The sequence below is a fragment of the Actinomadura sp. NPDC023710 genome (assembly GCF_040639875.1).
GTDB lineage: Bacteria > Actinomycetota > Actinomycetes > Streptosporangiales > Streptosporangiaceae > Spirillospora > Spirillospora citrea.
The window spans coordinates 1-57,671 of the sequence record NZ_JBFAGB010000026.1 but is presented as its reverse complement, the minus strand read 5'-3'; the positions used below and the strand labels follow the sequence as shown (position 1 = coordinate 57,671).

At 72.5% G+C, this 57,671-nt stretch carries 46 protein-coding genes and 1 tRNA gene (1 of these 47 running past the window's edge); 15 read left to right on the top strand and 32 right to left on the bottom strand.

Annotation, left to right across the window (positions count from 1 at the left end; translation table 11 throughout):
* Positions 1-316, top strand: partial view of an inositol monophosphatase gene (locus tag AB0H37_RS27685; protein WP_360616235.1) — the end only. The gene continues 569 nt to the left of window position 1, outside the view; 316 of the gene's 885 nt are visible here — the last part of the coding sequence; its start codon lies off the left edge, out of view; it ends in the stop codon at positions 314-316.
* 24 nt (positions 317-340) lie between these two features.
* Here AB0H37_RS27685 and AB0H37_RS27680 read toward each other — a convergent pair whose 3' ends face one another.
* Positions 341-1,567, bottom strand: coding sequence for an SLC13 family permease (locus AB0H37_RS27680; protein ID WP_360616234.1), 1,227 nt, complete (start codon positions 1,565-1,567; stop codon positions 341-343).
* A 134-nt stretch (positions 1,568-1,701) separates the two neighbouring features.
* Here AB0H37_RS27680 and AB0H37_RS27675 point away from each other — a divergent pair, with 134 nt between their 5' ends.
* Positions 1,702-7,551, top strand: a complete 5,850-nt coding sequence (locus AB0H37_RS27675) for a TIR domain-containing protein (protein ID WP_360616232.1) — start codon at positions 1,702-1,704, stop codon at positions 7,549-7,551.
* Here the strand turns inward: AB0H37_RS27675 and coaE are convergent.
* The 5 genes from coaE to AB0H37_RS27650 all read right to left on the bottom strand — a co-directional run bounded on the left by coaE (position 7,548) and on the right by AB0H37_RS27650 (position 13,670).
* A complete protein-coding gene (gene coaE / locus AB0H37_RS27670) occupies positions 7,548-8,147 on the bottom strand; it encodes a dephospho-CoA kinase (RefSeq protein ID WP_360616230.1) in 600 nt (199 codons plus the stop codon). The two genes, AB0H37_RS27675 and coaE, sit on opposite strands and share 4 nt — an antisense overlap.
* Before the next feature lie 10 nt (positions 8,148-8,157).
* Complete coding sequence (locus AB0H37_RS27665; protein WP_360616228.1) at positions 8,158-8,664, bottom strand: GNAT family N-acetyltransferase; 507 nt, start codon at positions 8,662-8,664, stop codon at positions 8,158-8,160.
* Positions 8,665-8,756: 92 nt separating this feature from the next.
* Positions 8,757-10,709, bottom strand: a complete 1,953-nt coding sequence (locus tag AB0H37_RS27660; protein ID WP_329092980.1) for an endonuclease/exonuclease/phosphatase family protein — start codon at positions 10,707-10,709, stop codon at positions 8,757-8,759.
* A 216-nt stretch (positions 10,710-10,925) separates the two neighbouring features.
* A complete protein-coding gene (rpsA, locus tag AB0H37_RS27655) occupies positions 10,926-12,401 on the bottom strand; it encodes a 30S ribosomal protein S1 (protein ID WP_179833952.1) in 1,476 nt (491 codons plus the stop codon).
* A gap of 243 nt (positions 12,402-12,644) precedes the next feature.
* On the bottom strand, positions 12,645-13,670 hold the full coding sequence (locus tag AB0H37_RS27650) for a polysaccharide deacetylase family protein (protein WP_360616225.1): 1,026 nt from the start codon (positions 13,668-13,670) through the stop codon (positions 12,645-12,647).
* A 685-nt stretch (positions 13,671-14,355) separates the two neighbouring features.
* On the opposite strand from AB0H37_RS27650, the gene AB0H37_RS27645 reads away from it, so the two are divergent.
* The 6 genes from AB0H37_RS27645 to AB0H37_RS27620 all read left to right on the top strand — a co-directional run bounded on the left by AB0H37_RS27645 (position 14,356) and on the right by AB0H37_RS27620 (position 22,007).
* The gene (locus AB0H37_RS27645; RefSeq protein ID WP_360616223.1) at positions 14,356-15,423 is read left to right on the top strand and encodes an iron ABC transporter permease; all 1,068 of its coding nucleotides are present in this window, start codon (positions 14,356-14,358) and stop codon (positions 15,421-15,423) included.
* On the top strand, positions 15,420-16,490 hold the full coding sequence (locus AB0H37_RS27640; protein WP_360616221.1) for an iron chelate uptake ABC transporter family permease subunit: 1,071 nt from the start codon (positions 15,420-15,422) through the stop codon (positions 16,488-16,490). Before AB0H37_RS27645 ends, AB0H37_RS27640 begins: the two co-directional genes overlap by 4 nt.
* Positions 16,487-17,380 (top strand): ABC transporter ATP-binding protein, encoded by an 894-nt coding sequence (locus AB0H37_RS27635; RefSeq protein WP_360616219.1) that lies wholly within the window; start codon positions 16,487-16,489, stop codon positions 17,378-17,380. The genes AB0H37_RS27640 and AB0H37_RS27635 overlap by 4 nt, the downstream gene beginning before the upstream one ends.
* Positions 17,381-17,461: 81 nt before the next feature.
* Positions 17,462-18,511 carry an iron-siderophore ABC transporter substrate-binding protein gene (locus AB0H37_RS27630; protein ID WP_360616217.1) on the top strand — a complete coding sequence of 350 codons (1,050 nt, stop codon included), beginning with the start codon at positions 17,462-17,464 and terminating at the stop codon, positions 18,509-18,511.
* Positions 18,512-20,299 (top strand): ABC transporter ATP-binding protein, encoded by a 1,788-nt coding sequence (locus AB0H37_RS27625; protein WP_360616215.1) that lies wholly within the window; start codon positions 18,512-18,514, stop codon positions 20,297-20,299.
* Between the two features lie 7 nt (positions 20,300-20,306).
* Complete coding sequence (locus AB0H37_RS27620) at positions 20,307-22,007, top strand: ABC transporter ATP-binding protein (protein WP_360616213.1); 1,701 nt, start codon at positions 20,307-20,309, stop codon at positions 22,005-22,007.
* Between the two features lie 495 nt (positions 22,008-22,502).
* Here AB0H37_RS27620 and polA read toward each other — a convergent pair whose 3' ends face one another.
* Positions 22,503-25,193 carry a DNA polymerase I gene (polA, locus tag AB0H37_RS27615; protein ID WP_329092989.1) on the bottom strand — a complete coding sequence of 897 codons (2,691 nt, stop codon included), beginning with the start codon at positions 25,191-25,193 and terminating at the stop codon, positions 22,503-22,505.
* Between the two features lie 78 nt (positions 25,194-25,271).
* On the opposite strand from polA, the gene AB0H37_RS27610 reads away from it, so the two are divergent.
* A complete protein-coding gene (locus AB0H37_RS27610; protein WP_360616313.1) occupies positions 25,272-25,688 on the top strand; it encodes a hotdog fold thioesterase in 417 nt (138 codons plus the stop codon).
* A gap of 261 nt (positions 25,689-25,949) precedes the next feature.
* The gene (locus AB0H37_RS27605; RefSeq protein WP_360616211.1) at positions 25,950-26,537 is read left to right on the top strand and encodes a DUF4352 domain-containing protein; all 588 of its coding nucleotides are present in this window, start codon (positions 25,950-25,952) and stop codon (positions 26,535-26,537) included.
* A gap of 73 nt (positions 26,538-26,610) precedes the next feature.
* Here the strand turns inward: AB0H37_RS27605 and AB0H37_RS27600 are convergent, their stop codons facing one another.
* From AB0H37_RS27600 to AB0H37_RS27580, 5 genes are all read right to left on the bottom strand, one after another.
* Positions 26,611-27,423 (bottom strand): ABC transporter ATP-binding protein, encoded by an 813-nt coding sequence (locus tag AB0H37_RS27600; protein WP_360616209.1) that lies wholly within the window; start codon positions 27,421-27,423, stop codon positions 26,611-26,613.
* Positions 27,413-28,153 (bottom strand): ABC transporter ATP-binding protein, encoded by a 741-nt coding sequence (locus tag AB0H37_RS27595; protein WP_360616312.1) that lies wholly within the window; start codon positions 28,151-28,153, stop codon positions 27,413-27,415. Before AB0H37_RS27595 ends, AB0H37_RS27600 begins: the two co-directional genes overlap by 11 nt.
* Positions 28,154-28,200: 47 nt before the next feature.
* A complete protein-coding gene (locus tag AB0H37_RS27590; protein ID WP_360616207.1) occupies positions 28,201-29,376 on the bottom strand; it encodes a branched-chain amino acid ABC transporter permease in 1,176 nt (391 codons plus the stop codon).
* Positions 29,373-30,338, bottom strand: a complete 966-nt coding sequence (locus AB0H37_RS27585) for a branched-chain amino acid ABC transporter permease (RefSeq protein ID WP_329092995.1) — start codon at positions 30,336-30,338, stop codon at positions 29,373-29,375. Before AB0H37_RS27585 ends, AB0H37_RS27590 begins: the two co-directional genes overlap by 4 nt.
* Before the next feature lie 105 nt (positions 30,339-30,443).
* A complete protein-coding gene (locus AB0H37_RS27580; protein ID WP_329092997.1) occupies positions 30,444-31,490 on the bottom strand; it encodes a branched-chain amino acid ABC transporter substrate-binding protein in 1,047 nt (348 codons plus the stop codon).
* Between AB0H37_RS27580 and AB0H37_RS27575 the strand changes: the two genes are divergently transcribed.
* Complete coding sequence (locus tag AB0H37_RS27575) at positions 31,489-31,665, top strand: hypothetical protein (protein WP_229809917.1); 177 nt, start codon at positions 31,489-31,491, stop codon at positions 31,663-31,665. The two genes, AB0H37_RS27580 and AB0H37_RS27575, sit on opposite strands and share 2 nt — an antisense overlap.
* 240 nt (positions 31,666-31,905) lie before the next feature.
* Here the strand turns inward: AB0H37_RS27575 and AB0H37_RS27570 are convergent, their stop codons facing one another.
* The gene (locus AB0H37_RS27570) at positions 31,906-32,508 is read right to left on the bottom strand and encodes a response regulator (protein WP_329093001.1); all 603 of its coding nucleotides are present in this window, start codon (positions 32,506-32,508) and stop codon (positions 31,906-31,908) included.
* A gap of 102 nt (positions 32,509-32,610) precedes the next feature.
* Here AB0H37_RS27570 and AB0H37_RS27565 point away from each other — a divergent pair.
* Positions 32,611-32,683 (top strand) — tRNA-Leu (locus AB0H37_RS27565).
* 96 nt (positions 32,684-32,779) lie between these two features.
* The gene (locus AB0H37_RS27560) at positions 32,780-33,562 is read left to right on the top strand and encodes a helix-turn-helix domain-containing protein (RefSeq protein ID WP_360616204.1); all 783 of its coding nucleotides are present in this window, start codon (positions 32,780-32,782) and stop codon (positions 33,560-33,562) included.
* 154 nt (positions 33,563-33,716) lie between these two features.
* On the opposite strand, the gene pyk is transcribed toward AB0H37_RS27560, so the two are convergent.
* Complete coding sequence (gene pyk, locus AB0H37_RS27555) at positions 33,717-35,147, bottom strand: pyruvate kinase (RefSeq protein ID WP_179833941.1); 1,431 nt, start codon at positions 35,145-35,147, stop codon at positions 33,717-33,719.
* 108 nt (positions 35,148-35,255) lie between these two features.
* Positions 35,256-35,813 (bottom strand): type 1 glutamine amidotransferase domain-containing protein, encoded by a 558-nt coding sequence (locus tag AB0H37_RS27550; protein ID WP_179833940.1) that lies wholly within the window; start codon positions 35,811-35,813, stop codon positions 35,256-35,258.
* 65 nt (positions 35,814-35,878) lie between these two features.
* Between AB0H37_RS27550 and AB0H37_RS27545 the strand changes: the two genes are divergently transcribed.
* Positions 35,879-36,562: a helix-turn-helix transcriptional regulator gene (locus AB0H37_RS27545; RefSeq protein ID WP_360616201.1), complete on the top strand. Its 684-nt coding sequence runs from the start codon at positions 35,879-35,881 to the stop codon at positions 36,560-36,562.
* Positions 36,563-36,577: 15 nt separating this feature from the next.
* Here AB0H37_RS27545 and AB0H37_RS27540 read toward each other — a convergent pair whose 3' ends face one another.
* Entirely contained in the window at positions 36,578-37,438 is an 861-nt protein-coding gene (locus AB0H37_RS27540; protein WP_329093007.1) for a hypothetical protein, read from the bottom strand.
* Positions 37,439-37,746: 308 nt separating this feature from the next.
* Here AB0H37_RS27540 and AB0H37_RS27535 point away from each other — a divergent pair, with 308 nt between their 5' ends.
* Positions 37,747-39,174 (top strand): pyridoxal-dependent decarboxylase, encoded by a 1,428-nt coding sequence (locus AB0H37_RS27535; RefSeq protein WP_360616199.1) that lies wholly within the window; start codon positions 37,747-37,749, stop codon positions 39,172-39,174.
* A gap of 18 nt (positions 39,175-39,192) precedes the next feature.
* Here the strand turns inward: AB0H37_RS27535 and AB0H37_RS27530 are convergent, their stop codons facing one another.
* The 16 genes from AB0H37_RS27530 to AB0H37_RS27455 form a co-directional block, all read right to left on the bottom strand.
* A complete protein-coding gene (locus tag AB0H37_RS27530; RefSeq protein WP_329093011.1) occupies positions 39,193-39,636 on the bottom strand; it encodes a VOC family protein in 444 nt (147 codons plus the stop codon).
* A 71-nt stretch (positions 39,637-39,707) separates the two neighbouring features.
* A complete protein-coding gene (locus AB0H37_RS27525; RefSeq protein ID WP_218935072.1) occupies positions 39,708-40,142 on the bottom strand; it encodes a helix-turn-helix transcriptional regulator in 435 nt (144 codons plus the stop codon).
* 94 nt (positions 40,143-40,236) lie between these two features.
* On the bottom strand, positions 40,237-41,700 hold the full coding sequence (locus AB0H37_RS27520; protein WP_179833936.1) for a glutamate synthase subunit beta: 1,464 nt from the start codon (positions 41,698-41,700) through the stop codon (positions 40,237-40,239).
* An 18-nt stretch (positions 41,701-41,718) separates the two neighbouring features.
* Positions 41,719-46,290, bottom strand: coding sequence for a glutamate synthase large subunit (gene gltB, locus AB0H37_RS27515; RefSeq protein ID WP_329093016.1), 4,572 nt, complete (start codon positions 46,288-46,290; stop codon positions 41,719-41,721).
* Between the two features lie 342 nt (positions 46,291-46,632).
* Positions 46,633-47,805, bottom strand: coding sequence for a hypothetical protein (locus AB0H37_RS27510; RefSeq protein WP_329093018.1), 1,173 nt, complete (start codon positions 47,803-47,805; stop codon positions 46,633-46,635).
* 52 nt (positions 47,806-47,857) lie between these two features.
* On the bottom strand, positions 47,858-48,649 hold the full coding sequence (locus AB0H37_RS27505; protein ID WP_179833933.1) for a hypothetical protein: 792 nt from the start codon (positions 48,647-48,649) through the stop codon (positions 47,858-47,860).
* 70 nt (positions 48,650-48,719) lie between these two features.
* Positions 48,720-49,445: a VIT1/CCC1 transporter family protein gene (locus tag AB0H37_RS27500; RefSeq protein ID WP_229809915.1), complete on the bottom strand. Its 726-nt coding sequence runs from the start codon at positions 49,443-49,445 to the stop codon at positions 48,720-48,722.
* A gap of 12 nt (positions 49,446-49,457) precedes the next feature.
* Positions 49,458-50,915 carry a prolipoprotein diacylglyceryl transferase gene (lgt, locus tag AB0H37_RS27495; RefSeq protein WP_360616195.1) on the bottom strand — a complete coding sequence of 486 codons (1,458 nt, stop codon included), beginning with the start codon at positions 50,913-50,915 and terminating at the stop codon, positions 49,458-49,460.
* Positions 50,916-50,958: 43 nt separating this feature from the next.
* Positions 50,959-51,825: a thioredoxin domain-containing protein gene (locus AB0H37_RS27490; protein WP_360616193.1), complete on the bottom strand. Its 867-nt coding sequence runs from the start codon at positions 51,823-51,825 to the stop codon at positions 50,959-50,961.
* Between the two features lie 135 nt (positions 51,826-51,960).
* Positions 51,961-52,737: a thioredoxin domain-containing protein gene (locus tag AB0H37_RS27485; RefSeq protein WP_329093026.1), complete on the bottom strand. Its 777-nt coding sequence runs from the start codon at positions 52,735-52,737 to the stop codon at positions 51,961-51,963.
* A gap of 56 nt (positions 52,738-52,793) precedes the next feature.
* Positions 52,794-53,285 (bottom strand): vitamin K epoxide reductase family protein, encoded by a 492-nt coding sequence (locus AB0H37_RS27480; RefSeq protein WP_329093028.1) that lies wholly within the window; start codon positions 53,283-53,285, stop codon positions 52,794-52,796.
* Positions 53,286-53,457: 172 nt separating this feature from the next.
* Positions 53,458-54,270: a tryptophan synthase subunit alpha gene (trpA, locus tag AB0H37_RS27475; protein ID WP_360616191.1), complete on the bottom strand. Its 813-nt coding sequence runs from the start codon at positions 54,268-54,270 to the stop codon at positions 53,458-53,460.
* Complete coding sequence (gene trpB / locus AB0H37_RS27470) at positions 54,267-55,499, bottom strand: tryptophan synthase subunit beta (RefSeq protein WP_179833928.1); 1,233 nt, start codon at positions 55,497-55,499, stop codon at positions 54,267-54,269. Before trpB ends, trpA begins: the two co-directional genes overlap by 4 nt.
* 125 nt (positions 55,500-55,624) lie before the next feature.
* A complete protein-coding gene (gene trpC, locus AB0H37_RS27465) occupies positions 55,625-56,431 on the bottom strand; it encodes an indole-3-glycerol phosphate synthase TrpC (RefSeq protein ID WP_179833927.1) in 807 nt (268 codons plus the stop codon).
* Between the two features lie 113 nt (positions 56,432-56,544).
* Positions 56,545-56,973 carry a DUF2752 domain-containing protein gene (locus tag AB0H37_RS27460; protein WP_179833926.1) on the bottom strand — a complete coding sequence of 143 codons (429 nt, stop codon included), beginning with the start codon at positions 56,971-56,973 and terminating at the stop codon, positions 56,545-56,547.
* Positions 56,974-56,983: 10 nt separating this feature from the next.
* Entirely contained in the window at positions 56,984-57,625 is a 642-nt protein-coding gene (locus AB0H37_RS27455; protein WP_360616311.1) for a response regulator transcription factor, read from the bottom strand.
* Between the last annotated feature and the right edge of the window lie 46 nt (positions 57,626-57,671).

The following is a 57,671-nucleotide window of genomic DNA, read 5'->3' as shown; positions in this document are numbered from 1 at the left end:
GGCCCTGGAGCTGCGGTGCGCGCGCATGCTGCAACTGTGGGCGCCGCTGGTGGCGTGGACGATGCTGGCGCGCGGCGACATCGACGGCATCGTCGGCTACCTGCCCGAGATCGTGGACCTGCCCGCCGGGATGCTGGTGGCCGCCGAGGCGGGCGCGCAGCTGCGCCGCCTGGACGGCGCCCCGTACGAGCTGGGCATCGACCGCCCGCCGTCCGAGCTGGGCTTCGTCGCGGCGCGTCCCGAACTGCTCGACCGGCTCCTGGAGACCACGGCGAAGATCGATCCGAGGGACGGGTGCGCCCCCGTCGCCCGGTGAGCCCGTCCCCGGCGGGGAGGGGGCTCAGCCGGTCAGCAGGAGGGCCCCGACGGCGGCGGCCGAGCCCGTCACGGCCAGGACCGTCCCCGCCAGGACGAACGTGCGCATCGGCACGCGCACGTCCCAGCGCCGGCACCACTCGAACCACAGCAGCGTCGCCAGCGACCCCCAGGGCGTGATGACGGGCCCCACGTTCGTCCCGACGAGCAGGGAGAGCAACTGGTCCTTGTTCGAGGCGGGCACGGCCGATTCCCCGGCGACGTAGGCGGGGAGGTTGTTGAGGACGTTCGACAGCCCCGCCCCCGAGAACGCGGCCCGCACCGCCCCGGCCGTACCGCCGTCGTCGCCGATCAGGGCGCGCATGGCGTCGTCCAGCCCGAATCGTTCCAGAGTGGGGACGACGAGGAACAGCCCGGTGACGAACACCATGAGCTGCCAGGGGATGAGCGCGGGGCGCAGCACCGACCGGTCGCGCACGGCGAAGGCGACCACGGCCACGACGGCGGCGGCGGTCGCGGCGAGGCCCAGCTGGATCCCGGTGTGCACACCCGCGAGGATCGCCCCGATGAACAGCAGGCAGGCGGCGCCCGTGGCGGAGAACAGCACCCGGTCCTTGACGGGCACCGGGGCGGGCGGGTCGTAGGTCTCCTCGCCGCGCATCCGACGCCGCCAGTAGAAGACCCACAGCAGCACCATGGTCACGGCCAGGACCGCCAGTTGCGGCGCCCACATGCGCGCAGCGAACGCGCGGGTCTCCAGCGCCACGCGGTCGGCGGCGAGCAGGTTGGTCAGGTTGGACACCGGCAGCAGCAGGCTCGCGGTGTTGGCCAGCCACACCGTCGTCATGGCCAGCGGGAGGGTCGCGATCCGCGCGCGCGCCGCCAGAGCCAGCATGACCGGAGTCAGCAGCACTGCGGTCGTGTCCAAGTTGAGGAAGACCGTGGTGAGCGACGCGAACGCCACGCACAGCAGGAACAGCGCGACGTAGTTGCCGCGGCCGGCCTTGGCCATCCGCTGCGCGATCGCGTCGAAGACCCCCGCCTCCTTGGTCAGCTCCGCCAGGACGATGACGCTGAACAGGAAGAGCAGCAGGGGTGCGATCCGCCCGACGCTGGAGCGGGCCGTGTCGGCGGGCAGCAGGCCGGTGGCGACGAACACCAGGCCGAGCACCAGAACGGCGATGCGGATCCAGTCGAGAACGCCCAAGGAGCCGGCGGCACGGCGCAGGGCCTCGGTCGGAGGGGGCGGCACGCGCGTCATGATTCCATAGGCGCCCCGCCGCGCTTCCACGGGCTGCGCCGCCGTGCCGCCAGGGGCTGCGCCTCGTGCCGCCGCAGGCGGCCGGGGCGCTGCGTTCGGGCCGTGCTCCGCGCGATACTGGCGCCATGACACCCCCCGGCCACCCCCAGGAGCGCCCGACCGACTTCTTCATCAGCTACTCGCCGGCCGACGAACGGTGGGCGTCCTGGATCGCCTGGCAACTGGAGGCCGCCGGGCACCGCACGATGATGCAGGCGTGGGACTTCGTGCCCGGGACCAACTTCATCGACTACATGGACCGGGGCCTGTCGGAGGCCAAGGTCGTGGTGGCGGTGCTGTCGCGCAACTACCTGCGCTCGCGGTACGGGCGGCTGGAGTGGATGGCGGCGCTGCGGGCCGACCCGGACGACCCGGCGCGCAAGCTGGTCACGGTCCGCATCGAGGACTGCCCGATCGACGGCCTGCTCTCCACGATCACCTACGTGGACCTGGTGGGGGTGGACGACCCGGACGAGGCGCGCCGGCTGCTGATGCGGCGCATCCAGGAGGCCCTCGCCGGCCACGCGCGTCCCCTCAGCGGCCCTGGCTTCCCCGGAGCGGGGCAGAACCGCCCCGGGCCGCATCCCGGTGGCCGGGAACCGCTGATGGGCCGCCTGGAGGAGACTGACGGGCCCGAGGGCGGGGGCCGGCGGCCCGAGCCGACGGGAGAGCGGCCCGCCCGGCGGGCGCCCGTCGCCGCGCCGGCGTTCCCGGCGGCGGACGCCGGGCAGGAGCCGCGCGAGCACCTGACCGTCCTGCACGTCTCCGGCCCCCGGTTCGGCCGGACGCTGGCCGAGCCCGGCGAGCCGACGACCGCCACCGAGCTGCAGGACCGGATCTGGAGCGATGTGACACGGCTGGCCGACTCCGGCGTGCCGCGGCCCGACCTGCTCGTCGTCACCGGCAACATCACCCACTCGGGCAGCCGCAAGGAGTTCGCCGAGGCGCTGTCGTTCCTGACGAGCCTGCGCGCGCTGCTGGGCCTGGAGGCGCAGCGCGTCGTGGTGGTGCCCGGCACCCACGACGTCACCCGCGCGGCCTGCCAGGCGTACTTCTCCAGCTGCGAGGCCGACGACATCGAGCCACAGCCGCCGTACTGGCCGAAATGGCGCCACTACGCGGGCCTGTTCAAGGAGTTCTACCAGGGCATCGACGCGCTCATCTTCGACAGCGCCCAGCCGTGGACGCTGTTCCCCGTCCCCGACCTGAAGGTCGTGGTGGCCGGGCTCAACTCGACGCTGCCGCAGACCCACCGCGAGGAGGACCGCCACGGGCGCGTCGGCCAGGCGCAGGCCGCCTGGTTCAACCAGCGGCTGCGGCACTTCGAGGACGAGGGCTGGCTGCGCCTCGGCGCGATCGAGCACACGCCCATCGCGGGCGAGCCCGGCGCGCTGCGCGACCCCGAGACGGTGGAGACGCTGCTCGCCGCCCACGTCAACCTGTTCTTCCAGGGGACGGAGTCGGAGTACGGCGCCGTCCCGCTGCTGGCGGGCGACGTCCCGTCCGTCCCGGCGCTGGGCCCCGGCCGGCACCAGCTCGTCGTCGTGCGCGGGGACGGGCTGGAGCGCTGGATCCCCGAGGACGCCGCGAGGCGCGGCCCGGAACGCCTCGAACGGTCCTGGACCGCCGTGGGCGGAACGTTCCCACCGCCGCTCGCGCAGACCCCTCCGGCCCCTCCCGCCCCGGAACTCGGCCCCGGCGGCGACGGCACCGCCGACCCCGTCCCCGATCCCACGGGGCGCCTGCTCGACCGCCTGACGGAGGCGTGCGAGACGCGGTTCGAGCGCGCCACCATCCGGCGCGTCGTCCCGCCCGCGCGCGAGGACGGCCGCTCCGACCCGCCGCACCTGCTGCTCACCCACCTGGAGGACGGCTTCGTCCGCCAGTACCGCATCGGCGCCCACGTGGGGCGGGTGACCGAGGCGGACGTGGACGCGTTCGTCCGGCACGTGCACGCCGACGGCACCGACCACGGCTCGGAACTGGTGTACCTGGGGCCGGCCCCGGCGCGGTCCGTGCGCGACGACGCGCTGCGCCGCGGCATCCGGGTGCGCAGCCTCACCGAGTTCCAGGGGCTCCTCGACCTGTCGGAGTACGTGGCGGCCCAGTCGGGGCGGCTGTCCGCCGGCGGGGTCTACCCGCCGTCCCTGTACGTCCCGCAGCGCTACCGGGAGCTCGACCGGTTCCTCCCCGACGGGGAGCGCCGGTCGGGCGCGGACGTCCACGACGACGTGGTCGGCGAGATGCTGCGGCTGCTGGCCGCCGACCACGGGCGGTTCCTGCTGCTGCTCGGCGACTTCGGCCGCGGCAAGACCTTCGCCCTGCGGGAGCTGGCCCGCCGCATCCCGGAGGAGCTGCCGCACGTCGTCCCGATCCTCATCGAGCTGCGGGCGCTCGACAAGGCGCACTCGGTGGACGGCCTGGTCGCCGCGCACCTGGCCAACCACGGTGAGGAGCTCATCGACCTCAAGGCGTTCCACTACATGCTCCGCCAGGGCCGCATCGTCCTGCTCTTCGACGGGTTCGACGAGCTGGTGACGCGCATGACCTACGACCGGGCCGCCGACCACCTCGACACCCTGCTCCAGGCCGCCCAGGACAAGGCGAAGATCGTGGTGGCGAGCCGGACGCAGCACTTCAAGTCGCAGGCGCAGGTGCTGACCGCCCTCGGCGAGAAGGTCGGCGTGCTGCCGCACCGCCGCGTCCTCGCCCTGGAGGAGTTCACGCCCCCGCAGGTCCGCTCGTACCTGGTGAACCGGTACGGCGACGAGGGCGCGGCCGAGGACCGGTTGAGCCTGCTGGCGGGGATCGAGGAGCTGCTGGCGCTGACGTCCAACCCGCGGATGCTGTCGTTCATCGCCGACCTCTCCGAGGAGCGGCTGCGCGCGGTCGCGCAGGCGCGCCGCGCCGTCAGCCCCGCCGACCTCTACCAGGAGATCCTGTCGTCCTGGCTCGCCTACGAGGCCGAGCGGGTCGGCGGCGCGGGCGGCCCGTCCGGCCTGGAGGCCGACGACATGTGGCAGGCCGTGGGCACGCTCGCGCTGCGGCTGTGGGAGGGCAACGAGCAGTTCCTGCGGCTCGCGGAGCTGGCCGACGTCGCCGACGCCCTCACCGGGCTCGCCGGTGGGCGGATGTCGCCGCACCAGGTGACCCACGCCGTCGGCGCCGGGAGCCTGCTCGTGCGCACGCCCGAGGGGCTGTTCGGCTTCATCCACACGTCCGTCATGGAGTGGCTCGTCGCCCGGCACATCGCGGACGAGTTCGCCAAGGGCGAGGCACCGGCCGCCCTCGGCCGCCGTGCCCTGACCCAGCTCGCCGTCGACTTCCTCTGCGACCTCGCCGACACGCGCGCCTGCCAGGAGTGGACGGCCCGGGTGCTCGCCGACCCCGAGGCCGACGACATCGCCCGCGCCAACGCGATCCGCATCACGACGCGGCTGCGCACCCCCGCGCACACCGACCTGCGCGGCGCCCGCCTGCAGGGCGAGGACCTGTCCTACCGCGACCTCCAGGAGGTCGACCTCACCGGCGCCGACCTCAGCGACGCGCAGCTCGTGGGCGCGAACCTCTCCCGCGCCGTCCTGCGGGACGCCTCGCTCGCCGGGGCGCGCCTGGACGAGGCCACCCTGACCGGCGCCGACCTGCGCGGCGCCGACCTGTCCCGGGCCCGTCTGGCCCGCGCCGACCTGCGCGACGTCGCCGTGGAGGGCAGCCGCTGGACCCGCGCCGCCCTCGTGGACGCCGTGCTCCCGGACCGCGTCGCGGCCGCCCCCGAACTGCGCGAGGCGGCCATCGCGCCGGGCCGCCCCATCGACATCCAGGTCGCACCCGCCGCGGTGGGCGTCCCCTACGGCTTCCACTTCCAGACCAGCCGCCTCCCCCAGCCGCTCGCCTACAGCCCCGGGGGCTCCGTCCTGGCCGTCGGCAGCGAGGACGGCGGCGTCCTCATCTGCGACGCCGTCACGGGCACGCCGCTGCGCAGCCTCCAGGGCCACACCGACCGCGCCTACGCGGTCGCCTTCGACCGCGCCGGAAGCCTACTGGCGAGCGGGTCCGCCGACGGTTCCGTCCGGCTGTGGGACCTCGCCACCGGCCACACCACGCACACCTTCGCCGTCCACCCCGCCGGCGTGTGGCCCCTGGTGGTCGGGGGACGCTCCCCCGCGGGCAACGACCTCGTCGCCGCGGGCGCCGCCGACGGCACCGTCCGCGTGTGGGACACCCTGTCCGGCCTGCTCCTGCACGAGCTGCCCGGGCACACCGCCCCCGTCTACACCGCCGTGTTCGACCCCGCCGGGTCGCTCATGGTCACCGGCGACGCGGGCGGCACCCTGCGCGTCTGGGACCTCGCCACCGGCGCGCTGCGCCGCGAGCTGGCCGGCCACCACGGCGCGGTGTTCCGCGCCGTGTTCCACCCGGACGGCTCCCTGCTCGCCGCCGGGGACGAGGCGGGCGTCGTCCGGCTCTGGGACATCCGCACCGGCGAGATCCGCCAGGAGCTCCTCGGCCACACCGGCCGCGTCTACGCCATCGCGTTCCACCCGGACGGGGACCTCCTCGTCACCGGCGACACCGACGGGACCGTCCGCATCTGGGAGGAGGGCCGGCAGCGCAGCGTCCTCACCGGCCACGGCGGCGGCATCTACCAGGCCACCTTCAGCCCGGACGGCGGACGGCTCGCCACCGCCGACAGCGCCGGGTCCGTCCGCCTGTGGGACCCGCGCACCGGCCGCCAGCGCCTCGAACTGGCCGGGCACCGCGGCGCCGTGTGGCCGTTCGCGTTCCGCCCGGACGGCGCCCAGCTCGCCACCAGCAGCAACGACGGCACGGCCCGGATGTGGGACGCCGAGACCGGGCAGTGCCGCGTCGTGCTGCGCGGCCACGGCCGCCGCGTCACCGGCGTGGCGTTCAGCCCCGACGGCGGCATGCTGGCCGCGAGCGGCAACGACGGCCTCGTCCGGCTCTGGGACCCGCGCTCCGGCCGGATGATCCGCGAGCTGCGCGGCGTGGCCGACAACCTCACCTCCGCCGCGTTCAACACCCGCGACTCCCAGCTCGCCACCGCGACCAACGACGGCGGCGTCCACCTGTGGCAGGCCGGGACGGGCACGTTCGAACGCGAACTGAACGTCGAGACCGACCACGTCTGGGCGCAGGCGTTCGCGCCGTCCGGGGACGTCCTCGCCACCGCCAACGACGACGACTCCGTCCGGCTCTGGTACTGGACGACCGGCCGCGAGACCGTCAACCTGGCCGACCACCGCGGCCGCGTCCGCTCCATCGACTTCCAGCCCGGCGGCGCCCTGGTCGCGACCGGCTGCGACGACGGCGTCGTCCGGCTCTGGAGCCCCCGCACGGGCGAGCTCGCCGCCGCGCTGCGCGGACACGGCGACCGCGTGTACCAGGTGTCGTTCTCACCGTCCGGGGAGACGCTCGCCAGCGCCAGCAACGACGGGACCGTCCGCCTCTGGGACCCGTCCACGGGCGATCTTCTGCACACCCTCACCGAGCACACCGGGCGCCTGTGGACCACCGCGTTCCACCCGTCCGGGGCGATGCTCGCCAGCGCGGGCGACGACATGGTCGTGCGCCTCTGGAACCCGTCCAACGGGCGGCTGCTGCACGCCCTCACCGGCCACACCCGCCGCGTCTGGTCCGCGGCGTTCAGCCCGGACGGCTCCCTGCTCGCCACCGCGGGCGACGACGGCGCCATCATCCTGTGGGACGTCACCGACCGCGCCGCCCCCGCGCGCCGCGCCACCCTCCTCGGCCTGGCCGAGGGCTGGGCCGCCCTGGCCCCCGACGGCCGCTACAAGTGGGAGGGCGACGCCACCGCCGAGTTCTGGTACGCCGTGGGCATGTGCCGCTTCGAACCGGGCGAGCTCGACGCCTACCTCCCCGAGGTCCACCGGCTCCCCCTCGACGCCCCGTTCTAGGACGCGGTGCGGTGGGTCAGGAAGTCCCAGAGGGCGTCGACCTGGGCCTTCAGGTCGGCGAGGGTGCCGGAGTTGTCGATGACGCGGGTGGCGACGGCGCGGCGGTCGGCGCGGGACGCCTGGTTGGCCATGCGGGCGCGGGCGTCCTCCTCGGTCATGCCGCGGCGGGCGACCAGGCGGTCCAGCTGCGTCTCCTCGGGGGCGTCCACGACGACGACCTCGTCGTACATGCCGGCCAGGCCGTTCTCCGCCAGGAGGGGGACGTCGTAGACGACCACCGCGTCCGCGGGGGCGGCGTCCATCAGCTCCTGCATCCGCTCCCCCACCAGCGGGTGGACGATCGCGTTCAGGGCGGCGAGCCGGTCGGGGTCGGCGAACACGATGCGGCCGACCTTCTCCCGGTCGAGGGCGCCGGACGGCAACAGGACGTCTTCGCCGAACTCCGCCACCACGGCGGCGAGGCCCGGGGTGCCCGGCTCGACCACCTCGCGGGCGATCCCGTCGGCGTCGATGACGACCGCGCCGTGCTCGCGCAGCCGCTTCGCCACCTCGCTCTTGCCCGAACCGATCCCGCCGGTGAGTCCCACTTTCAGCACGGGACACACCCTAGCGGCGCGGCGGCCGGGAGGTTCCCGCGGGGACGAGGGCCTTGCGCATGTGCACGAGGGTGAGGTGCGCGGCGACGCGCTCCCGGTGCGTCTCGGAGTAGCCGAGCCCCCGGTACAGGCGCAGGTTCGCCTCGCTCAGGTGGCCGGTGAACAGCACGCACGCGTCGGCGCGCCCGGCGATCTCGCCCTCCAGCTCCGTCAGCAGGCGCCGCCCGATGCCGCAGCGCTGCAGGTCGGGGACGACGACGAGCCGCCCGACCAGGCACGTGCGGTCGCTGAACTGGGCCCGCACGGCGCCGACGAGGCGGCCGCCCATGACCGCCTTCAGCGCCACGGCGTCGCCCGCCAGCACCTTGCGCAGCTGCTCGGCCGACTCCACCAGCGGGGGGATGAACGGGTCGCCGTACAGCTGCGCCTCCGAGACGTAGGCGGCCCGCTGGACGGTCATCATCTCCCCCGCGTCCCCGGGGGCCGCCCGCTCGATCGCGACCGTCTCGGCGCTCATGGGCGGTCTCCTCGCGGGGGGCCGGATCCCCGCACCCCCCGGTTCGCTTCGCTCATCTCACGACCCTAGCGGCGGGCGCCGCCGGCGTCCGCTCACCGCCCGATCCGGACGGTCACAGCGACGGGGTAGTGGTCGGAGGCGTCGGACTCGGGCACGTCGTAGTCGGTGACGAGGACCCCGTCCGATCCGAAGACCCAGTCGGTGCTGGTGCCGTCGGACCTGGTCGGGTACTGCTCGCCGCCGATCGCGGTGTTGCGCAGGTCGGTGCCGTCGGTCATCGCGATCAGCTCCGGGCTGCCCGGACCCGCGTTGAAGTCGCCGCCGATGATCGTGCGGGGCGCGCCGCCCCAGGCCCGCAGCAGCGCCGCGATCTCCCGGGCCCGCTCGCCGCCCCGGTCGTCGCCGCCCTCCAGGTGCGTCGACCACACGTCCATCGTGGTCTGGCCGACGGCGAGCCGCGCCCACACGTAGCCGCGGATCTGCGACCAGTCGCCCTTCGGCATCCGGCCCGTCCCGGAGCTGCGCACCGGCAGCGACGTCAGGATCGCGTTGCCGAACTGGCCGTCGGCGGCCGGCCCCCAGATCAGCTTCATGCCGAGGCGCCGCGACAGCCACACGGCGACGTCGGTGGTGCCGGACAGCAGCGACCCGCGCCCGGCCTCCTGCAGCAGGACGACCTGCGCGCGCTGCCCTTCGATGACGCGGGCGACGCCCTCGGGGTCGAGGCGCCCGGACTGGTTGACCGCGTCGTGGATGTTGTAGCTGAGCACCCGCACCTGGCCCCCGGCGGGCGCGGCCGGGGCCTCGCCGTCCGGCGCGGCCACGGTGAACACGAGGGTGCCGCCCAGCAGCACCAGCGCGGCGGCGCCCGCGGTGAGGGCCCGCAGCGGGACGCGCGCGGGCAGCGGGCCGCCGCGCGCCGCGGCGATCGCCGCGAGCGCGCCGAGCAGGATGCCGGCGAGCCCGGGCAGCAGGTTGTTGGGGACCGGCAGCGGCGAGACGGCGCTGACCTGGTACGGGATGAGGATCGCGGCGACGAGCAGGCCGCCGAGCGCGGCGCCGGCGTCCACCCGCCAGACCGGCCCGCCGGTCCCGGCCCGGCGCAGCGGCGCGCGGCACGCCACCGCCAGCAGCCACGCCGACAGCACCTGCCCGACGATCACGACGGGGACGACCTCGATGCCGGAGAGCGCGTACGTCCCGGCGACGGCGCCCGCGCCGACGCCGAGGAGCGTCCCGCCGAGCACGCACACGCCGCCCGGCACGGCCCGCACGGCGAGGCCGGAGGCGAGGAACGCCAGCGCGAGGCCCTGCCCGATGACGATCGCGACGTGCGCGCCGGTCAGCGACTGCCAACCCGACGAGGCGACGAACGCGGGGCTGGCGAGGACGAGGATCTGCAGCGCGAGGAACGGCCCGAACGCCGCGGCGCCGAGCGCGTCCCGCCAGGACACGCCGGGCGCGGAGACGGGGCCGGACGCTAGCTCGCGGTAGAGCGCGGCGGCGCCGACGCCGACGAACGCCAGGCAGGCCAGCCAGGGGCCGAAGCCGTCGCGCCACACCGGGTCCCAGGTGGCGAAGCACATCCGCACGGCGCCGTCGATGGACAGGCCCGCGACGGTGGCGGTGGCGAACCCGACCCCCGACAGGCCGCGGGCGCCTTCGTACAGCGCCGCGACGGCGATCATGCCGATGGCGGTGCCGGCGAACGCGAGCCACGTGCGCGGGTCGAGCGCCTGCGCGAGGAGCCGGACGGCGAACAGCCCGCCGACGCCGGCGAGCAGCAGCCCGCGCGGGCCGGCGAAGCGCCGGATCAGGGGGGCGGCGAACCCTGCGAGGTAGACCACGAGCACCGCGCCTGCGGCGGACGCGGTCCCGGCCTCGTCGGCGAAGTGGTCGAGCTGCGGCAGCGAGAACCGCAGCGTCTGTGCGAGCACCGCGACGGTGACGGCGATCAGCGCGAGTCTGGCGGGGCCCTGCGGGACGATCGGGGGGCCGGCCGCGGCCGGGCCGCCGGTCCTGGTGCCTACGTCTGTGCTGGCCAATTGAACGACTGCTCCCGGGGGACGAGCGGACCTTCGGGACGTGCGGATGCTGCGGAGCGCCGCGGACCGGCGCGTGCCTTCACGGTCATGGTGGCGCAACCGCAGCACGGCCGGAGGCCGATCTCGAAAGATCGTTCTCCGGCCGTGTTCAGGGTCTCACCGGCCGCCGCGCGGGCCGCCGTGGCGGCCGCGCGCGGACGGCGCGTCAGCTGGGCGTCACTGCCCGCCGGAGAGCTTCTCCCGCAGCGCGGCGAGCGCCTCGTCGGTGGCCAGGGCGCCACCGCCGGACTCGCTCTCGCCGCCGCCGGAGTAGGAGGTCTCAGCACTGGCCGCGGGCTCGGCGCTGGCCTCCGCCTCGGCCTTGCGGGCCTCCTCGATCTGCTTGCGGTGGGCGTCGAAGCGCGTCCGGGCCTCGGCGTACTGCCGCTCCCAGGTCTCGCGCTGCTCGTCGAAGCCCTCCAGCCACTCGCCGGTGTCGGCGTCGAAGCCCTCGGGGTACTTGTAGTTCCCCTGGTCGTCGTACTCGGCCGGCATGCCGTACAGGGTCGGGTCGAAGTCCTCTTCCTCGATCCCCGCGGCGCCCTCGTTGGCCTGCTTGAGCGACAGGCTGATCCGGCGCCGGTCGAGGTCGATGTCGATGATCTTCACGAAGATCTCGTCGCCGACCTGGACGACCTGCTCGGGGATCTCCACGTGCCGCTCGGCCAGCTCGGAGATGTGCACCAGGCCCTCGATGCCCTCCTCGACGCGGACGAACGCGCCGAACGGGACCAGCTTGGTGACGCGGCCCGGGACGACCTGCCCGATCTGGTGGGTGCGGGCGAACTGCTGCCACGGGTCTTCCTGGGTCGCCTTGAGCGACAGGGAGACGCGCTCGCGCTCCATGTCGACGTCCAGGACCTCGACCGTGACCTCCTGGCCGACCTCGACCACCTCGGACGGGTGGTCGATGTGCTTCCAGGACAGCTCGGAGACGTGCACCAGACCGTCGACGCCGCCGAGGTCGACGAACGCGCCGAAGTTGACGATCGAGGACACGACGCCCTTGCGGACCTGGCCCTTCTGCAGGGTGTTGAGGAAGGTCTGGCGGACCTCGCTCTGCGTCTGCTCCAGCCAGGCGCGGCGGGACAGCACCACGTTGTTGCGGTTCTTGTCCAGCTCGATGATCTTGGCCTCGAGCTCACGCCCGACGTAGGGCTGCAGGTCGCGGACCCGGCGCATCTCGACCAGCGAGGCGGGCAGGAAGCCGCGCAGCCCGATGTCGAGGATGAGACCGCCCTTGACGACCTCGATGACCGTGCCGGTGACGATGCCGTCCTCGTCCTTGATCTTCTCGATCGTGCCCCAGGCGCGCTCGTACTGGGCGCGCTTCTTGGACAGGATCAGCCGGCCCTCCTTGTCCTCCTTCTGGAGGACGAGGGCCTCGACGTGGTCTCCGGTGGAGACGACCTCGTTCGGGTCCACGTCGTGCTTGATGGACAGCTCGCGCGAGGGAATGACGCCCTCGGTCTTGTAGCCGATGTCGAGGAGGACCTCGTCACGATCGACCTTGACGACAGTGCCTTCGACAATGTCGCCGTCGTTGAAGTACTTGATGGTCTCATCGATCGCCGCGAGGAAGGCTTCCTCGGACCCGATGTCGTTGACCGCTACCTGCGGGGTGGTCGAGGTGGCCTCGGTGCTGCTCGTCATGTGTCGGCTGGCTCCGGTACGGACATGGAAGTCGTGATGGGCTTGTGCGCGGAGGGCCGTTATCCGCCCTGCCGAGAACCGGAAGGGAACGCGACCAAGAAACGTCGCGTCAGTGAACCGAACCGATGTCGCCGACCTGACCGAGCGCGAGCCTGCTCCGTCCGAAGCGCGCGCAGGCCCACAGCGCAGCGATCAGGATATGGGACCGAACCCCCGTGGTCAATCCACCGGTGACGTCGGCGATCAGTACATCCGCGCAAAGCCCCGGTACCGCTTGGCGATCCGGTCTTCGGCCGCCTTGGGAAACGTCACGGTGTTCGGGTCTCCGTCAGAGGTGTACCGCTCATCGGGGTTCTTGTCCAGGTACTCCAGCCACGCCGTGGAGCAGTACTTGGTGCAGTCGTTCTCCTTGATCTTGCCCTCGGAGCGCACCCGGTCGATGTTCCACCGGTCGAAGTCGGCGTCGAACGGTGAGATCGACGGGCGCCACCCGGCCAGGAAGATCCCCTGGAAGGCGTACCGGCCGTCCTGCTTCTCGGCCCACGCCTTCTTCTTCGGGACGGCCCCGAACGGGTACGCGAACGTCGTCGTGTGCGTCCCGGTGAGCCGGACGATCCGGTCCTCCATGTCGCCGATCTCCTTGTGCACGCCCTTCTCGGACATGCCGGACAGGCTCGGGTGGGACACGGTGTGGTTGCCGAGCTCGAACCCGTGCTGCCGGAGCCACCCCAACCCGGCGGCGGCCCGCGTGTCGTCCATCCCGAACAGCTCCTTGTTCAGGTAGAACGTCGCGACCGGCCGGAATCCCGGGTTCTCCCGCGCGACCTGCTCGATGACCGCCACGGCCGTGTCGGGCGCCGGGTTGCCCTGCGGGTCCAGCCCGAAGTGCCCCGGCGTGCTGTCGTCGAACGTCAGCACCACGGGATGCCGGCCGGCCGGCACGTCGATCCGCCCGCTGACGAACTCGGCCGCCGTGATCGGGTGGTAGCCGTCCTTGGCGAGTCCGGTCAGCTCGTCGTACAGCTCCTTGCTCGACCGGTCCAGCGACAGCTCCGGCTTCTTCATGATCCGGTGGTACATCAGCACCGGGATCTGCCCCAGCTCGTTCGCCTTGACCGCGACCGCCCCCGCCGCCGCCGCGGGAATGGGCGTGGACACCGTCACCGAAGGCGTCGCGCTCGCCGAAGCCCCGGGCAATGGCGCGATCCCCGCCTTGGCCGCCCGCGCGGTGGGCGTCGCCTCGGACGCGGCTCCAGCCCGCTCCGCCACATTCTCCCTGCGATGTTCCTTCCGCCCCCCGGGAAGTGTCAGCCCCAGGACCACGGCGCAGACGACCACAACTCCAGCGATCTTGTGAAGGAGAGGCACGGCACCCCCGCCGGTCGACCCGAACAGGACCAGGAGGACAGCGTACGACCCCCCGGACATCTACGGACACCAACTGGCGTACCCGAATGATCCCCACGCTCCACCCGCACCCCGCCCCACAACAGACCAAGTCCGGAAACCCCCGGTAAAACCCACCCACCCCCGAAAAACAACGGCTCACCGCAAACCCCTGACTCGCCAACCCACAAAGGGCGTGCGAACGGAGCGGTCATCGTTAAAGGAACAGAACAACCCAAACGGTGCAAATAAGGCGAAATCGCTGCGCTTCGCAAGAACCGGTCAGCAAGGGAAGGCCCGGCCTCCATCAGAGCTCGGTCCGCCGAACTCACCGGGCGTCACACGACGGCGTCGGTCCCCCGCGATCCCCCCAACGGGCTTGACGCACACGAGGGCCGAGTCGAGCCGCGCACAGGTGTGCGGGCAGATTGGCCGCACGGCTCGGCGGGGGGCGCCGCCGCCACGGATCGAGGGCGAAGCGGCCGGTCACATCACGTTAGGTTAGGCTTCCCTCATTTGGCGGCCGATATCGGAGGAAAAGCGTGCTGACCGGGCTCGGCGGGCGCACATGAGCGCGGTCACGAGGAAGCCGCCCGCGGCCCGTCCCGGGGCCGGGGTCGCGGCGGCGCGCAGGCGGCGCGTCGCGGGGCTGGGCGTGCTCGTCGCGGTGCTCGCGGCCGCGGGCGCGGCGTCGCTGGCCGTCGGAGCGCGGGCGCTGAGCCCCGGCGAGGTCTGGGACGGGCTGTTCGCGGCGCCGGGCTCCGATCAGCGGCTCACCCAGATCAGGCTCATCGTGCAGACGGTGCGGGTGCCCCGGACGGTGCTCGCGATCGTGGCGGGCACCGCCCTGGGGGCCGGCGGGGCACTGATCCAGGGGTGCACGCGCAACCCGATCGCCGACACGGGCCTGCTGGGGGTGAACTCCGGCGCCTCGTTCGCCGTGGTGTCGGCGATCTCCCTCTTCGGGTTCACCAGCCCGCTCCAGTACGTCTGGTTCGCGTTCCTGGGCGCGGCGACGGCCGGGGCCGTGGTGTTCGGGCTGGCGAGCATCGGGCGGGGGGCCGGCAACCCGCTGACGCTGGCGCTGGCCGGGCAGGGGGTCACCGTGTTCCTGGCGGCGATGACCACGGCGGTCGCGCTGTCGGGCCGGCAATCGCTGAACGCGCTGCGGTTCTGGAACGCGGGTTCGGTGGCCGGTGTGGGATTCCGCGTCATCTGGCCGGTGGCCGCGTTCGTCGTGGTCGGGCTCGTCCTGGCGTTGACCGTTCTGCCCGCCGTCAACCTCCTCAGCCTGGGTGACGACGTCGCCCGGGCGGTGGGGGTGAACATCGCGCGGAGCCGGACGGTCGGCATCGTCGCCGTCACCCTGCTGGCGGGCGCGGCGACCGCCGCGTGCGGCCCCATCGCGTTCCTCGGGCTCATGGTGGCCCATGTGGCGCGTCACCTGACCGGTCCGGACTACCGCTGGCTCGTTCCGTACGCGGGGCTGCTCGGCGCCGTCGTCCTCCTGGTCTGCGACATCGCGGGCCGCCTGGTCGCGCGGCCGGGCGAGTTGGACGCGGGCATCGTCGTCGCGCTCCTCGGCGCCCCGTTCTTCGCGGCCCTGGTGTGGCGCGGAAGGCTCAGGACCGCATGAGCGGGACGGACCTCAAGCGGCCGGTGGCGCCGGGCGTGCGGCTCGGCCGGGTGTCGTTCGTCTGGCGGCCCTGGCCCGTCCTGGTCACGCTGCTGCTGACGGCGGCGACCTTCCTGGTGTTCTGCCTGTCCATCGGCGCCGGCGACTTCCCGATCGGCCTGCCCCGGGTGGTCGCCACGCTTCTCGGCCGCGGCGAGCGCTTCGACACATTCGTGATCATGGACCTGCGGCTGCCGCGCGCCCTGGCCGGGCTCGTCGTGGGGGTCGCGCTCGGGGTCTCGGGTGCGATCACCCAGTCCCTCGCGCGCAACCCGCTGGCCAGCCCGGACGTCCTGGGGATCACCCAGGGCGCCGGCGCCGTCGCGGTGCTGCTGCTGACGGTGTCGGGCGGGGCCACCGCGGCGGTCACCGGATCCGTCGGGCTTCCCGCTGCGGCGCTCGCGGGCGGTCTCGGCACCGGTCTGCTGGTGTATCTCCTGGCGTGGCGCCGCGGGATCGACGGCTTCCGGCTCGTCCTCATCGGCGTCTCGGTGAGCGCGTTGATGCAGGCGGTCACGACCTGGCTGCTGGTCACGGCCGACATCACCGACGTGGCCCGGGCCCAGGTGTGGCTGGTCGGCTCGCTGGACGGCCGGTCGTGGAACCAGGTCTGGACCGCGCTGGGCTGCACGCTCGTCCTCCTGGCCGTCGTGGCGGGCGCCGCGTTCCAGTTCAGGCCGATGCACTTCGGCGACGAGGTCGCCGCCGGCCTGGGCGTCAGGTACTCGGCGGTGCGGGCGGTCATGCTGCTGTGCGCGGTGCTGCTGACGGGCGTGGCGGTGAGCGCGGCGGGCCCGGTCCCGTTCGTCGCGCTGGTGGCGCCGCAGGTGGCGATGCGGCTGGCGAGGTGCCCGACGCCGCCGCTGGCGGCCTCCGGCCTGGTGGGGGCGTCGCTGCTGACCGGCGCGGACCTGGTGGCGCGCACCGCGCTGCCGGCGGCTCTGCCGGTCGGCGTGGTGACCGCCGCGATCGGCGGCCCCTTCCTCGTGTATCTGCTGGTGCGGGCGAACCTGAGGAAGGCGGCATGATGGCGCGGCGCGGAAAAGGCGAACCGGATCTCGCGGCCGCCGGGCGGGCCGGATCCGGCGACGGCGCGGCGCGGCTCGCCGCCAGGGGCGTCGCCGTCGGCTACGGCGGGCGGACGGTCATCGACGGACTCGACGTGCAGATCCCGTCCGGGGTGATCACCACGATCATCGGGCCCAACGGCTGCGGGAAGTCGACCCTGCTGCGGACCCTGTCGCGCCTGCTCAGACCGGCCAGAGGCGCGGTCGTGCTGGACGGCGCCGACATCGCCGGGCTCCGGACGAGGGACGTGGCGAAGAAGCTCGGCCTGCTGCCGCAGGCGCCGGTCGCGCCGGAGGGACTGACGGTCGCCGACCTCGTCGCCAGGGGCCGCCATCCGCACCAGAGCTGGCTGCGGCAGTGGTCCTCGGACGACGCCGACGTCGTGGAGCGCGCGCTCGCCATGACCGAGGTGTCGGATCTGGCGGATCGTCCGGTCGACACGCTCTCCGGCGGGCAGCGCCAGCGTGTCTGGATCTCGATGATCCTGGCGCAGGGCACCGACCTCCTGCTGCTGGACGAGCCGACCACGTATCTCGACCTGGCCTACGCGATCGATGTCCTGGACCTCGTGGACGACCTGCACGAGTCGGGGCGCACCGTGGTCATGGTGCTCCACGATCTCAACCTGGCCGCGCGCTACAGCGACAACCTCGTCGTGATGCGGGCGGGGTCGATCCTGGCGCAGGGGCACCCGAGGGACGTGATCACCGCCGAGCTGCTGGGCGAGGCGTTCGGGCTGCGCGCCGAGGTGATCGACGACCCGGTGGGAGACCGGCCGCTCATCGTTCCGATCGGCCGCGCCCACGCCCGGGCGGGACGCGGCGGCCCATCGGAACGTTCCATGAATTAGGTTAGCCTTCCCTTACCTACTACGTTACGACCGACCCCCAACACCAGGTCGTAGCGGACAGCGCACAAGCGAGGATCCTGCATGACCCCCCATCGAACGACACTCACGGCATCCTGGCGGCGGTTGGCGGCGGCACTGTCCGCCGCGATCCTCGGCGCCGGCCTCCTCGCGGGATGCGGTTCCGGCTCGGCCGACGAGCCGGGCGGCGGCGCCCGTGCCGCCGCGGGCGGCGTGTTCCCGGTCACCGTGGAGCACGCGTTCGGCTCCACCACGATCAGCAAGGCCCCCGAGCGGGTCGTCTCCGTCGGCTACACCGACGACCAGACCATCCTGGACCTCGGCGTCAGGCCGGTCGGCATGGTCGATCAGTACCCGAACCCGCCGGGCCAGACTCCCGACATCAACACCCAGTGGCCCTGGGTGAAGGTCAAGTGGGGCGACGCCCGGCCCGAGGTCGTCATGACCAACGGCGACTCCGGACCGAACTTCGAGAAGATCGCCGCCCTGCGGCCGGACCTGATCATCGCGGTCTACTCCGAGATCGACGAGGCCGCTTACGACAAGCTCTCCAAGATTGCCCCGACGGTGGGCCGGACCAAGGCCGAGAAGGAGCCGTTCAGCGCGCCGTGGCAGGACAACGCGGTGCAGATCGCCAAGGCCCTGGGCAAGGAGGCCGAGGGCAGGAAGAAGGTCGCCGACGTCCAGGCCAGGCTCGCCGCCGCCCGCAAGGCGCACCCGGAGTTCGGGAGCCAGACCGCCGTCGTGCTGTCCTGGTACAAGAACTCGGTCGCGCCCTTCACCACCACCGACGTTCGCGGACAGCTGGTGTCGGGCATCGGCTTCAAGGGCGCCACGGAGATCGACAAGATCGCGGGCGGCAAGTTCTTCACCGTGCTGTCCCCCGAGCGCATCGACCTCGTCGACGTGGACCGCGTCTTCGTCATCAACGACAAGGCCGACCAGGAGGCGCTGAGGAAGTTCGAGCTGTTCGCCAACCTCTCCGCCGTCAAGGGCGGGAAGGTGTCGTACCTGCTGGACAGCGAGGGGCCGGCGGTCGGCGCCGCCATCTCCCAGAGCACCCTGCCGTCCCTGCCGTACGCGATCGACGCGATCGTCGAGTCGGCCGGTTAGGTGCTGAGCTCCCCCGGCACGCGCCTCGCCCCGGCCGCCCTGCACACGGCGACCGGGCGCGAGGCCGCCCGATGGGTCGCGGCGCGCTGCCGCGAGACGCCGTGGACGACGTCCGCCGCCGTCCTCACCACCGTGGCCGGCGCGGCGCTCCAGGTGCTGCCCGTGCTGCTGCTCGGACGGGTGGTCGACGGGGTCGCCGACGGCGGGCCGGAATCGATCCTGATCACGATCGGGGTGCTCATGGCGGCCGGCGCGCCGCTCGCCGCGGCGGCCTCCGCGGCGTCGACGCACCTGGTCGGCCGGCTCGGCGCGGACCTGCTCGCGCGGCTGCGGGAGGGCGCCGTCCGGGCGGTGCTCGCCATGCCCAGCACGCGGATCGAGCAGGCCGGCCGGGGCGATGTGCTCTCCAGGGTCGGCGACGACGTCGCCGTCCTGTCGAAGGGCATCCGCACGGCCGTCCCCACGGTCTTCTCGGCGGGGGTGCTGGTCGCCATCGCCACCGCGGGAATGTTCGGCCTCGACTGGCGGCTCGGCCTGGCGGGCCTCGGCGCGCTGCCCGCGTACGCGCTGGCCCTGCGCTGGTACCTGCCGAGGTCGGCCCCGCTCTACGCGAAGCAGCGGACGGCCCAGGCCGACCGGGCGCAGGAGCTGATCAGCGGCCTGGACGGGATCGGCACGGTCCGGGCGTACCGCCTTGAGGACGCCTTCCAGGCGAAGGTCACCCGCGAGTCGTGGCGGGTGCGCGAGATCGGCATCGAGGTGTTCCGCCTCTTCGGCCGGTTCGTCGGCAGAGAGAACCGCGCCGAGTTCATCGGGCTGGTCCTGATCATCGCGGTGGGGTACGCCCTGCTGGAGGCCGGCGCCGCCAGCCTGGGTGAGGTGTCGGCCGCCCCGCTGCTGTTCCACCGCCTGTTCAACCCACTCGGCGCCATCTTGTTCACTTTCGACGAGGCCCAGAAGTCGGGTGCGAGCCTGACCCGGCTGGTCGGGGTGCTGGGGGAGGCCGCGGACGACCGGCTGGTGGGCGCCGCCAACGCGCCGGCGGACACCGAGGCGTACCCGTTGACGGTCGAGGGGCTGACGTTCGCCTATCCCGGAGCCGACGAGCCCGTCCTCCGCGACGTCGACCTGACGATCCCGGCGGGCGGGTCGCTCGCTCTGGTGGGCGCGACCGGCGCGGGCAAGTCGACCCTGGCCGCGCTCATCGCGGGCATCGGCACCCCGCAGGCCGGATCGGTGCGCATCGGACCGACCGACCTCGCCGGACTGGACGAGGCCGGAGCGCGCGCGCTGGTGAGCATCCTGACGCAGGAGACGCACGTCTTCTCCGGCCCGCTCTCCGCCGACCTGCGGCTGGCCGCGCCGGAGGCGACCGACGCCGAACTGAGGGACGCGCTCCGCACGGTCGGCGCGGACGGATGGGTCGACGCGCTGCCCGCCGGGCTGGACACCCTGGTCGGCGAGGGCGGCGAGCGCCTCGACGCCACCCGGGTCACCCAGATCGCCCTGGCCCGCCTGGTGCTGACCCGGTCCCCGGTCGTGGTGCTGGACGAGTCGACCGCGGAGGCGGGCAGCCAGGGCGCCTCCGAGCTGGAGCGGGCCGTCCTCGCCGCGTGCCGGGACCGCACGACGCTGCTCGTGGCGCACCGGCTGACCCAGGCGAGGATGGCCGACCGGATCGCCGTGCTGGACGGCGGCCGCGTCGTGGAGCAGGGCGCGCACGAAGAACTGGTGGCCCTCGGCGGCAGGTACGCGCGGCTGTGGCGGGCCTGGCGGACGGGAGGCTGAGCCCACGATGACCACCCCGGACGGCCCGGGGCCCCGCACGGGAGCCGGAATCCTCCGGTCCGCGCTGCGCCGCAACGCCCGCGCCATGGCCTGGGGCACCGTCCTCATGGGCATGTACCAGGCGGGCGAGACCGCCTTCCCCATCGCGCTCGGCCTGATCGTCGAGCACGCGCTCCGGGACCGGAGCCCCGGTGCCCTCGGCCTGTCGTTCGCCGCTCTCGCCGCGATCATCACGACCGTGTCGTTCTCGTGGCGGTTCGGGATGCGCGTCCTGCAGAGGGCCAACACGACCGAGGCGCACCGCTGGCGGGTGCGGGTCGCGGCCTGTGGGCTCCAGCCGGTGGCCAGGGACGCCGACCTCAAGTCCGGCGAGGTGCTGACGATCGCCACCGAGGACGCCGACCAGACCGCCGACATCATCGAGGTGGTGCCGCTGCTGGTGAGCTCGCTGGTCGCGGTGCTGATCGCGGCGGTCGCGCTCGGGACGGCCAGTGTGGGCCTCGGCCTGCTGGTGATCGTGGGAACCGTCGGGATCCTGTCGGTCCTGAGCGTGATGTCCAGGCGCATCGGCACCCGCACCGGCGAGCAGCAGGCCCGGGTGGCGCGGGCGGGCGCGAAGGTCGCCGACCTGATCACCGGCCTGCGCCCGCTGCACGGCTTCGGCGGCAACCACGCGGCGCTGCGGTCCTACCGCGGGGTCAGCGGGGAGGCGAGGGACCAGGCGATCGCCGTCGCCAGGGCGAACGGCGCGTACGCGGGGACGGCGGTGGCCCTCAACATGGTCCTCGCCACGGCCGTGACCCTGATGGCCGGTCGGCTCGCGTTCCGGGACCAGATCACCACCGGGGAACTCGTCATGGCCGTCGGCCTGGCGCAGTTCATCATGGAGCCGCTCAAGCTCTTCTCGGAGATGCCGAAGTACGTCATGGTCGCTCGCGCGTCCGCCGAGCGGATGGCCCTGGTGCTGGCCGCGCCGCCGGTGGCGACCCCGGGCTCGGATCGTCCCGCCGCCGACGGCGGCCTCGAGGTCGACTGCGTCCAGTACGGGTCCCTGCGGAAGCTGAAGTTCCACGTGCCCCCAGGCCGGTTCGTCGCCGTCACCGCCTACGGGCAGCGCTCGGTCACCGACCTGGTGTCGGTCCTGGCCGGCGACGTCCCGCCGAGCGCGTTCGAGGGCGCGGTGCGGGTCGGCGGGCGGGAGGCGGCGCTCCTGGCGGTCGACGCGCTTCGCGAGCACCTGCTGGTGAACCCGTCCCACGCGGAGATCTTCGCGGGCACCCTCCGCACGAACATCGACCCGTCGGGCACCGCCCGGATGGTCTCCGAGGCCGTCGAGGCCTCCCTGCTGACCGACGTCGTCGCCCTCCACCGCGAAGGGCTCGACCGCCCCGTCCGCGACCGGGGCGCGGACCTCTCCGGTGGGCAGCGCCAGCGCCTGTCCCTTGCCCGGGCCCTGGCCGCCGACGCTCCCGTCCTCGTCCTGCACGACCCCACGACCGCCGTGGACGCGGTCACCGAACAGCTCGTCGCACGCAACATCGCCAGGCTGCGCCGGGGCCGCACCACTCTCGTGATCACCAGCAGCCCCGCCCTCCTGGACGCCGCCGACCAGGTCCTGGTCCTGGACGAGGGCGTCATCACCACGGAGGGCACGCACCGCGACCTCCTGGCCACCGACGAGGCCTACCGCCAAGCACTGGCCCGCTGAAGCACCCCCGGACCCCGACCCCCGCCACGACAGACCCCGCCCCCAAGGCGGCCGGCCCCTTCACGGCCAAGCGCCCAACCGCCCCCAACACTCGCGACAGCGTCCAAAGCAGATGCGAGCGAGCAAGAACCCGTCCACGCAGCAAAGCCGCAAGGCAAGCCCCACCCACCAACCAGCTCTTACCACCACCGCAACCTCACAGGCCGCGATCGCGCGGAATGCCAGATTCGAGCGAAGCAAGAATCCGCCCACGCAGCGAGCCGCCAGGCAAGCCCCCCACACCAACCAGCACCCACTACCGCAACAACCTCAGCCCCCCACCGCACCCCGCGACAACCTCAACAGCCGCGATCGCGTCCGAAGGCAGATTCGAGCGAAGCAAGAATCTGATCGCGCAGCGAGCCGCAAGGCGAGACGAAGCGATGCCAGCGATCGCCCGCTTTTATCGACGATGGAGGGCCGCCAGGCCCGAAGGAGGAGAAAAAAGCAAAAAAACTAGTGAGCAGCGTCCTGCCAGGTGCGGCCGGTGCCCATGGAGACGCCCAGGGGGGCGCGGAGTTCGTAGGCGTCGGCCATCTGGGTGCTGACGAGGGTCTTCAGGTCGTCGAGTTCGCCGGGGGCGACTTCGAAGACGAGTTCGTCGTGGACCTGGAGGAGCATCCGGGAGGTGAGGCCGGCGTCGCGGAGGGCGCGGTCGACGTTGAGGCTGGCGACCTTGATGATGTCGGCGGCCGAGCCCTGGATGGGGGCGTTGAGGGCCATCCGTTCGGCCATCTCGCGGCGCTGGCGGTTGTCGGAGTTGAGGTCGGGCAGGTAGCGGCGGCGGCCGAGGATGGTCTCGGTGTAGCCCTCCTGGCGGGCCTTGGCGACGATGTCGCGCAGGTAGTCGCGGACGCCGCCGAACTGCTCGAAGTACTCCTCCATGAGGCCGCGCGCCTCGTCGGGGGAGATCCGCAGCTGCTGGGAGAGGCCGTAGGCGGACAGGCCGTAGGCGAGGCCGTAGTTCATGGCCTTGATGCGGGCGCGCAGCTCGGAGTCGATCTGCTCGGGCGGCAGGCCGAAGACGCGGGAGGCGGTGATGGTGTGGAAGTCGGCGCCGGAGCCGAAGGCCTCCAGCAGGGCGTCGTCCTCCGACAGGTGCGCCATGATGCGCAGCTCGATCTGGGAGTAGTCGGCGGTGAGGAGGGACTCGTAGCCGTCGCCGACGACGAAGGCCTCGCGGATCTGGCGGCCTTCGGCGGTGCGGATCGGGATGTTCTGCAGGTTGGGGTCGGTGGAGGAGAGCCGGCCGGTGGCGGCGATCATCTGGTTGAAGGTGGTGTGGATGCGGCCGGCGTCGTCGGCCATGGGGATGAGGGAGTCGACGATGCTCTTGAGCTTGGCGACCTCCCGCCACCGCAGGATGTGCTCCAGGACGGGGTGGCCGTCCTTCTCCAGGAGGGTCGTGAGGGCCTCGGAGTCGGTGGTGTAGCCGGTCTTGGTGCGCTTGGTCTTGGGCAGGTTCAGCTCGTCGAACAGGACCTGCTGGACCTGCTTGGGCGAGCCGAGGTTGAACTCGCGGCCGACGGCGGCGTGGGCCAGCTGCTCCTGTTCCTTGACCTGGCCGCCCAGGGACGCCGACAGGCCCGCCAAGTGGTCGGCGTCGACGGCGATGCCCGCGCGTTCCATGGCGGCCAGGACGCCGACCAGCGGCAGCTCGACCTCGTGCAGGAGGCGGGTGGCGCCGCGCTTCTCGAGGTCCTTGTCGAGGACGTCGGCGAGTTCGGTGACGGCGCGCGCGCGGACGGCGAGGGCTTCGGCGGCCTCTTCCTCCCCGGAGCCGTCCAGGGTCAGCTGGCCGGAGTCCTCGGTCTCGCTGCGCAGCTCGCGGTGCAGGTAGCGCAGGGCGAGGTCGGCGAGGTCGAACGTGCGCTGGCCGGGGAGCGCGAGGTAGGCGGCGAGCGCGGTGTCGCTGGTGACGCCCTCCAGCCGCAAGCCGCGCGCGGCGAGCGCCAGCATCGGGCCCTTGGCCTCGTGGATCGCCTTGGGGCGGGCGGGGTCGGCGAGGTAGGCGGCGAGGGCGCGCTCGTCGTCCTCGATCAGCTCGACCGGGTCGAGGTGGACGGCGGGACCCTTCGTGGACGCCAGCGCCAGCGCGGTGATCTCGCCGGTGCCGCGGCCCCAGGTGCCGGTGACGGCGACGCCGATCCGCTCGGCGGTGTTGGCGTCGAGCCAGGCGCCGAGCGCGCCGGGTTCGAGCGCCTCCACCTCGACGTCGAAGCCCTCCTCGGCCTCGGGCTCGGCCGCCGAGATCGAGGAGTAGAGCCGTTCGCGCAGGACCCGGAACTGCAGCGAGTCGAACAGGGTGTGGATCTCGTCGCGGTCCCACTGGCCCATCGCCAGCTGCGGCGGCGCCAGCTCCAGGCCGACCTCGCAGTCGAGCTTGTTGATCTGGTGGTTGCGCAGCACGCCGGACAGGTGCTCGCGCAGGTTGTCGCCGGCCTTGCCCTTGATCTCGCCGACCCGGTTCACGAGGGTGTCGAGGTCGCCGTACTTGGTGAGCCATTTGGCGGCGGTCTTCGGGCCGACGCCGGGCACGCCGGGCAGGTTGTCGCTGCTCTCCCCCACGAGGGCGGCGAGCTCGCGGTAGCGCTCGGGCGGGACGCCGTACTTGGCCTCGACGGCGGCCGGGTCCATCCGGGCCAGCTCCGACACGCCGCGGATGGGGTACAGGATCGTCACCGAGTCGTCGACCAGCTGGAACGCGTCGCGGTCGCCGGTGACGATGAGGGTCTGCATCCCGGCGCGGGTGGCCTGGACGGACAGCGTGGCGATGATGTCGTCCGCCTCGAACCCGGCGACCGACAGCCGCGGGATGCGCAGCGCGTCCAGCACCTCGAAGATCAGGCTGACCTGGCTGCGGAACTCGTCGGGCGTCTTCTGCCGGCCCGCCTTGTACTCCACGTACTGCTCGTGCCGGAACGTCGGCTCGGAGCGGTCGAACGCCACCGCGATGTGGGACGGCTGCTCGTCGCGCAGGACGTTGATGAGCATCGAGGTGAAGCCGTACACGGCGTTGGTCGGCTGCCCGTCGGTCGTGGAGAAGTTCTCCACGGGCAATGCGAAGAACGCCCGGTAGGCCAGGGAATGGCCGTCGAGCAGAAGAAGCCGGTCGCGCTTGTCAGGGGTCGTTGGTGAGGTCGCCACACCAGGACTCTAGTCTGCGCGTACGACAGTTTTGTGGAGGCGTAAGTGACTGACACCGACGGCGCGAGCCCGGAGGACCTGGGCGCGAAGATCCTCGCGGGGGAGGATTTCGGCGCGCACGGCGACCTGGCGAAGAACATGGGCGTCGAGTACCTGGAGGCCTCGGCCGAGCGCGTGGTGGGGCGCATGCCGGTCAAGGGCAACACCCAGCCGTACGGGCTGCTGCACGGCGGCGCCTCCTGCGTCCTGGCCGAGTCCCTCGGCTCGGTCGGCTCGGCGCTGCACGCGGGCCCGGACCGCATCGCCGTCGGGATCGAGATCAACGCCACCCACCACCGGTCCGCGACCGAGGGGTACGTCACGGGCGTGGCGACCCGCGCGCACGGGGGCCGCACCCTCGCCACCTACGACATCGTCATCACCGACGACCAGGACCGGAGGGTCTGCACCGCGCGCCTCACCTGCATGCTGCGCGACGCCCCGCCCGGCCGCTGACACGGCGTGATCCGCACTTTCTTTGCGATGCGCTGCCCCGGGTCTGTAGCGTGGATCGGAACGACCCGGGGTCACCGAGTAGACAACGTACGCGCCCGGGGAAGGTTCGTACGGCCCCAAAGGTGACCCCGGGTCAACGCATGCCCGGGGACGGTCACGCCCCCGTCCGACACCGGCGTAGGTTCATCACCGGTTGCGGTTGCGTTGCGAAACGATCCCGCCCGTTCACCCGCCCCGGGCGCCGGACGTACCTTCCGAGGCATGCGCCACCCTGACCCGCGCACCCGCGGCCCGCGCCCACGGCACCGTGCGAGCACCGCTCTCGCGGGCGCCGCGCTCGCCCTCGCCGCGGCCCTCCCGCTCGCGGGATGCTCCGGCTCCGGCCACACCGCCTCGCTCCCCGACTACAAGATCCCGGCCGAGAAGGCGCGGGAGGGAGAGGCCGTCCCCGAGGGCAAGACCGGCAAGAGCGCCGACATGCGGTTCACCGTCGTCGGCTTCCGCGAGGCCATGACCGACGTCATGGGCACCCACGCCTCCATGAACGCCAAGGGCGCCTTCACCCGCGTGCGCGTCCTCGCCGTCAACACCGGGCGCGACATCCAGGTCTTCGACACCTGGCGGCAGCGGCTCGTCACCACCGACGGCGCGACCCACTCCCCCGACGTCAACGCCACCATGATCAAACGGCAGCCGGAGCGGCTCTCCGTCGGGGCGTCCATGCGCGTCGAGTTCGACCTGTGGTTCGACGTCCCCCGCGGCGCCAGGACCAGGGCCGTCCGGCTGTACGGCTCACCGCCGGTCGGCGCCACGACCGACCCCGCCCCGGCCGAGATCAAGCTCCCCTGACCCCCGGAACGCGCGAGGCCCGCCCGGCCCGGACGAACCGGGCCGAGCGGGCCTGACACGCTCGGACGCGCCGCTACTTCGCGGTCTCCTCGCCGGAGCCGTCCGCGGACCCCTCGTCCTCCGGACCGGCCTCCTCGGCCTCCGGACCGGGCCCCGGGGCCGCCTGAGCGGCGCCGTCGCCCAGCTCGCCGCCCAGATAGGCGGCCCGGACCTCCGGGTCGTCCAGCAGCTCCGCCGCCGGGGCCGACTTGACCACCCGGCCGGTCTCCAGCACGTACGCCCGGTGCGCGATCTGCAGCGCCTGCTGCGCGTTCTGCTCCACCAGCAGCACCGTCGTGCCGCGCCGGTTGATCTCCTGGATGATCGAGAAGATCTGCTGGACGAGCATGGGCGCCAGGCCCATCGACGGCTCGTCCAGCAGCAGCACCTTCGGCTTGGCCATCAGCGCCCGCCCGATCGCGAGCATCTGCTGCTCGCCGCCCGACATGGTGCCGCCCAGCTGCTTGCGGCGCTCGGCCAGACGCGGGAACAGCTCGAACGCCTCGGCCAGCTCCTTGGCGGGGTCGTCCTTGCGGGCGTAGGCGCCCATCAGCAGGTTCTCCTCCACCGTCATGCCGGGGAAGATCCCCCGGCCCTCCGGCGCCTGCCCGATGCCGACGAGCACCCGCTTGTGCCCGGGCATCCTGCTGATGTCCTCGCCGTCGAACCGGATCGCGCCCGACGACAGCCCGCGCAGCCCCGAGATGGTCTTCAGGGTCGTCGTCTTCCCGGCGCCGTTCGCGCCGATCAGCGTGACGATCTCCCCCTGGCCGACCTCCGCGGTGATGCCCTTCAGCGCCGCGATCTTCCCGTAGTGGACGTGGATGTCACTGATCTCAAGAAGCATCGGCCGGAGCCCCCAGATACGCCTCGATGACCCGCGGGTCGTTCTGCACCTCGGCCGGCAGGCCGTCCGCGATCTTCTGACCGAAGTCCAGCACCGCGACCCGGTCGCTGATGCCCATGACCAGGCTCATGTCGTGCTCGATCAGCAGCACCGTCACCCCGGTGTCCCGGATGTCGCGGATCAGCTGCTGGAGCGCCACCTTCTCCGCCGGGTTCATGCCCGCCGCGGGCTCGTCCAGCAGCAGCAGCTTCGGCTCGGTGGCCAGCGCCCGGGCGATCTCCAGCCGCCGCTGGTCGCCGTACGGCAGGTTCTTCGCCGCCTCGTCGCCGCGGTGCGGAATGCCCACCAGCTCCAGCAGCTCCTGCGCCCGCTCGCGTCCGCGGCGCTCCTCGCGGCGATGCCACGGAAGCCCGAGCGCCGCCCCGACGAACCCCGTCCGGTGGTGCGCGTCCGCGCCCACCATGACGTTCTCCAGCGCCGTCATGTTGTGGAACAGCCGCACGTTCTGGAACGTGCGCGCCACCCCCAGCTTCGTCACGACGTAGCGCTTCTTGCCGTCGATGCGCTTCCCGCGGAACACCACCTGCCCCTCGGTCGGCCGGTAGACGCCGGTGGTCACGTTGAACACCGTCGTCTTCCCCGCCCCGTTAGGGCCGATCAGCGCGAAGATCTCGCCCTCGCGGATCGTGATGTCCACCTTGTTGAGCGCGACAACGCCGCCGAACCGCATGACGACGTCCCGCAGCTCCAGGACGGGCGACGCGCCCTTCGCCTCGCTCACTTGCCCTCCTCCACGGCGGCCGCGTCCGACTGGCCAGGACCGGCCACCTCGGCGCCCATGCTGCCCATGCCGCCGGTGCCCTCGGCCAGCTCCGCCTTCCGCTGCCGCGACGGCCACAGGCCCTCCGGACGGAAGATCATCATCATGACGAGCGCGGCACCGAAGATCAGCATCCGGTAGTCGTGCAGGAACCGGAACCGCTCGGGCAGCCACGCCAGCACCGCCGCGCCCAGCATCACACCCGGAAGGTTGCCCGAACCGCCCAGCACCACGCCGGCCAGGATCAGCGCCGAGACCAGGAACTCGAAGTTCTGCGGGTTGATCGAAGTGATCTGCCCGGCGAACACCACGCCGCCGCTGCCGCCGATCGCCGCGCCGATCGCGAACGCCGCCAGCTTGAACTTGAACGTCGGCACGCCCATCAGCTCCGCCGCGTCCTCGTCCTCCCGGATCGACGCCCACGCGCGGCCCACCCGCGACCGCTCCAGCCGCTTCACGAAAACGATCGCGATGATGATGAACAGGACCAGCAGGTAGTAGTACGGCCGCGCGTCCAGCAGCCCGTACTTCAACGGCTGGACGCCCAGGATCTCGAACTCCGACAGCGACGGCGGGTGCGGGATCCCCTGCACACCGCGCGGGCCGTTCACGTACGAGCTGTTGTTCGCCGTCCGCTTGACGATCTCACCGAAGCCGAGCGTCACGATCGCCAGGTAGTCGCCGCGCAGCCGCAGCGTCGGCGCGCCGAGGATGACCCCCGCGAGCGCCGAGAACCCGATCGCCAGCCCCAGCGACTCCCAGAAGTTCCATTCGTAGCGCGTCGCGAAGATGGCCATCGTGTAGCCGCCCACCGCGTAGAACGCCACATATCCGAGGTCGAGGAGGCCGGCCATGCCGACCACCACGTTCAGCCCGATCGCCAGCAGCACGTAGATCGCGATCTGGCTGCTCAGCATCGACGGCCAGTCGCTGCCGCTCGGCGCCATGAACGAGCCGATCGCCTCGCTCGGCAGCAGCAGCGCCCCGACGATCAGCAGGAGGTAGACGGCCCACCGCACCGCGCCGGGAGCCGACGCCCACCAGTCGCGCAGCGGGTCCAGGGAGAACATGTCACGCGCCGAGCGGTTGCCGCCCGCGCCGCCGTTTCCGTTTGCGTTCTTCGTGAGGTTCATGCGCGCGCCCGCTGGAGGGACTCACCGAGAATGCCGGTGGGACGGAACATCAGGACCAGGATCAGCACCGAGAACGCGACCACGTCGCGCCACTGGGAACCGAAGAAGCTCGAACCGTACATCTCCAGCAACCCGAGAGTGAACCCGCCGACCAGGGCGCCCCGGAGGTTGCCGATGCCGCCGAGCACCGCCGCCGTGAACGCCTTGATGCCGAGCAGGAAGCCGACGAAGTAGTTCGTGCTCTCGAAGCGCAGGAAGTACAGCGCCGCGGCCACGCCGGCCATGACCCCGCCGACCAGGAACGTCACCTGCACGACCCGGTCGATGTTCACGCCCATCAGCACGGCCGTCTCCGGGTCCTGCGCCGTCGAGCGGATGCCCCGGCCGAGCTTCGTGCGGTTCACGAACTGGTCCAGCGCGACCATCATGAGCACCGCGCCCAGGAAGACGATCAACTGGTCGTTGCGGATGAGGATCGGCCCGACGTCCACGACGTCCGACAGCTTCTTGAAGTGCTCGTTGACGTCGAGCTTGCCGCCCTCCTTCGAGGTGCCGAACACGCGGTGGATGAGCACCGTGCCCATCAGCTGCTGGATGAAGATCGACGCGCCGATCGCCGAGATCAGCGCCGCCAGTCTCGACGCCCCCCGTTTGCGCAGCGGCCGGTAGGCCGCCACCTCGAGCAGCATCGCGCCGCCGCCCGCGACCGCGCCGCCGACGACGGCCATGAGCGCCACCACGCCGATCAGCGCGACACCGCCGACCGCCGACACGTTCAGGGACCGCACCGTCCACAGCGCCGCGAACGTGCCGACCATGAAGATGTCGGCATGCGCGAAGTTGATCAGCCGGAGCACGCCGTAGACCATCGTGTAGCCCAGCGCCAGCAGCGCGTAGATCGCGCCCAGCGCCAGCCCGTCGACGGTCGACGGCCAGAATTGATTGATGAAGTCGTCGAGCACCTTCGGTCGCCTTCGTCAAAAGGAGCGGGAGCGCTGTAGCGCTCCCGCTCCCGCGCCATCAGGGGCCCCCGGGGCCGGGGGCGGTCGGTCCGGGCGTGGTGACGCCTACGAGACCTTCGCTTCGTTGCTGTTGCCGAGCAGAGGCAGCTTGTTGTCCTTCACCTCGTAGATGAAGATGTCCTGGGCCGCCAGCTCGCCGTTCTCGGCGAACTTGATCTGCTTCCCGACGCCCTGGATGTCCTCGGTCTTCACGAAGCTGTTGATGTCCTCCGGCTCGGTCTTGCCGGCCTTGACCGCCTCGATGAACGCCGTCGCGGCGTCGAAGCCCTCGGTCGAGTAGATGGCGACCTCGGAGTTGAACTTCGCCTTGTAGTCGTCGGCGAACTTCTTGGCCTTCGGGTTCGTCTTGCCCTCGGCGTCGATCAGGCAGCCGCAGCTCAGCAGCGCGCCCTGCGCGTTCGCCTGGCCGGCGCCCTCGATCAGGCCGGTCGCCAGCGAGCCGTCGCCGGACATCATCTTGCCCTTGTAGCCGGCCTCGCGCAGCTGCTTGAACAGCCGCCCCGCCACGGCGTAGTAACCGCCGAAGTAGACCGCGTCCGGCTTGAACTGGTTGATCTTGTTGACGGTCGAGGAGTAGTCCGTCGCCTTGTCGTCGACCGCGTCGGTCTGGGTCTGCACGCCCTTGGCGCCGGCGGCCTTGCCGATGGCGTCGGCGAGGCCCTTGCCGTAGTCCTGGTTGTCCGACACCGTGAAGAGCTTCTTCGCCTTCACCGAGTTCACCAGGAAGTTCGCGGCGCCCTCGCTCTGCACGGCGTCGTCGGCCACCACCCGGTGCCAGTACTTCCAGCCCTTCTCGCCGAGCGTGATGTTGGTCGCCGACGGCGACACGCTCGGGACCTTGGCCTCTTCGAGGATCGGGGCGACGCTCTGCGACTCACCGGAGAACGCGGGACCGATGAGGCCGGCGATCTTGTCGTTCTTGATCGCGCCCTGCGCCAGCGTCGTCGCCTGCTCCGGCTTGCCCTGGCTGTCGTAGGTCTTGAACTTGATCTTGACCTTCGGGTTCGTGGCGTTGTACTGCTCGATGGCCAGCTGCGCGCCCTGCTTGGGCGGGATCACCAGGCCCGAGTTCTCACCGGTCAGGTCACCCATGAACCCGATCGTGACCTCGTTGCCACTGCCGGAGTCGCTATCGCCGTCACCGCACGCCACGGCGCTGAGCGCGAGCGCCGCGCTCACCGCAACCGCGCCGGTGATCCTCATCATGTTGCGCCGCAAGGTGCCCAACCTTTCCATCCGGATCCGGGAGGGGATCGGGTACGAGTGAAGCCCCGACGCCGACGCCCTCGGAGGGAGGAAACCGGTCACTCGGGGACCAGGTATGTCGTACACCGTCGACCCACCCCAGAACAGGACCCCCGGATCGAAGGGTTACTCGTTCGTTACGCCCCTGTGCCCATCCGATACCGGGCGTTGCCTGGGACGATTACGAAACGTGACGTCGACGGCCCGGTCCGGTACCTGCGCTTTGGACCTTGACAACCAGGGGTTCGACCACGCTGAGGAGTCAGCCCGCGGCGGGCTCGTCCCCGCCTCCGGAGGCGCCCGCCACGACCGCCTCGGCGACGGCCCGCATCGTGAGCCGCCGGTCCATCGAGGTCTTCTGGATCCACCGGAAGGCCTCGGCCTCGGACCACCCGTGGGCCTGCTGTAGCAGCCCCTTGGCCCGGTCGACCACCTTGCGCGTCTCCAGCCGCTCCTGCAGCCCCGCGACCTCGGCCTCCAGGGCGCGCATCTCGGTGTACCGGCTCACCGCCATCTCGATCGCCGGCGTGAGGTCGGTCTTGGAGAACGGCTTGACGAGATAGGCCATCGCGCCCGCGTCGGTCGCCCGCTGGACGAGTTCGCGCTGCGAGAACGCGGTGAGGATCACCACCGGCGCGATCCGCTCCGCGGAGATCCGCTCGGCCGCCGAGATGCCGTCCAGGACCGGCATCTTCACGTCGAGGATCACGAGGTCGGGCTTCAGCTCCCCGGCCAGCCGGACGGCCGTCTCACCGTCCCCGGCCTCCCCGACCACCTCGTAGCCGTCCTCCTGAAGCATCTCCTTCAGGTCCAGCCTGATCAGGGCCTCGTCTTCCGCGATCACAACTCGCCGAGCGCTCTCCACGCCCACGACCCTACCGAAACCCGCTACCCTGGTCCCCGCCAGGGTTGCCCGGAGAGCCCGTCCCGCACGAGCAACCTAGATGTCCAAATTATTAGGACATTAGCCCCGATAGCCCAATGGCAGAGGCAATGTGCTCAAACCACATCAAGTGTGGGTTCGAATCCCACTCGGGGCACCTCTCGACCAGTGAGCACTGCGGTTTTCGACGGCAGTCAGCGGCGCCTCCCCACACGGACACAGAAGTGTCGTAGCCCCGCGCAACACTGTGCGCATGTATGACATCACCATGCGTCATCGCGCCCTTGCGCTGCTGGACCAGGGCCTCACGATCAGCGATGTCAGCCGCCGAACCGGCATTTCGCGCGGCGCGATCCGTGAATGGCTCCTGCGGATCGAGCAGGGACGCGATCTCTACGTCCAGCCGCACCGAGACTGCCCGCGGTGCACGGCATTACCGAGAGCACCTGAGCCGAAGGACTCCTACTCCTACCTCCTCGGCCTTTACCTGGGCGATGGCTGCATCAGCCCCGTGGGCGACCGCAGAAAGATGATCTGGGCTCTCCGGATCGCCTGCGCCAGCGCCTGGCCCGGACTGATCGATCAGTGCGTGGCAGCCGTCAGCGCCGTCCGGCCGGGGAACAAGGTGCGGATCATCCAGCGGGTCGGCTGCGTCGAGGTCAACAGCCACTCCAAGCACTGGCCCTGCTTCTTCCCCCAGCACGGGCCGGGCAAGAAGCACGAACGGAAGATCGAACTACTCCCCTGGCAGCAGGAGATCGTGGACGAGTTCGCTGAGGACTTCGTCCGCGGGCTGCTCCACTCCGACGGGTGTCGCTTCACCAACCGAGTCCGGCGGCTGCTGAAGAACGAGGAGCGCTGGTACGAGTACCCCCGCTACAACTTCACGAACGTGTCGCTGGACATCCAGGGGTTGTTCACCGATGCGCTGGATCGGCTCGGGATCGCGTGGAGGCAGATGAACGAGAAGAACATCTCGGTCGCGAAGAGGGAGGCGGTGGCGCGGCTGGACGAGTTCGTCGGACCGAAGTACTGAGGGGCGGGGTTCCCGGAGCGTCGCGGAAATGAGACCGGGCGGTGATGAGTGCGCTGCGCGCAGGGTCCGCGGGTCCGGTCGTGAAGGGTGCGGCGGGGAGGAGGCCGGGCACCGCGCGGGGTGCGGGTCGCGCGGTGCCCGGCAGGGGTGATGGTCAGTGGGGAACGGCGATGGCGTCGCCGAGGCTGTGCACGCGCAGGGCGTTCGTCGAGCCGGCGGTGCCGGGGGGCGAGCCGGCGACGACGACGACCTTGTCGCCCTTCTGGAACCGGCCGAGTTCGAGGAGGGCCTGCTCGACCTGGCGGACCATCGTGTCGGTGTGGTCGACCTGGGGGACGATGAAGGTCTCGACGCCCCAGACGTGGGCGAGCCTGCCGCGGACGGCGGGCACGGAGGTGAAGGCGAGCAGCGGGATCGGCGAGCGGTAGCGGGACAGGCGCCGGGCGGTCTCGCCGGACATGGTGAAGGCGGCGAGGGCCTCGGCGCCGACGATCGCGCCGACCTCGGCGGCGGCGCGGGCGATGGCGCCGCCGATGGTCTCGGGCATCCGCTCCAGGGTGTGGGTGGCCTGGAGGGCGGCCTGCTCGGCGGTCTGCACGATGCGGCTCATCGTGAGGACGGACTCGATGGGGTACTGGCCGACGCTGGTCTCGCCGGAGAGCATGACGGCGTCGGCGCCCTCGAAGACGGCGTTGGCGACGTCGGAGGTCTCGGCGCGGGTGGGGCGGGGCGCGGAGATCATGGATTCGAGCATCTGGGTGGCGACGATGACCGGGCGGGCCTTCTCGCGGCAGAGCTCGATGGCGCGCTTCTGGACGATCGGCACCTGTTCGAGGGGCATCTCGACGCCGAGGTCGCCGCGAGCCACCATGATGCCGTCGAAGGCGGCGACGATCTCGGGGAGCCGCTCGACGGCCTGCGGCTTCTCGATCTTGCCGATGAGGGGGACGCGGACGCCCTCCTCTTCCATGATCTGGTAGCAGATGTCGGCGTCGGCGGGGGTGCGGACGAAGGACAGCGCGACGAGGTCGACGCCGAGGCGCAGGGCCCAGCGCAGGTCCTGCTCGTCCTTCTCGGTGAGGGCGGGGACGCTGACGGGGACGCCGGGCAGGTTGAGGCCCTTGTTGTCGGACACCATGCCGCCGACGGTGACGGTGGTGTGGACGCGGGGGCCCTCGACCGAGGTGACCTTGAGGGCGACGCGGCCGTCGTCGATGAGGACGGTGTCGCCGGGGCTGACGTCGCCCGGCAGCCCCTGGTAGGTGGTGGACACCTCGCGGCGGGTGCCGGGGACGTCGTCGGTGGTGATGGTGAAGTCGTCGCCGAGGGTGAGCCGTACGGGGCCGTCGGGGAAGCGCCCGATGCGGATCTTGGGGCCCTGCAGGTCCGCCAGGATGCCGACGCCGCGTCCGGTGGCGTCGGCGGCGGCGCGGATCCGGTGGTAGACCTCCTCGTGGACGGCATGCTCGCCGTGGCTCATGTTGAGCCGGGCGACGTCGACGCCGGCTTCGACGAGGGCGTGGATCTGCTCGCTGCTGGAGCAGGCCGGACCGATGGTGCTGACGATCTTCGCTCGACGGGTCACGTCACAACCGTACTTAGTTACTTGCCGGTACGGATATTCGTGCAGGATATGGTCGCCCGGGGTTCACCGAGTGGTCTAGGTCAGAGGTCTAGACCACATGTGGCCGCGTCACCGCTTGAACACCTCCACGGCGGCCTGGCAGAACGCCTTGAGGTCGTCGGGCTTGCGGCTGCTGACCAGCACGTTGGGGCCGTTCTCGCAGATCTGGACCTCCTCGTCCACCCAGGTGGCCCCCGCGTTGCGCAGGTCGGTCCGCAGGCTCGGCCAGGACGTCACGGTGCGCCCCCGGACGACGCCGGCCTCGATGAGGGTCCACGGGCCGTGGCAGATGACGGCGACGGGCTTGCCCGCGTCGAAGAACGACCGGGCGAACGCGACGGCGTCGGGGTCGGTGCGCAGGAAGTCGGGGTTGGCGACGCCGCCGGGCAGGACGAGGGCGTCGAACTCGGTGTGGTCGGAGACGTCGACGGTGGTGTCGACGGGGAAGGTGTCGGCCTTGTCCAGGTGGTCGAACGCCTGGAGCCTGCCGGACTGCGTGGAGACCAGGCGCGGGGTGGCGCCGGCCTGCTCCACGGCCTTCCACGGCTCGGTCAGCTCGACCTGCTCGGTGCCCTCGGGTGCGCACAGGAAGGCGATGGTCCTGCCCTGAAGATCGTTGTTCGACATCGGTTGCCTCCGTTGGTCGGTGTTCTCTGGCCCCTGCCCGCGAACACGGGTGGTATGCAGGAAGGGTGAACCCCACGGGCTACCGCGAGTACCGGACGCCGGGGATGGCCTGCTCGTGGACGGCGGCGTTGCCGCCGGACGCCGAGCCGTTCGTCCAGCGCGTGCTCCCTGACGCGTGCGTGGACCTCATCTGGGCGGCCGGCGGGCTTCTGGTGGCGGGGCCGGACACGGGTCCGATGCCGGCGGTCATGCGGCCCGGCGAGGAGATCGCGGCGGTGCGGTTCGTGCCGGGGACGGCGCCGCCGGTGCTGGGCGTCCCGGCGGACGCTCTGCGGGACGGGCGGGTGCCGTTGCGCGAGTTGTGGGGCGCGGAGGCCGATCGGCTGGCGGAGGTCGTGGCGGCGGCGGACGACCGCCGCGCGGCGCTGGTGGCGGCCGTGCGGGTGCGGATGGGCCCGGCGGATCCGCTCGTCGGGTCGGTGGTCGGGGGTCTGGCGGAGGGTTCGGTCCGTGATGTGGCGGACGGGCTCGGAATCGGTGAGCGGCAGTTGCGGCGGCGGTCGCTGGCGGTGTTCGGGTACGGGCCGAAGACGCTGCAGCGGGTGCTGCGGTTCCAGCGGGCGCTGGGCCTGGCGCGGGCGGGCGGGCCGCTGGCGGAGGTCGCGTTCGCGGCGGGTTACGCCGACCAGGCCCATTTCGCGCACGAGGTGCGGGACCTGGCGGGCGAGCCCGTGCGGAACCTGCTGTGACCGTCTCCGGACCGGTCAGGGCTTGAGGCGTCCGTAGGCGCGCAGGGTCGTGAGGCGTTCGACGGTGACGTGGCCGCGCCATTCGGGGCCGGTGACGGGTGTCCAGATGGGGAAGGCGACGTCCCAGCCGCCGTCGTCGCCCTGCTCGTCGATGAGGGCGTCGAGGCGGGCGTCGATGTCGCCGGCGTCGAAGAGCCGGCGCCCGTACCCGCCGGGGGCGGGCGCGAAGTCGAGCGGTCCCTGGTGGTCGCTGGTGGCGTGGGCGGCGAGGACGTCGCGGACGCGGGTGAAGGCCGCCTCGGCGCGGTCGCGGTCGGGGACGTGGTCGAGGAAGGTCAGGACGGCGAGGACGTCGTAGCCGCCGGGTTCGGCGCCGGGGGCCTCCAGGTAGCGCCAGCAGAAGTCGGTGGCGGGTCCGAGCCAGGGGTGGTGCGCGCCGGCCCTGTGGAGCATGCCGGCGAGGGTGGCGGTGGGGTTGATGGCGGCGGGCGGGTCGTCGGGTGTCTGCCACCAGGGGGCGTGCGGGGCGTCGCGGACGGTCGGCAGGACGAAGGGCACTCCCCCGCCGTCGGCGGTGATGGAGGCCAGGTAGCCCGCGATGCGCGTGACGGCGGGGTCGGCGTCGGCGCCCGCCTCGTGCAGGAGCTGCAGGGCGTGCTGGGCGGGGACGGGTTGGCTGTCCTCGCCGCGCAGGTCCGGTTCGAGGGCGTGGCCGTATCCGCCGTCGGGGTTCTCGTAGGGCCTGAGGGCGGCGAGGACGGCCGCGGCGGGGCCGCCGCGGAAGTGGAGGGCGAAGCGGTGCCGGTCGATGAGGCGGCCGTTGAGGCGCATGAACTCCGCGGCGCGCGCGAGGCCGGTTCGGTGCAGGACCTTCATGCCTCTGACGCTAGGGCGGGCGGTGGCCGGGCGTCTTGTCGGAAACGGACGCGGGTCGCGGGAGGGGGCGCGGTGGGCCCGGCCACCCCAGCGGTGGGTGGCCGGGCCCCTGGCGTCCCGCGTCGCGGGGTGGGGGTGCGGGCGGCCCCGGTGGCGGCCGCGTGCGCGGCGGGAGCCGCTGACGCGCCGACCGCCGCGGGGCGAGCCCAGGCGGGACCGTAGCCGACCAGCACGAAGACCACAAGTTGCCCTCTTTCCCATGCTTCCCGACATTCCCGGTTGCACCGTGTCTGTGATCTCCTTGCGTCATGAGCGATCCGCTTGACGAACGTGACATCGCCGGTGCCCCGCTCGCCGTGGTGGCGCGGGCGGCGGAGCCGTACCTGGCGAGCCTGCCGGACCGTCCCGTCCACGACCGGTCGCAGGACCCGCTCCTGGACGAGCTGGACGGGCCGCTTCCGGACACGGGGGACGGCGCGGTGGCCGCGGTCGAGCGGCTGGTGCGGATCGGCACCCGGGCGGCGACGCACTCGTCCGGGCCGCGGTTCTTCCACTTCGTGGTGGGCGGGTCGACGCCCGCGGCCATGGCGGGCGACTGGGCGGCGTCGCTGCTCGACCAGGCGGCCGGGCTGTGGCTGACGTCGCCGCTGGCGGCGCGGGCGGAGACGGTGGTCCTGCGCTGGCTCAGGGAGCTGTTCGGGCTGCCCGCGGCGTTCGGCGGCGTGCTGACGCCGAGCGCCACGCTCGCGCACGTGGCGGGCCTGGCGGCCGCGCGGCACTGGTGGGCGGCCGGGCACGGCGTGGACGTCGCGTCGCGGGGCCTGGCGGGGCTGCCGGCGATGCCGGTGTTCACCAGCGGCCTCGTGCACGTCAGCACCCGCAAGGCGCTGCAGATCCTCGGCTGCGGCCGGGACACCCTGCGGACGTTCGCCCGCGACGACGCGGGACGGGTCGATCTGAAGGCGATGGACGCCGCGCTCGCCGGGGCGGGCGGGCCCGCGGTGGTCGTGGCGAACCTCGGCGAGGTGAACACGGGCGACAGCGACCCGATCGCCGAGATGGCGGATCTCGCGGAGCGGCACGGGGCCTGGCTGCACGTGGACGGCGCGTTCGGGCTGTTCGCGGCCCTCAGCCCCCGGACGGCCCATCTCGCGCAGGGCGTCGAGCGGGCGGACTCGGTGACGGCGGACGGCCACAAGTGGCTGAACGTGCCGTACGAGAGCGGGTTCTCCTTCGTCCGCGATCCGGCGTCGCTGAGCAGCGCCTTCGGGGCGTGGGGCGCGGCGTACCTGCCGGACGCCGACGAGGAGCGGGTGAACTACAACATGCTCGGCCCGGAGTCGTCCCGCCGGGCGCGGGCGCTGCCGATCTGGGCGACGCTGCGGGCGTACGGGCGGGACGGGTACCGGGAGATGGTGGAGCGTCACCTCGACGTGGCCGCCCATCTGGGCGGGCTCGTCGAGGCGGCGCCCGACCTGGAGCTGCTCGCTCCGGTGCGGCTCTGCATCGCGTGCTTCCGGTACCGCCCGGACGGCGTCCCGGAGGAGGACCTGAACGAGCTGAACGCGTGCCTGGGCGAGGCGCTGCTCGCGGACGGCCGCGTTTACGCGGGCACCAGCACCTACCGGGGCATGACGGTGTTCCGTCCGGCGCCGCTCAACTGGCGGACGACGACCTCCGACGTGGAGCTGCTGGTGGACGTGCTCCGTGAACTGGGCGCCAGCCTCGCCCGCTGATCCGCTCCTCCGGTCCGCTCAGTCGTTCCAGGGCAGGGTCTCGTCGAGCTCGTCGAAGGGCTGGGTGAGGCTGTACCAGCAGCCGGAGTCGTCCCGGAAGATCGCCTCGATCCCGTACGGGCGCTTTTCGGGCGGGTGGACGAACTCGACGCCCCGGGCCGACAGCCGCTCGTACTCGGCCTGGCAGTCGTCGGTGTTGAAGGCGCCCGCGCCGAGGACGCCCTTGGCGATGAGCGCCCTCATCTGGGCGGCGGAGTCGGGGTCCATGGTGGGCGGGCCGGGGACCATGAGGGCGAGGCTCAGCTCGGGCTGGTTCTTCGCCCCGACGGTGACCCAGCGCATCCCGCCCTCGCCGAGGGTCATGTCGTCGCGGACCTCCAGGCCGAGCTTCTCGGTGAAGAACCGCTTGGCCGAGTCCTGGTCGAGCACCCAGACGGTGGCCAGCCCGAGATTGGTGATCATGCCGGTGTCTCCTTGGTGAACAGGGATGATGCGTTCACGCTAGGGCGTGTCGGGCCGCCCGGCCTTCTCGGTTATTGCTGCTCGCGGAAGCCGCCCGCCCAGAACAACACGAAGCATCCGGGGATGGCGGAGGCGTTCCCGGCGCGGGCGCGCCTGCGGAACTCGGTGGGCGTCGTCCCGGTCCGCTGCTTGAAGCGGGTGCAGAATGTGCCGAGGCTGGTGAAGCCGACCTGCATGCAGATCTCGGTGACGGTCAGGTCGGCGGTGCGCAGCAGGTCCTGCGCGCGCTCGATGCGGCGGCGGGTGAGGTAGGCGCCGGGCGTCTCGCCGTAGACCTCGCGGAACAGCCGGACGAAGTGGTAGCGCGAGTATCCGGCGCGGGCGGCGACGGCGGAGACGTCCAGCGGCTCGGCCCATTCGCGGTCCATGGCGTCGCGGGCGAGCCTCATCCGGCGCAGGACGCCGGTGTCCAGGGTGGGCGGCGCACCCACCCGAACGTTTCCCATGCTCCGATGCTGGCACACCGCACCGACAGGAACGCGCGCGCGAAGGCGAGGCCCTGGAGGAGATCCTCCAGGGCCTCGCCGCTCGCTGCAGGGGTCAGGCCATCGGGCGCGCCGTCGGCGGGATCGGGTACGGCAGGTCGGTCCGGCCGCCGAGGTGGGCGTCGACGCCGTGCGCGGCGGCGCGGCCCTCGGCGATGGCCCAGACGATCAGGGACTGGCCGCGGCCCATGTCGCCCGCGGCGAACACGCCGTCCACGGACGTCCGGTAGTCGCGGTCGCGGACCACGTTGCCGCGCTGGTCCAGCTCGACGCCGAGCTGTTCCAGCAGCCCCTCGCGCTGCGGGCCGAGGAAGCCCATGGCGAGCGTGACCAGCTCGGCGGGGATCTCCCGCTCGGTGCCCTCGACGGGCGCGAACCCGGCCTGCGGGCCGCCGACCTCCACCAGCCTCAGCGCGCGGACGTTGCCGTCCGCGTCGCCCAGGAACTCGGTGGTGGACACGGCGTACACGCGGTCGCCGCCCATGTCGGCGAGCTCCTCGTGGGCGCTCTCCACCTTGAACAGCATCGGGTACGTCGGCCACGGCTGGCCGTCGGGGCGCGCCTCCGGCGGCCGCGGCATGATCTCCAGCTGGGTGACCGACGCGGCGCCCTGCCGGATCGCGGTGCCGATGCAGTCGGCGCCGGTGTCGCCGCCGCCGATGACGACGACGTGCTTGCCCTCCGCCGAGATGGGCGACGTGTCGTAGTCGCCCTCCTGCACCTTGTTCGAGGGCGGCAGGTACTCCATCGCCTGGTAGACGCCCTTGAGCTCGCGTCCCGGGACGGGCAGGTCGCGCCACGCGGTGGCGCCGCCCGCCAGGACGACGGCGTCGTTGGACGCGCGCAGTTCGTCCGCGGTGACGTCGACGCCCACGTTCACCGAGGTCCGGAAGGCGGTGCCCTCGGCGCGCATCTGGGCGAGGCGCCGGTCGAGGTGCCGCTTCTCCATCTTGAACTCGGGGATGCCGTAGCGCAGCAGGCCGCCGATCCGGTCGGCGCGCTCGTACACCGTGACGTCATGGCCGGCGCGGGTGAGCTGCTGCGCGGCGGCGAGGCCCGCGGGCCCCGAACCGACCACCGCGACCCTCCTGCCGGTCTGGACGGCCGGCGGCTGCGGGCGCACCCAGCCCTCCGCGAACGCCCGGTCGATGATCTCGACCTCGACCCGCTTGATCGCCACCGGGTCCTGGTTGATGCCGAGGACGCAGGCGCTCTCGCACGGGGCCGGGCACAGCCTCCCGGTGAACTCCGGGAAGTTGTTGGTGGCGTGCAGCCGCTCCACGGCCTCCTGCCAGTCCTTGCGGTACACGAGGTCGTTCCACTCGGGGATGAGGTTGCCGAGCGGGCAGCCCTGGTGGCAGAACGGGATGCCGCAGTCCATGCAGCGGCTCGCCTGCTTCTCCAGCCTGTCCTTGCCGAAGTCCTCGTAGACCTCCGACCAGCTCCTGATCCGCACGTCGACCGGGCGGCGCTTCGGGAGCTCCCGCCGGACGGTGAGGAAACCCTTCGGGTCAGCCATGTTGGAAGTCCCCCTCTCTCAGCTCTGCGCCGCGGCCATGACGGCCTCGTCGACGTCGCGCCCCTCGGCCTCGGCCTTGGCCATCGCGTCCAGGACCCGCCGGTAGTCGCGCGGCATGATCTTGGTGAAGCGGGCGGCGGCGCCGTCCCAGTCCTCCAGCAGCCGCCGGGCCACCACCGAGCCGGTCTCGGCCAGGTGCCGCTCCGTCAGCGCCCGGACGGTGTCCACGTCCGCGGCGTCCAGCGGCTCCAGGTCGACCATCTCGCCGTTGACCCGCTCGGGCACCAGGTCCAGGACGTAGGCGATGCCGCCGGACATGCCGGCCGCGAGGTTGCGGCCCGTCCGGCCGAGGATCACCGCGCGGCCCCCGGTCATGTACTCGCAGGCGTGGTCTCCGACGCCCTCGACGACGGCGGTGGCGCCGGAGTTGCGGACGCAGAACCGCTCGCCGACGACCCCGCGGGCGAACAGCTCGCCGGACGTGGCTCCGTACAGGATCACGTTGCCGCCGATGATCTGCTCCTCGGCGGCGAACGCGGCGTCCGCGGGGGGACGCAGCATGACGCGCCCGCCGGACAGGCCCTTGCCGACATAGTCGTTGGCGTCGCCGACCAGCCGCAGCGTGACGCCGCGCGGCACGAACGCGCCGAAGGAGTTGCCCGCCGAGCCGGTGAAGGTGACGTCGATGGTGTCGTCGGGCAGCCCGCCGCCGCCCCACTTCTTGGTCACCTCGTGGCCGAGCATGGTCCCGACCGTCCGGTTGACGTTGCGGATCGGCAGCTCGAGCCGCACCTGGTCGCCGAACGAGATCGCACCCTCGGCGAGCTGGATCAGCGTGTTGTCCAGGGCCTTCTCCAGCCCGTGGTCCTGCTCGATCATCCGGTGCAGGGCCGCGCCCTCCGCCCGCGCCGGGACGTGCAGGATCGGGGCCAGGTCCAGTCCGGCGGCCTTCCAGTGCTCGACCGCCTCCCGGGTGTCGATCATCTCGACGTGGCCGATCGCCTCGGCCACGGAGCGGAACCCGAGGGCCGCCAGGTACTCGCGGACCTCCTCCGCCACGAACTCGAAGAAGTTCACCACGAACTCGGGCTTGCCGGAGAACCGCTGCCGCAGCACCGGGTTCTGGGTGGCGACGCCGACCGGGCAGGTGTCCAGGTGGCAGACCCGCATCATGATGCAGCCCGACACCACCAGCGGCGCGGTCGCGAAGCCGTACTCCTCGGCGCCGAGCAGCGCCGCGACGACGACGTCCCGTCCGGTCTTCATCTGCCCGTCGGTCTGCACGACGATGCGGTCGCGCAGCCCGTTCAGCAGCAGCGTCTGCTGGGTCTCGGCGAGGCCGAGCTCCCACGGCGCGCCGGCGTGCTTCAGCGACGTCAGCGGGGACGCGCCCGTGCCGCCGTCGTGCCCGGAGATGAGCACCACGTCGGCGTGCGCCTTGGACACCCCGGCCGCGACCGTGCCGACCCCGACCTCGGCGACGAGCTTGACGTGCACGCGCGCCGCCGGGTTGGCGTTTTTCAGGTCGTGGATGAGCTGCGCCAGGTCCTCGATCGAGTAGATGTCGTGGTGCGGCGGCGGCGAGATGAGGCCGACGCCGGGGGTGGAGTGCCGCGTCTTGGCGATCCACGGGTAGACCTTGTGGCCGGGCAGCTGGCCGCCCTCGCCGGGCTTGGCGCCCTGCGCCATCTTGATCTGGATGTCGTCGGCGTTGGTGAGGTACTCCGAGGTCACGCCGAACCGGCCGGAGGCCACCTGCTTGATCGCGCTGCGCCGCAGGTCGCCGTTCTCGTCCGGGGTGAAGCGCGCCGGGTCCTCGCCGCCCTCGCCGGTGTTGGACTTGCCGCCGAGGCGGTTCATCGCGATCGCGAGGGTCTCGTGGGCCTCCGCCGAGATGGAGCCGTAGGACATCGCGCCGGTGGAGAACCGCTTGACGATCTCCGATACCGGTTCGACCTCCTCGATCGGCACCGGCTCCCGGTCGCCCTCACGGAGCCGGAACAGCCCGCGGAGCGTCATCAGCTCCTCGGCCTGCGAGTCGACCTTGGAGGTGTACTCCTTGAAGATCTCGTAGCGGCGGGTGCGGGTGGCGTGCTGCAGCTTGAACACCGTGTCCGGGTTGAACAGGTGCGGCTCGCCCTCGCGGCGCCACTGGTACTCGCCGCCGACCTCCAGGGTCCGGTGCGCCAGGTCGTTGCCGCCCGGCGGGTAGGCGCGGGCGTGCCGCTCGGCGACCTCGCGGGCCAGCACGTCGAAGCCGACGCCGCCGAGCCGGGAGGTGGTGCCGGTGAAGCACCGCGCCACCACGTCCGCGCCGAGCCCGATCGCCTCGAAGATCTGCGCGCCGGTGTAGGACGCGACCGTGGACACGCCCATCTTCGACATGACCTTCAGGACGCCCTTGCCGTAGGCCTTCACCAGGTTCCGGGCGGCCTTGGCCGGGTCCGGCCCCTCGATCACTCCGCCGCGCACGAGGTCCTCGACGGTCTCGATCGCCAGGTACGGGTTGATCGCGGACGCGCCGTACCCGATGAGCAGCGCCATGTGGTGGCACTCGCGGGCCTCGCCCGTCTCGATCACCAGGCCGACCTGGGTGCGGGTCTTCTCCCGGATCAGGTGGTGGTGCACGGCGCCGGTCAGCAGCAGCGACGGGATCGCGGCGCGGGCGGAGTCGGCGCCGCGGTCCGACAGCACGATGATCCGCGCGCCGGCCTCGATGGCCCGGCTGACCTCGGAGTTGATCTCCTCCAGGCGGGCCTGCAGGGCCTCTCCCCCGCCGGCGACGTCGTACAGGCCGTGTACGACGTACGCGGCCAGGTGCGGCAGCGACCCCTCGTCGTCGATGTGCATGATCTTGGACAGCTCGTCGTTGTCCAGGATCGGGGTCGGCAGCACCAGGCGCCGGCACGAGTCCGGGCCGGGCTCCAGCAGGTTGCCCTCCGGGCCGAGCGTGGACTGCAGCGAGGTGACGAGCTCCTCGCGGATCGCGTCCAGCGGCGGGTTCGTGACCTGCGCGAACAGCTGCTTGAAGTAGTCGAACAGCAGCCGCGGCCGCTCGGAGAGCACCGCGATCGGGGTGTCGGTGCCCATCGACCCGATCGGCTCCGCGCCCGTCCGCGCCATCGGCGTCAGGATGATCCGCTGCTCTTCGAGGGTGTAGCCGAACGTCTGCTGCCGCCGGACGAGCGTCTCGTGGGTCGGGATCTCCCGCTCGCGCTGCGGCAGCTCCTCGAACCGGACCAGGCCCTCGTGCAGCCACCGCCCGTACGGGTGCTCGGCGGCCAGCTCGGCCTTGACCTCGTCGTCCTCGACGATCCGCCCGGCGGCGGTGTCGACAAGGAAGATCTTGCCGGGCTGCAGTCGGCCCTTGCGGACGACCTTGGCGGCGGGGATGTCGAGCACGCCCGCCTCGCTGGCCAGCACGACCAGGCCGTCGTCGGTCACCCAGTACCGGCCCGGGCGCAGTCCGTTGCGGTCCAGGACCGCTCCGACGACGGTGCCGTCGGTGAAGCTGACGCTGGCGGGGCCGTCCCACGCCTCCATCAGCGTGGAGTGGAACTCGTAGAACGCCCGGCGGTCGGCGTCCATCTCGGTGTGGTTCTCCCACGCCTCCGGGATCATCATCAGCACCGCGTGCGGCAGCGACCGCCCGCCGAGGTGCAGCAGCTCCAGGCACTCGTCGAAGGACGCGGTGTCGGACGCCTCGATGTCGATCACCGGGAAGATCCGGGAGAGGTCGCCGGGGAGGAGGTCGGACTTCAGCAGCGCCTCGCGGGCCCGCATCCAGTTCCGGTTGCCCTTCACGGTGTTGATCTCGCCGTTGTGGGCGATGAACCGGTATGGGTGCGCCAGCTCCCAGGCCGGGAAGGTGTTGGTCGAGAACCGCGAGTGGACCAGCGCGATCGCGCTGGTGAAGCGGCGGTCCGACAGGTCGGGGAAGAACGGCTCCAGCTGCGGGGTCGTCAGCATCCCCTTGTAGACGATCGTGCGGCTGGACAGGCTCGGGAAGTAGACCCGCACGTCCTGCTCGGCGCGCTCGCGCATGCAGAACACGGCGCGGTCCAGCTCCAGGCCGGTCCTGCCCTCGTGCGGGCCGCCGGCCGCGGGGGCGACGAACATCTGCGCGAAGTGCGGCATGACCCGGCGGGCGGCCGGGCCGGTGAAGTCGGGGTCGTGCGGGAGCTCGCGCCAGCCGAGGACCGTCAGGCCCTCCTCCACGCACAGCGTCTCGACGTGCGCGACCGCGGCGGCGCGCTCGTCGCCGTCCGCGGGAAGGAACGCGATGCCGGCCGCGTAGCCGCCGGCCTCGGGGAGCGGGAAGTCGCAGACCTCGCGGAAGAACGCGTCCGGGACCTGGACGAGGATGCCGACCCCGTCGCCGTCGTCCGGCTCCGCGCCGACGGCCCCACGGTGGTCGAGGTTCTTCAGGACGTCCAGTGCCTTCTGGACGATGTCGTGGCTCTTGCGTCCGTGCAGGTCGGCGACTATGCCGACGCCGCAGGCGTCATGCTCGTTGGCCGGGTCGTACAGGCCCTGCGGCTGGGGGCGGCCAGGTGCACGGCCATCAGGTGTGAGGGCAGCAGCAGCCATCAACCCTCCCGTCGTCGTGTCACTGCTTGATGTCAGTGCGGCACGGGACGACGTTGGCCCTGCTGCGGTGAGATGACATTACATCACTGCCGGGATCATGCCCGACTGCACCAGATCGCGAAACTTCTTCGGGGCGATCGGACGTGCGCCATCTCGGATTGGTTTAGACCAGGTTACCGGCTGGACCGGAACGCGGAACGTCCTGACCTCGGTGAGGATCATCACCGGTACGCGATGTTTACGGCGCCACGCCGAAGACCTACCGAAAAGTGCCTTTCTTCAGACCCGGGGCGGACCTCGGCCGGGCCGGGCCCGAGCGGACCGGACGCGGCCGGACGGAACTCAGCCGGTCCCGCGCGCCGCGCGGCCGAGCACCGCCGGGGCCTTGCCGCCCTCGATCAGCAGCGACAGCAGGTTCTCGTCCTTCTCGTCGCCCTTGCCGTCCAGGCGCTGCGTCCACGACACCACCGCGAAGTGCCCCATCGCGAGGCCCCGCGCCATGCCGAAACCCCGCCCGAAACGGTCCAGCGGGGCGGGCGCCTCCAGGGGCCGGACGAAGCCCGCCCCGATCGTGGTCTCCAGCCTGGCGACGAACCGGTCGGCGTCCGCCGACCCGGCGAGGTTGAACACGGCCACGGCCAGCGCGTACCCGTGCTCGGTGTCGGAGTAGATCCCGCGCGCCGCCTGCGTGCAGCCGCCCTTCCCGAGCTCCTCGCCGACCGATCCGCCCCACACGGCGGCGGCGCAGTCGCCGTCCAGCCGCTTGGCGCGCAGCTTCACCGAGACCTTCCCCTCCGGAAGGGGCAGCTTCGCCGCCGAGGAAGGGAACACCTCGCCCGCCGTGAGGGGCTGGGGATCCGCACTGCGGGCCGCGATCCCGGCGTAGGCGGCGCCGGACGGCGAACTGGAGTAGGAGGTCGGCGACGGGCCCGTCCCGGCGGGACGCCCGATCTTCGCGTCGGTGACGGCCCCGGGCTTCGGGGCGGAGTCGCCGCCGCTCAGGGCGACGGCGCCGACGCCGAGCAGCACCAGCACGCCCAGGACGGCCGCCGCGCCGAAGTACAGCTTCGGGCCCGGCCCGCCCGCGCGCCGGGCCGGGGCCGGCCGGCGTTCCGGCGCAGGGGGACGTCCCGAGGGCCTGCCCGCGTTCTTCGCCTTCCCGCGCTTGGCCTTGCCGCGCTTGGCCTTGCCGCGCTTGGCCTTGCCGCGCCTCTCCGTCCGCCCGGAACGGGCCTGGCCGCCAGCGGGGTCCTCGGGCGGGAGGGCGGCGCGGACGTCCTCGGGCGCGAACGCGTCGTCCTGGACGGCGTCCTCGTACGGGACGTCGTCGTAGGGCGTCCGCGGAGGCGGCGGGGCGGGGCGCTCCCGGCGCGGCGTGGCGCGGCGCGGCGGCGGGGTCCGGCGCGGGCCGCCCGACCGGGACTGCGCCGTGCGGCGCGCGGCGGGCTGCCGACGGCCCGGACGGCTCACCGGAGGCCGCCCCGAGCCGCCGCGGCGGTGCTCATCGGGGTCCACGACCGCGCAGACTACTCGCCGCCGGCGGGCGACGCGCCCGCGCCAGGCCGGCTCACTGCCCGGCCTTCCCGCCGGAGACCAGGTCGAGGCGCCCGTACAGGAAGTCGGCGGCGTTCTCGATGACCAGGCTCACATCGATCATCTCGTTGAGCGAGGCGGGCTGCGCGCCGCCGGCCCGCGCCACCCAGGTGACCACGGCGTAGTGGCCGTAGGTCTTGGTGTAGGCGGCGGTGAACCCGGGCCCGAAGGCGGGGGTGTCCTTCGGCTGCAGCGGGGACACCCAGCCGGCGCCGGTCGCCGGCTCCAGGTCGCGGAGGATCTGCTTGACGCCCTCCTCGCTCGCAAGGTTGATCACGGCGAACTGGCCGACGTGCTTCTTGTCGGCGCTGACGTAGGCCGCGCGGGCGATCTGGCTGCACTGGTACTTGGCGAGGTCGCCCTGCAGCCGGCCGCCCCAGGTGGCGGCCTTGCAGTCGGTGCCCAGCTTGGACTCGGCCAGCGTGAACGTGTACTTGCCCGACTTCAGCGTCTTGGTGGAGAACGCCTCGCCCTCGGTGATCGGGCGGGCGTCCTTCGAGCGGGACGCGAGCTTGGCGAAGCCCTCGCCGAGGTAGTCCGGCGCGTAGGCGGTCGGCACCGCCCGCTGCTGCGGCTTCGCCTCGTCGCCTCCGCCGGTCAGCAGGACCACCGCGACCACCGCGACGATCACCGCGACCAGCGCGGCGGCCGCGCCCAGCAGCAGCTTCGGACTGGGGAGCTTGCGGCCGGACTTGTCCTCCGGCCAGAAGTCCCGCCGGCGGCCCTCTGCGGCCTCGGCGGAACCGGTGTCAGAAGCCTCGATCACAGCCCCGGAGCTTAGCGGTCCGGGTCCCCCTCGCGCGCCCAAAAGGGTGTTTCGCCCAGATTCCTTGGAGCTACAGCCCGTTACTGCCGATCAGCGCGCCGAACCCGTAGGTGATCAACGCCGCGGCGGCGCCGAACAGCAGCTGCCGCGACCCGCCGAACCACCACGCGCGGGCCGTGATCCGCGACACCACCGCCCCGGCGCAGAAGAGCCCGAGCGCCGCGATGCCCGCCGCGGGCCACAGGCTGGTCGCGCCCAGCAGGTACGGCAGCACCGGCAGCAGCGCGCCGACCGCGAACGACAGGAACGACGAGCCCGCCGCCAGGACGGGCGAGGGCAGGTCGCCGGGCGTCACCCCGAGCTCCTCCCGGGTGTGGACCTCCAGGGCCTCGTCGGGGTCGCGGGACAGCTGCCGCGCGACCTCGGCGGCCGTCTCGGGGTCGACGCCGCGCGCCTCGAAGACCTCGGCCAGCTCCCGCTGCTCGGCCACCGGGTGGCGGGCCAGCTCCAGCCGCTCCACCTCGATCTCCGCCTCCGCCAGCTCCGACTGGGAGGCGACCGAGATGTACTCCCCCGCCGCCATCGAGAACGCGCCCGCCGCCAGGCCCGCGAGGCCCGCCAGCAGCACGACCTTCTGGGTCGCCTGGCCGCCCGCGACCCCGGCGATCAGGGCGAAGTTGGAGACCAGCCCGTCCATCGCGCCGAACACCGCGGGCCTCAGCCAGCCGCCGGTGACGTCCCGGTGCTGGTGGTGCTGCTCCGGCCGCACGCCTTGCTTTTCCCCTGTGTCGGACACCGTTCCCGATTCCTACTTCCCGTCCTTGACGGGCTCCCCCTTCTCCGCCCGGTCGTGGGCGGCGGCACCGTCAGCCTCATTCTTCCCGGCCTGCTCCGCCGCCTCCGCGGCGGGGGCCTCGGGCTCGGCCTCGGACTCGGGCTCGGTCTCGCTCTCCGGCTCGGTCTCGCTCTCCGGCTCGACCGCGCTCTCCGGCTCGACCGCGCTCTCCGGCTCGACCGCGCTCTCCGGCTCGACCGCGCTCTCCGGCTCGACCGCCTCGTCGGCCTCGTCGGCCTTCGCGTCCGGCGCCGGAGCCTCCGCCGCGGTCTCGGCCGCAGGCTCGGGCTCCTCGGCGGCCTTCGCCTCCGGCTCTCCGGACTCCGCGGCAGGCTCCCCGGTCTCCGGGGCCTGCGCCTCGGTCACCTCGTCCTCCGCCGCCTGGTCCTCGGCCGCCTCGTTCCCCGCCGCCTCGTCCTCCGCCGCTTCGTCCCGCGCCGCCTCGACCTGCGTCGCGGGCTCCGCGGCCGGCTCCTCGTCCGCATGCTCCGCAGCGGCTTCGGCGGTGGTGTCGTCCGGCGCCCCGGTCTTCGCCGCGGGTTCCTCCGTGACGGGGACGCCGCCGGACGGGCCGGCGGTGGTGGCCGGGGCTCCGACGTTCTCCGGGCCGGTGCGGCCGCGGGCCAGGTACAGGTAGGCGACCGCGCCGACGAAGACGATGATGGACGTCCAGTCGTTGAGCCTCAGCCCGAGGACGTGGTGGGCGTCGTCGATGCGCAGCGCCTCGACCCAGCCGCGCCCGACGGTGTAGGCGGCGACATAGAGGGCGAACGCGCGGCCGTGCGTGAGCTTGTAGCGGCGGTCGGCCCAGATCACCAGGATCGCGACGCCGACGCACCACAGCGACTCGTACAGGAACGTCGGGTGGTAGGTGGCGACGTCGGCGTACTTGGGGTCGAGGCCGGGCCCGCCGTCCAGCATCGGCCGGTGGTTCTCATCGATCTTCAGTGCCCAGAAGGTGTCCAGCGGGCGGCCGTACAGCTCCTGGTTCCAGTAGTTGCCCCAGCGGCCGATCGCCTGCGCGAGCGCGATGCCGGGGGCCACCGCGTCGCCGAGCGCCAGCACCGAGATCCCGCGCCGCCGGCAGCCGATGATCGCGCCGACCGCGCCGAGCGCGACGGCGCCCCAGATGCCGAGGCCGCCCTTCCAGATCTCCAGCGCCCGGACCGGGTCGCCGTCCTCCCCGAAGTAGCGCTGGTAGTCGGTGACCACGTGGTAGAGCCGCCCGCCGACCAGGCCGAACGGCACCGCCCACACGGCCACGTCGATGATCACGCCCGGGGTGCCGCCCTTGGCGGCCCAGCGGCGCTCGCCCAGCCAGACCGCGGCGACGATGCCAAGGATGATCATGATGGCGTAGGCGCGCAGCGGCACGGGGCCGAGGTGCCAGACGCCCTGCGAGGGACTCGGTATGTAGGCGACCGGGTGCATGACCGTTGACGTTACCGTCTCCGGGGCACAGCGCGCGCCTCCTCTAGGACCGCGACGAGATCGTCATCTTCGCCGCCCCCGCGCCGGCGCCGCCCGCCGTGCCGCTGGACTGCGTGCTCCCCGGGACGGGCGAGCCGCCGCCCGCGTCCGCGACGGCCTTCCTGAGGTCGTTCGGCGAGGCCAGCGCGTCGTTGCCGACCTTCTTGCCGTTCAGCGCGAGGTACGGGGTCGCGTCGACGCCCGCCCGGCCGGCCAGGGCGCTCGCCTGGTTCACCGTCTTGATCTTCTGGTCGCCGCGGACGCAGGCGGCGAAGGACGGGTCGCCGACCCCCAGCTGCCCGCCCCACGCGACGAGGTCCCGGGTGGAGAAGCCGGTGTCGCCCTCGGGCGGCTGCTCGGCATAGAGCTTGTCGTGGTAGGCGACCCAGTGGTCGGCGGGCATGCAGGCGGCCGCGTTCGCGGCCCGCCGGGAGTTGGACATCAGCGGGTCCTGCTGGAAGAGCTGGAACGGCCGGTAGACGACCTTGACCTTGCCCTGCGCGGCGAGCTCCTTCATCGTCGCGCCGACCCGGTCCTCCATCGCCTTGCAGGCGGGGCACTGGAAGTCCTCCCACACGTCCAGGACCGGCGCGGCGACTCCCGGCTGCGCCATGGCCACCGACCCGTCCTGCTGGTGGGCGGCGGGCGCCAGCGCGCCCTTGTAGGAGTTCCGCAGCGGCCCCCCGCCGTCGCGGGAGAGCGCGACGACGACCACCACGACCGCGACCGCCGCCACGGCGAGGGCGCCGACGACGACGAGCAGCGCCCGCCGGCGCCGCAACCGGGCCGCGGCCCGCGCCCGATCGCCTGCGAGCCGCTCGCGTGCGGACGGTTCCCTGCCCTGCTCGCTCATCGATCCCCCGATCGCCACGCTGCGTGTTGGTGAGCGTCTACGAGAGTAGCGGGCGCGGACCTGCCGGGCAGTGGAAAGCGCCACGCCGCGCCGTCCCGGCAGGGGGCGGCGCGGCGTGGCGCTTCGTCGTTCAGGCGTCCCGGACGCGGCCGGTCACTTGCTGGCGGCGGCCGCCGACTCGATCGCGGCCCGCAGGCCGGCGGGGTTCATGAACTGCGACTGGTCGAGCTGCTTGCCGTTCAGGAAGACGCTCGGCGTGCCCTGGACGCCGCGGTCCTGCAGGGCGTACTTGGTCATCGCGTCGACCGTGGACTTCTTCTGCTCGTCCCGCACGCACTTCTCGAAGTTCGCGTCGGTGACGCCGACGTCCTTGCCCCACTTGACGAGGTCGTCGGGCGAGAAGCCCGCCTCGCCCTCGGGGGGCTGGAACTTGAAGAGCGCGTCGTGGTAGGAGACCCACTGGGCGGCGGGGACGCACAGCGCCGCCTCGGCCGAGCGCAGCGAGTTGATCCGGACGGGGTCCTTCTGCTGTCCGAACAGGTGGAACGGCCGGTAGACGACCTTGACCTTGCCCTGCTGGGCGAGCTGCTCGACGGTCTTGCCGGTGGCCGCCTCGAACTGCTTGCAGATCGGGCACTGGAAGTCCTCGAAGATCTCCAGCTCCGGCTTGCTCACCCCGGCCTGCGCCATCAGGACGGAGCCGTCGGCCTGCCGGCTGACGGGGGCGAGCGCGCCCTTGTGCACCTCGGCCCGGCCGTTCTTGTTCTTCTGGTCGATGACGAGGACGGTCGCGACCACGATCACCGCCACAGCCACCACCGACCCGAGGACGATGGCGAGCAGCCGCCGCTGCTTCTCCCGCGCCGCCTGCCGCTTGCGCTCGGCGGCCAGGCGCTCCCTCGCGGACCGCTCTCGTGCGGCCTTGCTCATTGGTTCTCCTCAGCGTGCGGACCCGCGCCGGCACCGTGCGGCGCGCTACGGCGAGACTAGTCGACCTGGCCGATTCGCCGGAATTCGTCGGCCAGAACAAGGAGGAACAGCAGGACGGTGACGGCGTGGACGCCGGTGCACCACAGGCAGATCTTGTGCAGGAGCGCCAGCTCCACGGTGACCAGGTACACCACGAACAGCACGCCCACCGCGACGGACGCGACCCGTCCCCAGCGCAGCGGCGGCCAGGTCGACCGCAGCGCCCACGGTGTCATCAGCGCGCCGAACGCCACGAAGAACGCGAGGCCGTACAGGGGCATCGGGATGCCCGCCAGGGTGGAGTACTCGCTGGTGGTGACGGCGTGGCAGTCCACCGTCCTGGACGCCGAGCACACCAGGGCGCCCTCGTCGTAGTGCGAGATCGTGAGGTACACGGAGATGCCGAACCCGGCGAGGGTCAGCACCCACGCCGTGATCTGGAGCCACGCGGGGGGCAGCGGCTGCCCCGCGGCCCCGGCCCGGCTCTTCACCGTCATCTCTTGCGTCATCGTGATCCTCCCGGGACCGCCTGTGCCGGCGACCACACCCTATTGGCTGTGGGCGGCCCCACAAGCCTTCAACTCGGGCGAGGGCGCGGTGAGTTCCCGCGACCTGCCGCGACGTCCGCGCGCGGCCGGGTTTCGCCGGTCCCGCGCGGACGCCCGGGGCTGTCCGGAATGATCAGCGGCCGTGCCGGACGCCGGCGGCGAGCTCCTCGGTGAGCGCCCGCACCCCGGCGAGGCCGGAGACCAGGTCGGGGGCGTCCAGCAGGCGGCGGATGAACGCCGACCCGACGATCACGCCGTCGGCGAACCCGGCGACCTCGGCGGCCTGGGCGCCGGTGCCGACGCCGAGGCCGAGGCCGACCGGCAGGGCCGCGCCGGCCTTGTCCAGGACGGCGCGGGTCCGCTCGACCAGGCGCGTGGCGCCGGTGTCGAGGGCGGAGCGGGCGCCGGTGACGCCCATCAGCGAGGCCGCGTAGACGAACCCGCGGCACGCCCGGGTGATCGTCTCGATGCGCTCGTCGGTGGAGCTGAGCGCGACGAGGAAGACCCGGTCGAGGCCGTGGGCGTCGGACGCCTCCAGCCACGGCCCGCCCTCCTCGGGCGTGAGGTCGGGCGTGATCAGGCCGGATCCGCCGGCGGAGGCGAGGTCGCGGGCGAACCGGTCGACGCCGTAGTGGTCGACGGGGTTCCAGTACGTCATGACGAGGACGGGGACGCCGGTGCCGGCGACGGCCTCGACCGTGCGGAACACGTCGGCGACGCGGACGCCGCCGACGAGCGCCCGGTGGACGGCGTCCTGGATGGTGGGGCCGTCCATCATCGGGTCGGTGTAGGGCAGGCCGATCTCGATGACGTCGCAGCCCGCGTCCACCATCGTCCTGGCCGCCTCCACGGCGCCCTCGTAGCTGGGGAACCCGGCGGGGAGGTACCCGACGAGAGCGGCGCGCCCGTCGGCCTTGGCCTTGTCGTAGGCGGTCTGGACGCTCACGCGTTCTCTCCCTCGGGCATCAGGCCGAAGAAGGTGGCGGCCGTGTGCATGTCCTTGTCGCCCCGTCCGGACAGGCAGACGACGATCGTGGCGTCCGGGCCGAGTTCCTTGCCGACCTTGAGCGCGCCGGCGAGCGCGTGCGCGGACTCGATCGCCGGGATGATGCCCTCGGTGCGGCACAGCAGCGCGAACGCCTCCATCGCCTCGGCGTCGGTGATCTCGCGGTACTCGGCGCGGCCGGTGTCGTGCAGCCACGAGTGCTCGGGGCCGACGCCGGGATAGTCGAGCCCGGCGGAGATCGAGTGGGTTTCGAGGGTCTGGCCGTCGTCGTCCTGCAGCAGGTAGGTCCGCATGCCGTGGATGACGCCGAGGGAGCCGCCGACGAGGGTCGCGGCGTGCCTGCCGGTGGCGACGCCGTCGCCGCCCGCCTCGAACCCGATCAGCCGGACGGACTCGTCGCCGACGAAGGCGTGGAAGGTGCCGATCGCGTTGGAGCCGCCGCCGACGCAGGCGACCACGGCGTCCGGGAGAGCGCCGGTCATCTCCACGCACTGCCGCCTGGCCTCGACGCCGATGACGCGCTGGAAGTCGCGGACCATCAACGGGAACGGGTGCGGGCCCATCACGGAGCCGATGCAGTAGTGGGTGTCGTCGACGCTGGCGACCCAGTCGCGGAACGCCTCGTTGCAGGCGTCCTTGAGGGTGCGGCTGCCGGTCCGCACGGGGATCACCTCGGCGCCGAGCATCCGCATGCGGGCGACGTTGAGGGCCTGCCGCTCGGTGTCGACCTCGCCCATGTAGACGGTGCAGGTCAGGCCGAGCAGGGCCGCGGCGGTGGCGGTGGCGACGCCGTGCTGGCCGGCGCCGGTCTCGGCGATCACGCGGGTCTTGCCCATCCGCCGGGTGAGCAGTGCTTGGCCGAGCACATTGTTGATCTTGTGGGAGCCGGTGTGGTTGAGGTCCTCGCGCTTGAGCAGCACGCGGGCGCCCGCGTGCTCGGAGAAGCGCGCGGCCTCCGTCAGCAGGCTGGGACGGCCCGCGTAGTTGGCGAGGAGGTCCTCCAGCTCGGCGGTGAAGGCGGGGTCGTTCTTGGCGGTCTCGAACTCGCGGGCGAGCTCGTCCAGGGCCGCCATGAGGGCCTCGGGGGCGAACCGCCCGCCGAATCGGCCGAAGTGGCCCGTGGCGTCGGGCACGGCTCCAGCACCGCGCGCGGCGGTGTCCATGGTCATGAGAAAACGCGTCCTGTCGTGGAGAAGCTGATCCGGTCACTGGGGTCCTGGACTAGCCCCGCCATCGCTCCCGGAGCGGTTCGACCTGCATGCCCGTAACCCTATCCACTCGTCGCGGGAGTATCTCAGCCGCTCTGCCGCAGCGCCGGGTGGGCGCCGGCGGCGACGAGGTCGGCGACCGCGGCGCGCGGGTCCTTGCCGATCACGAGGCTCTCCCCGACCAGCACCGCGTCGGCGCCGCTGGAGGCGTAGGCGAGCAGGTCGTGCGGGCCCCGCACGCCGGACTCGGCGACCTTCACGACGTCCTTGGGGATGAGGGGCGCGACCCGGGCGAACACGCCGCGGTCGACCTGCAGCGTGCGCAGGTCGCGGGCGTTCACGCCGATGACCTTGGCGCCCGCGTCGACCGCGCGGGCGGCCTCCTCCTCGGTGTGCACCTCGACGAGCGGGAGGAGCCCGATCGACCCGGCGCGCTCGACCAGCGAGACCAGCGCGTCCTGCTCCAGCGCGGCGACGATCAGCAGCGCCATGTCGGCGCCCGCGGCCCGCGCCTCCCACAGCTGGTAGGAGGTGACGATGAAGTCCTTGCGCAGGAGGGCGACGTCGACGTTGGCGCGGACCTCGGCGAGGTCGGCCAGGCTGCCGCCGAACCGGCGCCGCTCGGTCAGCACGCTGATCACCTTGGCGCCGCCGGCCTCGTAGTCGCGGGCGAGCGCGGCGGGGTCGGCGATCGCGGCGAGCGCGCCCTTGGACGGGCTGCTGCGCTTGACCTCGGCGATGACCGAGACGCCCTGCCCGCGCAGCGCGCGGAGCGCGTCCCGGGGGGCCGGGGCCTTCGCCGCCCGCTCCTTGAGGGCGTCGAGCGGGACCTCGCGCTGCCTGTCGGCGAGATCGGCCCGGACGCCCTCGATGATCTCGTCCAAAACGCTCAAGGTCGCAGGCCCCCTATTTCAGGTCGTTCCGTGCACCGATCGTAGCCGCCCCCTCCGACGCGCCCCGCACCCGGGAGGGCCGTCCGGGCTCCAAGCCGGCCGGGCCGCGCGTGTCAGGGCGCGAGCACGTGCGCGAACGGCAGGTTGCGCGCGACCCAGTAGACGAAGAGAAGGCCGACGAACGAATACGCGACGGCCGGCTTGAACAGGGCCGACCCCATGGGCAGGCCCTGCGCGGTCCGGACCGTCCACCGCGCGTACAGGTACCCGAAGACCGGCAGCAGGACGAAGAGCAGCGGATTGAGGCCGAACGCGGTGCCCACCTGCCCGTGCGCCAGCGCGTAGACGAGCCGCGTCATCCCGCACCCGGGGCAGTAGAAACCGGTCAGCGCCAGGAAGGGACAGCCCGGGTAGTGCCCCGGCTCGTTGGGATCCGCCCGGAACGCGATCACCAGGACCCCGCCGACGACCCCGGCCAGCACTGCCGCGTGCGGCACGAACGCCCGCGAGCGCGCCCGATCGGCGACGGATACGCGAGTCACACCGTCCACCCTAGGCGTCCAGGACGTAGCCGACGCCGCGCACCGTCCTGATGGGGCTGCCCTCGCCGAGTTTGGCCCGCAACTGGGCGACGTGGACGTCGACGGTGCGGCTCCCGGCGCCTGCTCCCGGCCCCCACGCGGCGTCGAGCAGTTGCTCGCGGGTGAAGACGCGGCCGGGGTTGGCCATCAGGAATTCGAGGAGGTCGAACTCGGTGACGGTGAGGGCGACGCGGCGGTCGCCGACGACGGCCGCCCGGTCGCGGGGCTGGAGGGCGATGCGGCCGGCGCGCAGCGGGCCGGGCGCCTGGGCGGGGCCGCCGTCGCGCAGGGCCTCGGCGACGGCGGCGACGAGGACGCGGGGGCCGAAGGGCCGCTCCACGCGGTGGTCGCCGAGGGCATGCGCGATCGCCGGGTCGAGGGGGCCGGTGACGGCGACGACGGGGGCGGGCCGGACGGCGTCGGCGACGCGCCGGTACAGGTCGACGGGCAGCGCGGAGGTGGACAGGTCCAGGACGACGACGTCGGGCCGCCGGCGCCGGGCGGCGGACGCCCGCGCGGGGTCGGCCTCGATCTCGACGTTGAAGCCCTCCCTGGCGAGGTAGCGGCGCTCCAGCTCGGCGACGGCGGGGTCGTCCGGGCTGCGCCCGACCACCGCGACGAGCTCTCCGGGGTGGACGAGCGCGCCGCGCCCGAGGGTC

Excerpts from the sequence above, each read along its gene's own strand:
- AB0H37_RS27590 (WP_360616207.1), bottom strand. The coding sequence starts at position 29,376 with ATGAACCTCACGAAGAACGCAAACGGAAACGGCGGCGCGGGCGGCAAC.
- AB0H37_RS27665 (WP_360616228.1), bottom strand. The coding sequence starts at position 8,664 with ATGAGCGCCGAGACGGTCGCGATCGAGCGGGCGGCCCCCGGGGACGCG.
- AB0H37_RS27480 (WP_329093028.1), bottom strand. The coding sequence starts at position 53,285 with ATGACGCAAGAGATGACGGTGAAGAGCCGGGCCGGGGCCGCGGGGCAG.
- AB0H37_RS27550 (WP_179833940.1), bottom strand. The coding sequence starts at position 35,813 with ATGTCGAACAACGATCTTCAGGGCAGGACCATCGCCTTCCTGTGCGCA.
- AB0H37_RS27600 (WP_360616209.1), bottom strand. The coding sequence starts at position 27,423 with ATGCTTCTTGAGATCAGTGACATCCACGTCCACTACGGGAAGATCGCG.
- AB0H37_RS27530 (WP_329093011.1), bottom strand. The coding sequence starts at position 39,636 with ATGATCACCAATCTCGGGCTGGCCACCGTCTGGGTGCTCGACCAGGAC.
- AB0H37_RS27595 (WP_360616312.1), bottom strand. The coding sequence starts at position 28,153 with ATGCGGTTCGGCGGCGTTGTCGCGCTCAACAAGGTGGACATCACGATC.
- AB0H37_RS27560 (WP_360616204.1), top strand. The coding sequence starts at position 32,780 with ATGTATGACATCACCATGCGTCATCGCGCCCTTGCGCTGCTGGACCAG.
- AB0H37_RS27540 (WP_329093007.1), bottom strand. The coding sequence starts at position 37,438 with ATGAAGGTCCTGCACCGAACCGGCCTCGCGCGCGCCGCGGAGTTCATG.
- AB0H37_RS27485 (WP_329093026.1), bottom strand. The coding sequence starts at position 52,737 with ATGAGCAAGGCCGCACGAGAGCGGTCCGCGAGGGAGCGCCTGGCCGCC.
- AB0H37_RS27645 (WP_360616223.1), top strand. The coding sequence starts at position 14,356 with ATGAGCGCGGTCACGAGGAAGCCGCCCGCGGCCCGTCCCGGGGCCGGG.
- AB0H37_RS27630 (WP_360616217.1), top strand. The coding sequence starts at position 17,462 with ATGACCCCCCATCGAACGACACTCACGGCATCCTGGCGGCGGTTGGCG.
- AB0H37_RS27620 (WP_360616213.1), top strand. The coding sequence starts at position 20,307 with ATGACCACCCCGGACGGCCCGGGGCCCCGCACGGGAGCCGGAATCCTC.
- gltB (WP_329093016.1), bottom strand. The coding sequence starts at position 46,290 with ATGGCTGCTGCTGCCCTCACACCTGATGGCCGTGCACCTGGCCGCCCC.
- AB0H37_RS27635 (WP_360616219.1), top strand. The coding sequence starts at position 16,487 with ATGATGGCGCGGCGCGGAAAAGGCGAACCGGATCTCGCGGCCGCCGGG.
- lgt (WP_360616195.1), bottom strand. The coding sequence starts at position 50,915 with ATGCACCCGGTCGCCTACATACCGAGTCCCTCGCAGGGCGTCTGGCAC.
- AB0H37_RS27580 (WP_329092997.1), bottom strand. The coding sequence starts at position 31,490 with ATGGGTGACCTGACCGGTGAGAACTCGGGCCTGGTGATCCCGCCCAAG.
- AB0H37_RS27640 (WP_360616221.1), top strand. The coding sequence starts at position 15,420 with ATGAGCGGGACGGACCTCAAGCGGCCGGTGGCGCCGGGCGTGCGGCTC.
- AB0H37_RS27675 (WP_360616232.1), top strand. The coding sequence starts at position 1,702 with ATGACACCCCCCGGCCACCCCCAGGAGCGCCCGACCGACTTCTTCATC.
- AB0H37_RS27605 (WP_360616211.1), top strand. The coding sequence starts at position 25,950 with ATGCGCCACCCTGACCCGCGCACCCGCGGCCCGCGCCCACGGCACCGT.
- AB0H37_RS27520 (WP_179833936.1), bottom strand. The coding sequence starts at position 41,700 with ATGGCTGACCCGAAGGGTTTCCTCACCGTCCGGCGGGAGCTCCCGAAG.
- trpB (WP_179833928.1), bottom strand. The coding sequence starts at position 55,499 with ATGACCATGGACACCGCCGCGCGCGGTGCTGGAGCCGTGCCCGACGCC.
- AB0H37_RS27535 (WP_360616199.1), top strand. The coding sequence starts at position 37,747 with ATGAGCGATCCGCTTGACGAACGTGACATCGCCGGTGCCCCGCTCGCC.
- AB0H37_RS27575 (WP_229809917.1), top strand. The coding sequence starts at position 31,489 with ATGAACCCGATCGTGACCTCGTTGCCACTGCCGGAGTCGCTATCGCCG.
- AB0H37_RS27525 (WP_218935072.1), bottom strand. The coding sequence starts at position 40,142 with ATGGGAAACGTTCGGGTGGGTGCGCCGCCCACCCTGGACACCGGCGTC.
- rpsA (WP_179833952.1), bottom strand. The coding sequence starts at position 12,401 with ATGACGAGCAGCACCGAGGCCACCTCGACCACCCCGCAGGTAGCGGTC.